This is a genomic window from Acidovorax sp. SUPP2825, from assembly GCF_030158995.1.
Lineage (GTDB): Bacteria > Pseudomonadota > Gammaproteobacteria > Burkholderiales > Burkholderiaceae_C > Paracidovorax.
This window is the reverse complement of the sequence record NZ_BQXK01000010.1, coordinates 168,223-220,144: the sequence shown is the minus strand read 5'-3', so window position 1 is coordinate 220,144 and position 51,922 is coordinate 168,223. Positions and strand designations below refer to the sequence as shown.

At 67.8% G+C, this 51,922-nt stretch carries 51 protein-coding genes and 2 pseudogenes (1 of these 53 cut by a window edge); 31 read left to right on the top strand and 22 right to left on the bottom strand.

From position 1 onward, the window contains the following. Nucleotides 1–244: 244 nt before the first annotated feature. The 5 genes from AVAK2825_RS14780 (at nt 245) to AVAK2825_RS24805 (ending at nt 3,472) form a co-directional block, all read left to right on the top strand. Nucleotides 245–643 carry a hypothetical protein gene (locus AVAK2825_RS14780; protein ID WP_284400087.1) on the top strand — a complete coding sequence of 133 codons (399 nt, stop codon included), beginning with the start codon at nt 245–247 and terminating at the stop codon, nt 641–643. 331 nt (nt 644–974) lie between these two features. Further along, nucleotides 975–1,853, top strand: coding sequence for an RHS repeat-associated core domain-containing protein (locus tag AVAK2825_RS14775; protein ID WP_284400085.1), 879 nt, complete (start codon nt 975–977; stop codon nt 1,851–1,853). 21 nt (nt 1,854–1,874) lie between these two features. Continuing rightward, on the top strand, nt 1,875–2,096 hold the full coding sequence (locus AVAK2825_RS14770) for a hypothetical protein (RefSeq protein ID WP_284400083.1): 222 nt from the start codon (nt 1,875–1,877) through the stop codon (nt 2,094–2,096). Beyond that, complete coding sequence (locus AVAK2825_RS14765; protein WP_284400080.1) at nt 2,093–2,527, top strand: hypothetical protein; 435 nt, start codon at nt 2,093–2,095, stop codon at nt 2,525–2,527. The genes AVAK2825_RS14770 and AVAK2825_RS14765 overlap by 4 nt, the downstream gene beginning before the upstream one ends. Before the next feature lie 138 nt (nt 2,528–2,665). Then, on the top strand, nt 2,666–3,472 hold the full coding sequence (locus AVAK2825_RS24805) for an RHS repeat-associated core domain-containing protein (protein WP_349817175.1): 807 nt from the start codon (nt 2,666–2,668) through the stop codon (nt 3,470–3,472). A gap of 489 nt (nt 3,473–3,961) precedes the next feature. On the opposite strand, the gene AVAK2825_RS14755 is transcribed toward AVAK2825_RS24805, so the two are convergent. Further along, nucleotides 3,962–5,959, bottom strand: a complete 1,998-nt coding sequence (locus tag AVAK2825_RS14755) for a peptidase U32 family protein (protein ID WP_284400077.1) — start codon at nt 5,957–5,959, stop codon at nt 3,962–3,964. Nucleotides 5,960–6,106: 147 nt separating this feature from the next. Between AVAK2825_RS14755 and xopV the strand changes: the two genes are divergently transcribed. The 6 genes from xopV (at nt 6,107) to AVAK2825_RS14725 (ending at nt 12,442) form a co-directional block, all read left to right on the top strand. Continuing rightward, nucleotides 6,107–7,213 carry a XopV/AopV family type III secretion system effector gene (xopV, locus tag AVAK2825_RS14750; protein ID WP_284400075.1) on the top strand — a complete coding sequence of 369 codons (1,107 nt, stop codon included), beginning with the start codon at nt 6,107–6,109 and terminating at the stop codon, nt 7,211–7,213. A 260-nt stretch (nt 7,214–7,473) separates the two neighbouring features. Beyond that, nucleotides 7,474–7,725 (top strand): hypothetical protein, encoded by a 252-nt coding sequence (locus AVAK2825_RS14745; RefSeq protein WP_284400070.1) that lies wholly within the window; start codon nt 7,474–7,476, stop codon nt 7,723–7,725. 58 nt (nt 7,726–7,783) lie between these two features. After that, a complete protein-coding gene (tadA, locus tag AVAK2825_RS14740; protein WP_284400119.1) occupies nt 7,784–9,181 on the top strand; it encodes a tRNA adenosine(34) deaminase TadA in 1,398 nt (465 codons plus the stop codon). A 62-nt stretch (nt 9,182–9,243) separates the two neighbouring features. After that, nucleotides 9,244–10,227, top strand: a complete 984-nt coding sequence (locus AVAK2825_RS14735) for an LD-carboxypeptidase (protein ID WP_284400068.1) — start codon at nt 9,244–9,246, stop codon at nt 10,225–10,227. A gap of 185 nt (nt 10,228–10,412) precedes the next feature. Further along, nucleotides 10,413–11,444, top strand: coding sequence for an adenylate/guanylate cyclase domain-containing protein (locus AVAK2825_RS14730; RefSeq protein ID WP_349817174.1), 1,032 nt, complete (start codon nt 10,413–10,415; stop codon nt 11,442–11,444). Continuing rightward, complete coding sequence (locus tag AVAK2825_RS14725; protein ID WP_284400064.1) at nt 11,426–12,442, top strand: asparaginase; 1,017 nt, start codon at nt 11,426–11,428, stop codon at nt 12,440–12,442. The genes AVAK2825_RS14730 and AVAK2825_RS14725 overlap by 19 nt, the downstream gene beginning before the upstream one ends. Before the next feature lie 21 nt (nt 12,443–12,463). Here the strand turns inward: AVAK2825_RS14725 and AVAK2825_RS14720 are convergent, their stop codons facing one another. Beyond that, a complete protein-coding gene (locus AVAK2825_RS14720) occupies nt 12,464–13,138 on the bottom strand; it encodes a hypothetical protein (RefSeq protein ID WP_284400062.1) in 675 nt (224 codons plus the stop codon). Between the two features lie 171 nt (nt 13,139–13,309). Here AVAK2825_RS14720 and AVAK2825_RS14715 point away from each other — a divergent pair, with 171 nt between their 5' ends. The 5 genes and pseudogenes from AVAK2825_RS14715 (at nt 13,310) to AVAK2825_RS14695 (ending at nt 18,059) form a co-directional block, all read left to right on the top strand. Next, nucleotides 13,310–14,029, top strand: a complete 720-nt coding sequence (locus AVAK2825_RS14715; RefSeq protein WP_284400059.1) for a hypothetical protein — start codon at nt 13,310–13,312, stop codon at nt 14,027–14,029. Between the two features lie 403 nt (nt 14,030–14,432). Then, a complete protein-coding gene (locus tag AVAK2825_RS14710) occupies nt 14,433–15,098 on the top strand; it encodes a haloacid dehalogenase type II (RefSeq protein ID WP_284400056.1) in 666 nt (221 codons plus the stop codon). Continuing rightward, the gene (locus tag AVAK2825_RS14705) at nt 15,098–16,189 is read left to right on the top strand and encodes a phosphotransferase (RefSeq protein WP_284400051.1); all 1,092 of its coding nucleotides are present in this window, start codon (nt 15,098–15,100) and stop codon (nt 16,187–16,189) included. Before AVAK2825_RS14710 ends, AVAK2825_RS14705 begins: the two co-directional genes overlap by 1 nt. Further along, nucleotides 16,186–17,533, top strand: a pseudogene (locus AVAK2825_RS14700) (aspartate aminotransferase family protein). Before AVAK2825_RS14705 ends, AVAK2825_RS14700 begins: the two are co-directional and overlap by 4 nt. A 25-nt stretch (nt 17,534–17,558) precedes the next feature. After that, on the top strand, nt 17,559–18,059 hold the full coding sequence (locus AVAK2825_RS14695; RefSeq protein WP_284400048.1) for an Lrp/AsnC family transcriptional regulator: 501 nt from the start codon (nt 17,559–17,561) through the stop codon (nt 18,057–18,059). A 150-nt stretch (nt 18,060–18,209) separates the two neighbouring features. On the opposite strand, the gene AVAK2825_RS14690 is transcribed toward AVAK2825_RS14695, so the two are convergent. The 5 genes from AVAK2825_RS14690 to AVAK2825_RS14670 form a co-directional block, all read right to left on the bottom strand. Continuing rightward, the gene (locus AVAK2825_RS14690; RefSeq protein WP_284400045.1) at nt 18,210–19,484 is read right to left on the bottom strand and encodes an acyl-CoA dehydrogenase family protein; all 1,275 of its coding nucleotides are present in this window, start codon (nt 19,482–19,484) and stop codon (nt 18,210–18,212) included. A gap of 62 nt (nt 19,485–19,546) precedes the next feature. After that, nucleotides 19,547–20,632, bottom strand: coding sequence for a phosphotransferase (locus AVAK2825_RS14685; RefSeq protein WP_284400042.1), 1,086 nt, complete (start codon nt 20,630–20,632; stop codon nt 19,547–19,549). Nucleotides 20,633–20,666: 34 nt separating this feature from the next. Further along, entirely contained in the window at nt 20,667–21,386 is a 720-nt protein-coding gene (locus tag AVAK2825_RS14680) for a Crp/Fnr family transcriptional regulator (RefSeq protein WP_092743762.1), read from the bottom strand. 228 nt (nt 21,387–21,614) lie between these two features. Further along, nucleotides 21,615–22,391 carry an oxepin-CoA hydrolase, alternative type gene (locus tag AVAK2825_RS14675; protein ID WP_284400039.1) on the bottom strand — a complete coding sequence of 259 codons (777 nt, stop codon included), beginning with the start codon at nt 22,389–22,391 and terminating at the stop codon, nt 21,615–21,617. Nucleotides 22,392–22,460: 69 nt separating this feature from the next. Further along, the gene (locus AVAK2825_RS14670; protein ID WP_284400037.1) at nt 22,461–23,984 is read right to left on the bottom strand and encodes a 3-hydroxyacyl-CoA dehydrogenase; all 1,524 of its coding nucleotides are present in this window, start codon (nt 23,982–23,984) and stop codon (nt 22,461–22,463) included. 112 nt (nt 23,985–24,096) lie between these two features. Here AVAK2825_RS14670 and AVAK2825_RS14665 point away from each other — a divergent pair, with 112 nt between their 5' ends. Further along, complete coding sequence (locus tag AVAK2825_RS14665) at nt 24,097–26,310, top strand: hypothetical protein (protein WP_284400035.1); 2,214 nt, start codon at nt 24,097–24,099, stop codon at nt 26,308–26,310. 96 nt (nt 26,311–26,406) lie between these two features. Here AVAK2825_RS14665 and AVAK2825_RS14660 read toward each other — a convergent pair whose 3' ends face one another. The 4 genes from AVAK2825_RS14660 to AVAK2825_RS14645 are packed head-to-tail and all read right to left on the bottom strand — an operon-like array spanning nt 26,407 to nt 29,480. Continuing rightward, nucleotides 26,407–27,321 carry a thiamine phosphate synthase gene (locus AVAK2825_RS14660; protein ID WP_284400032.1) on the bottom strand — a complete coding sequence of 305 codons (915 nt, stop codon included), beginning with the start codon at nt 27,319–27,321 and terminating at the stop codon, nt 26,407–26,409. Nucleotide 27,322: 1 nt separating this feature from the next. Continuing rightward, nucleotides 27,323–28,153, bottom strand: a complete 831-nt coding sequence (locus tag AVAK2825_RS14655) for a thiazole synthase (protein ID WP_284400030.1) — start codon at nt 28,151–28,153, stop codon at nt 27,323–27,325. 5 nt (nt 28,154–28,158) lie between these two features. Then, nucleotides 28,159–28,356, bottom strand: coding sequence for a sulfur carrier protein ThiS (gene thiS / locus AVAK2825_RS14650; protein WP_284400028.1), 198 nt, complete (start codon nt 28,354–28,356; stop codon nt 28,159–28,161). Continuing rightward, nucleotides 28,353–29,480: an FAD-dependent oxidoreductase gene (locus AVAK2825_RS14645; protein WP_284400026.1), complete on the bottom strand. Its 1,128-nt coding sequence runs from the start codon at nt 29,478–29,480 to the stop codon at nt 28,353–28,355. The genes thiS and AVAK2825_RS14645 overlap by 4 nt, the downstream gene beginning before the upstream one ends. A gap of 247 nt (nt 29,481–29,727) precedes the next feature. Here AVAK2825_RS14645 and thiD point away from each other — a divergent pair, with 247 nt between their 5' ends. Beyond that, on the top strand, nt 29,728–30,582 hold the full coding sequence (thiD, locus tag AVAK2825_RS14640; protein ID WP_284400023.1) for a bifunctional hydroxymethylpyrimidine kinase/phosphomethylpyrimidine kinase: 855 nt from the start codon (nt 29,728–29,730) through the stop codon (nt 30,580–30,582). Nucleotides 30,583–30,744: 162 nt separating this feature from the next. Here the strand turns inward: thiD and AVAK2825_RS14635 are convergent. From AVAK2825_RS14635 to AVAK2825_RS14590, 10 genes and pseudogenes are all read right to left on the bottom strand, one after another. Continuing rightward, nucleotides 30,745–32,058: pseudogene (locus tag AVAK2825_RS14635) on the bottom strand (purine-cytosine permease family protein). Between the two features lie 185 nt (nt 32,059–32,243). Beyond that, nucleotides 32,244–33,320 carry an NAD(P)/FAD-dependent oxidoreductase gene (locus AVAK2825_RS14630; protein ID WP_284400117.1) on the bottom strand — a complete coding sequence of 359 codons (1,077 nt, stop codon included), beginning with the start codon at nt 33,318–33,320 and terminating at the stop codon, nt 32,244–32,246. Between the two features lie 29 nt (nt 33,321–33,349). Next, complete coding sequence (gene fdxA, locus AVAK2825_RS14625; RefSeq protein ID WP_092743740.1) at nt 33,350–33,673, bottom strand: ferredoxin FdxA; 324 nt, start codon at nt 33,671–33,673, stop codon at nt 33,350–33,352. Nucleotides 33,674–33,775: 102 nt separating this feature from the next. Beyond that, on the bottom strand, nt 33,776–35,155 hold the full coding sequence (locus AVAK2825_RS14620; RefSeq protein ID WP_284400020.1) for a sulfate adenylyltransferase subunit 1: 1,380 nt from the start codon (nt 35,153–35,155) through the stop codon (nt 33,776–33,778). Then, on the bottom strand, nt 35,155–36,087 hold the full coding sequence (gene cysD, locus AVAK2825_RS14615) for a sulfate adenylyltransferase subunit CysD (RefSeq protein WP_284400017.1): 933 nt from the start codon (nt 36,085–36,087) through the stop codon (nt 35,155–35,157). The genes AVAK2825_RS14620 and cysD overlap by 1 nt, the downstream gene beginning before the upstream one ends. Nucleotides 36,088–36,136: 49 nt before the next feature. After that, nucleotides 36,137–36,517 (bottom strand): DUF934 domain-containing protein, encoded by a 381-nt coding sequence (locus tag AVAK2825_RS14610; protein ID WP_272569319.1) that lies wholly within the window; start codon nt 36,515–36,517, stop codon nt 36,137–36,139. 35 nt (nt 36,518–36,552) lie between these two features. Further along, nucleotides 36,553–38,391 carry a nitrite/sulfite reductase gene (locus tag AVAK2825_RS14605; protein WP_284400013.1) on the bottom strand — a complete coding sequence of 613 codons (1,839 nt, stop codon included), beginning with the start codon at nt 38,389–38,391 and terminating at the stop codon, nt 36,553–36,555. Nucleotides 38,392–38,401: 10 nt separating this feature from the next. Beyond that, nucleotides 38,402–39,205 (bottom strand): sulfite exporter TauE/SafE family protein, encoded by an 804-nt coding sequence (locus AVAK2825_RS14600; protein WP_284400010.1) that lies wholly within the window; start codon nt 39,203–39,205, stop codon nt 38,402–38,404. 170 nt (nt 39,206–39,375) lie between these two features. Beyond that, nucleotides 39,376–41,340 carry a bifunctional tRNA (5-methylaminomethyl-2-thiouridine)(34)-methyltransferase MnmC2/FAD-dependent 5-carboxymethylaminomethyl-2-thiouridine(34) oxidoreductase MnmC1 gene (gene mnmC, locus AVAK2825_RS14595; RefSeq protein WP_284400008.1) on the bottom strand — a complete coding sequence of 655 codons (1,965 nt, stop codon included), beginning with the start codon at nt 41,338–41,340 and terminating at the stop codon, nt 39,376–39,378. A 28-nt stretch (nt 41,341–41,368) separates the two neighbouring features. Beyond that, the gene (locus AVAK2825_RS14590) at nt 41,369–41,641 is read right to left on the bottom strand and encodes an oxidative damage protection protein (RefSeq protein WP_092743728.1); all 273 of its coding nucleotides are present in this window, start codon (nt 41,639–41,641) and stop codon (nt 41,369–41,371) included. A 142-nt stretch (nt 41,642–41,783) separates the two neighbouring features. On the opposite strand from AVAK2825_RS14590, the gene AVAK2825_RS14585 reads away from it, so the two are divergent. From AVAK2825_RS14585 to AVAK2825_RS14535, 11 genes are all read left to right on the top strand, one after another. Then, nucleotides 41,784–42,806 (top strand): sulfate ABC transporter substrate-binding protein, encoded by a 1,023-nt coding sequence (locus tag AVAK2825_RS14585; protein ID WP_272569324.1) that lies wholly within the window; start codon nt 41,784–41,786, stop codon nt 42,804–42,806. A 45-nt stretch (nt 42,807–42,851) separates the two neighbouring features. After that, a complete protein-coding gene (gene ssuE, locus AVAK2825_RS14580; RefSeq protein WP_284400005.1) occupies nt 42,852–43,442 on the top strand; it encodes an NADPH-dependent FMN reductase in 591 nt (196 codons plus the stop codon). A gap of 147 nt (nt 43,443–43,589) precedes the next feature. After that, nucleotides 43,590–44,552, top strand: a complete 963-nt coding sequence (locus AVAK2825_RS14575) for a sulfonate ABC transporter substrate-binding protein (RefSeq protein WP_284400002.1) — start codon at nt 43,590–43,592, stop codon at nt 44,550–44,552. A gap of 12 nt (nt 44,553–44,564) precedes the next feature. Then, entirely contained in the window at nt 44,565–44,750 is a 186-nt protein-coding gene (locus tag AVAK2825_RS14570) for a hypothetical protein (protein WP_284399999.1), read from the top strand. A gap of 19 nt (nt 44,751–44,769) precedes the next feature. Next, entirely contained in the window at nt 44,770–45,933 is a 1,164-nt protein-coding gene (ssuD, locus tag AVAK2825_RS14565; protein ID WP_284399997.1) for an FMNH2-dependent alkanesulfonate monooxygenase, read from the top strand. A gap of 15 nt (nt 45,934–45,948) precedes the next feature. Continuing rightward, a complete protein-coding gene (locus tag AVAK2825_RS14560) occupies nt 45,949–46,323 on the top strand; it encodes a VOC family protein (protein ID WP_284399990.1) in 375 nt (124 codons plus the stop codon). Beyond that, on the top strand, nt 46,320–47,174 hold the full coding sequence (gene ssuC, locus AVAK2825_RS14555; RefSeq protein WP_284399987.1) for an aliphatic sulfonate ABC transporter permease SsuC: 855 nt from the start codon (nt 46,320–46,322) through the stop codon (nt 47,172–47,174). Before AVAK2825_RS14560 ends, ssuC begins: the two co-directional genes overlap by 4 nt. A gap of 159 nt (nt 47,175–47,333) precedes the next feature. After that, complete coding sequence (locus AVAK2825_RS14550) at nt 47,334–48,290, top strand: aliphatic sulfonate ABC transporter substrate-binding protein (RefSeq protein WP_284399984.1); 957 nt, start codon at nt 47,334–47,336, stop codon at nt 48,288–48,290. A 4-nt stretch (nt 48,291–48,294) separates the two neighbouring features. Beyond that, nucleotides 48,295–49,116 (top strand): ATP-binding cassette domain-containing protein, encoded by an 822-nt coding sequence (locus AVAK2825_RS14545; protein ID WP_284399981.1) that lies wholly within the window; start codon nt 48,295–48,297, stop codon nt 49,114–49,116. Nucleotides 49,117–49,195: 79 nt separating this feature from the next. Next, nucleotides 49,196–49,411, top strand: a complete 216-nt coding sequence (locus tag AVAK2825_RS14540) for a TOBE domain-containing protein (protein ID WP_092743710.1) — start codon at nt 49,196–49,198, stop codon at nt 49,409–49,411. A 242-nt stretch (nt 49,412–49,653) separates the two neighbouring features. Continuing rightward, nucleotides 49,654–49,905 carry a hypothetical protein gene (locus AVAK2825_RS14535; RefSeq protein ID WP_284399973.1) on the top strand — a complete coding sequence of 84 codons (252 nt, stop codon included), beginning with the start codon at nt 49,654–49,656 and terminating at the stop codon, nt 49,903–49,905. A 36-nt stretch (nt 49,906–49,941) separates the two neighbouring features. Here the strand turns inward: AVAK2825_RS14535 and AVAK2825_RS14530 are convergent, their stop codons facing one another. Next, nucleotides 49,942–50,592, bottom strand: coding sequence for a TetR/AcrR family transcriptional regulator (locus AVAK2825_RS14530; RefSeq protein ID WP_284399971.1), 651 nt, complete (start codon nt 50,590–50,592; stop codon nt 49,942–49,944). 47 nt (nt 50,593–50,639) lie between these two features. On the opposite strand from AVAK2825_RS14530, the gene AVAK2825_RS14525 reads away from it, so the two are divergent. Continuing rightward, on the top strand, nt 50,640–51,368 hold the full coding sequence (locus AVAK2825_RS14525) for a nitroreductase family protein (protein WP_284399969.1): 729 nt from the start codon (nt 50,640–50,642) through the stop codon (nt 51,366–51,368). A gap of 397 nt (nt 51,369–51,765) precedes the next feature. Beyond that, a protein-coding gene (locus AVAK2825_RS14520) for a TonB-dependent receptor (protein ID WP_284399966.1) crosses the window boundary here: on the top strand, nt 51,766–51,922 show its beginning. It continues 2,015 nt past the right edge of the window; the window shows 157 of its 2,172 coding nt (coding positions 1–157); its start codon is at nt 51,766–51,768; the stop codon falls past the right edge of the window.

Below are 51,922 nucleotides of genomic sequence, written 5' to 3'. Positions count from 1 at the left end.
GGGCCTGCAAGGCCCCTCATGCACCCAGGCGCAGACCGCTGCTGGGCCTCATCACGCTCAAACGGCTACTGGCGCCCACTCCTCCCTATTCGGATTCGTCAAACATGGGGTTGTGAGAGGCTCCCAAATGTGATACGCCTGTGTACTTTAAAGATTTGCAAGAAAGAGGCACGGCACCTACTGCGGATACTGATGATATTATGGATTTGGCAAATAAAATGAGGCAACGAAGAGGATCTCGAAAATGATTAAATCGATATGTTTTGCAATTGTTTTTTTGATTTCTTTTGATGTCAAGGCGGAGAAATTTCGCAATGATATTGATTGTTCTGCCATGTTTTCGGAGGATTATATCTTTGCAAGATTCCCTGTGTTAAACCCAAAAAAAATATGGCAATGGCACGTTGTTGAAAGGACTGTCGAACGTCCTGAATACGCGTGGATTGCAGAAACTGGAAAATATAAAAATGGTAAATTTGAAGGTGATGGATTCGCTTTTTCATCATTAATTGGATCAGCTGATTTAAAAAATACCTCGCCCCAACAAGGGAGTCTCGGTGATTTGATAAATGCGACCAAAAAAATGCTTTTTTCACAAAAAAATCGCCGCACTATCTGGATGAGCAAAAGAAGGATAAATTAAATCATTTAAGTATAATCCGGGCAAAAATTGTCGATGATGATGCCGTAATGATGATGGTGGTGGACAAGCTGGCAACAGATGAGGGTAAATCTGGCAATCCAACACATATGAAATTGACAGCAATATTTCCCGATTTAAAATATTCTTATACTTGTACGCCAAAAATTGAACTGATAAAAATGAAATAGTTATGAAAGCGAGAGCATCGATGCCCTGAACCAGCGCACGCGCCACCAGTACGACGGCGCGGGCCAAGAGCGACGGGCGCGGCAGGGCCACCACCCGGGTGTGCAAGGAAGGCCGGGCAGGGGCTGGGCGCGGCTGGACGCCGGTGGCGCGCTACCGCTACGACGCGTTCGGGCGGCGTCTGGGCAAGACCGTGGTCCGCGAAGGACATCGGGAGAGCACCCACTACGGCTGGGACGGCGACCGGCTGGTGCACACGCAGGATGGGCAAGGCATCCGGCACACGGTGTACGAGCCGGCCAGCTTCGTGCCGCTGCTGCAGCTGCAGCGCAGGCAGGGGGCCAAGGATGCGGTGCAGATGCTGATGGGCTTGGGCGCGGAGCCGGGCGAAGACGCCACGGATGCGGCGGACAGCTTCGCGGCCATGCCGCGGGCGCAGCGGGAGATGGTGCAGGCCGCGCTGAACACCGTGCTGGACCCCGCCAGCGGCGCGCAGGCACTGGCCCTGATGCAAAAACACATGCCGCAGGATCTGGCGCAGGCCATGGCGGGCAGCGTGGGCCAGTTGCAGGCCGAGCGACAGGCCCAGGCAGCGGGCAACCCGCTCACCATCCGGCACTACCTGTGCGACCACCTGGGCACGCCGATCGGACGGGTGGATGGCAATGGCGAGAAGGCCGGCGAGATCACCTGGGCGGCCAGCTACGGCGCCTGGGGAGACGTGCAGGAGGAATACAACCCGCACCGGATCGAGCAGAGCATCCGGCTGCAGGGCCAGCAGATCGATGCCGAGACCGGGCTGCATTACAACCGCTTCCGGCACTACGACCCTCACCTGGGGCAGTACATCACGCAGGATCCCATTGGGCTAGATGGGGGAGTTAATAAATATATTTACCCCCTTAATCCACTAATTTATGTGGATCCTATGGGTTTGACAGAGACGGCCACGCCTGAACTGACCAATCAAGATGGACGTACCAGCGGAGTCAATAAGGTAATAGGAATAAAAAGGTGGGGATAAAATAAATAATAGCGCTAAAAAATGGAAGGCGCTAACAAAAAAGACATGGATGTTTATGATTGCATCATGAGTGGTCCTGCTTGCAGTAAGAGTTCTGCTGAGATGGAAGATATGAGAGAGTCAGCAAGGAAAGAAAGAATTAAAGGTATGAAAGATATCGGGCAAGGTTCGGTTGATGTCTATAAGTCAACGCCAGGAACATTGGAGAATGGCATTCCTGGTGGGAGAATTCCAAAACCATGAAAAAATTATTTATTTCATTTTTTACGGCAGTTTCTGTTGTGGCGTTTGCACAAGCTGATGCCCCTGCGAGAAATTCAATTGTAAAAATTAATGGCCATGAATTTATTCTGCCTACGGGATGTGCTCAGATTGATGGCAAACGTTATCGGTTTAGGTGTTTGCTCTCGACGGGAGAAGACGTTGCATTGGGTGTGAATGAAGGGCCAAATTTCGAAAAAATATTAAAATCTCCAAATGATAAGGAGGGGGTTTTAGATAGAATTGTGCAGGAAACGTCCTATGGATATTATGTGAAATACCTTTCTAGAAAGAATGGAAGTCAATATAATTTTATATATTTAAAAGATAAAGAAATTACTGTTTTTGGTGGGGATGTGGCATTGGTCTACTATTTTTCTATGCTTATTAATAATGTCAAAATTGATAATTAAAAATGGCGTGATCAAGTGTGGAAATGGGCTTGCCATACTTTAAAAAAGAAACCTACTCAGAGAGCGCAGCACATCGGTCGTTAGCTAGGATGCATACGGCACTGCCTGTGCGACCATCTGTGCACGCCGATCGGACGGGTGGATGGCAATGGCGAGAAGGCCGGCGAGATTACCTGGGCAGCCAGCTACGGTGCCTGGGGAGACATGCAGGAGGAATACAACCCGCAACGGATCGAGCAGAGCATCCGGCTGCAGGGCCAGCAGATCGATGCCGAGACCGGGCTGCATTACAACCGCTTCAGGTACTACGATCCACACCTGGGGCAGTACATCACGCAGGATCCCATCGGCCTAAATGGGGGTGGAAATTTATATCTCTATACAAATCAACCCATCACCATGATTGACCCGCTAGGATTGGAGGCCAATATCGTGGGCCATCCAGCTGCCGGTCCAGTGGGGAAATTGACCAATCCGAATTTGCATCATCTTGCCATTGAAATTAAACCAGATGACGCGAATTGTGATCTTGCTGGTGTAAAGACTCTTGGAGGCCAACCTTCTGGAAACTTTGCGAATGGCTATCTTGTATCGCGTTCCAACTATCCTGGAGATTCAAAAGGCATAGATGTAAGGCAGGCCATTCAAAAGCCGGAAGGAATGACGGATTGTGAATTTCTCAAGAAGCTGAAGAAGGCATCGGAAGAATACTGTAATTGCCTTCCGTATTCCAAGCCTAATGTCTCTCTGATTCCTGGAACGCAGGATGGGCAAATGGATCCCGGTACATACAATAGCAACTCATATGTGTCTGGTGTCATACAGAGAGCTGGAGCAGTTCCTCCAACGCTAAACACTGGAGGCAATTGGCAGGCACCTGGATACGGCAATCCTTTGCCTATCAGCAATATTGTTGCCCCTGTTGGAACAGTCGAGGTCAAATGATGAAAGGGCGATTTTTGGATGCGGCGATAGGATCGTTGAAGTTGCTTTTTTATCTTTGCGCCATTATTTTCTTGTCGGTGTTTTCAATGTATTTCATTGATTACAATACGAATTGGCTTGAGGCCTTGCCAAAGAGGGAGTATTTGGTTTTGGCGGTCGCAACACCTTTTTGCTTGTTTGCAATAACGAGGTTTAAGCTTTCGTCAATTTTTGTGGCTGCTGTGTTCTTGGTTCCAAGTTTTTATGTAATATATTTTATTGTGGCCTGTTCGATTTTTAAAGACTGTGTTTAAAATCGCTGCTTAAACGCCCCTGGCTTATCATCCTGTTTTCTACTCTTTTGCGAAAGACGTTTAGGCAAGACCGCACCTCGCGGGTTGTTCTCGGCCGCAGATTCTGGCCCTCCGTTTGAGGCTGATGGGGGTCGGGTGTAGCCGGGGCGAATGTCCCGGGGCATGCGGCGGCGGCCAAAGCCGCGTTGCAACGGTGCTATCCCGCCACAGGTCGTGTGCGGTAGAACTGCATCGGCACCGCCTGCATATCGCGCGCGTGTTGGTTGAGCACCGACTTCTTCATCTTGCCCACCACGTGCATCTCGCACGGCTTGCAGTCAAAGCGCAGGGTGAGCTTTTCCTTGCCGTTGATGAGCTGCAGCGGCTCGGCCTTGATGGTGCCCTTCACGCCGATCACGCCCTTGGCCTGCTTGGGGCACAGGCTCATGGAAAAGCGCACGCAGTGCTTGGTGATCATCAGGCTGACTTCGCCTTCCTCTTCCTTCGACTCGTAGGCCGCATCGATCACCTTCACACCGTGCTTCACGTAGAAGTCGTGCGCCTTCTGGTTGAACACGTTGGCCAGATAGGTGAGCGTGTCTTCGGGGAAGGGTGCGGGGGGCTGGACGGGCTCGGCGCGGGGCAGGCGTACGAGGCCGGCGGCGCGTGCGGATTCGAGCGCGGCCACCGCGTCGCGGCGCAGCGGGTTCAATGCCGAGGCCGGCACGAACCAGGGCTGCGACAGGCTCAGGGCGATGTCGTGCACGGAGAACACCGTGGCGCCGAAGCGGCCGAGTTGCTCGCGCAGCGTGGCCTCGGCTTGGGGGCCATCGGTGGCGCGCTGGTGCGGGTGCACGATCGCCGCGCTGCCGACGAAGCCGTCCTCGTCGGTCAGCGTGAGGTCGAAGCCGTCGGGTGTTTCGGACAGCTGCGCCCACAGGCCGATGCGCCGGTCGCTCGACTTCTTGTCGAGGGTGCGCACCCAGTCCATATCGCGGTTGCGGTTGATCTGCAGCCCCTTTCGCAGGTCCTTGAAGCCGGCGATGGGGTCCTTGGGGAACACGCGCCACAGGCCTTTCCGGGCGTTGACGGCCTCGGCGCGGTTGATCTGCAGGCCCACCAGTTCCTTTTGCAGGTCGTAGTAGCACAGGCCGTCGCCGTTGTGCAGCACGGTGTCCGGGCTGGACAGTTCGAGTTCGGCGAAGTTCTCGCCCACCTTGGTGACCCACCCGATGGCGCGGCCCGGCGTCTTGGGCGTGTCGAACGCGCCGATGTCGTCCTGGCGACCGTTGACGAAGTAGTCGGTGAACTCGCGGTTGAAGTTCTGGTCGGGATCGGGCGTGAAGGTGAACGTGGTGCGCCCGGACGACGAGCGCGCCAGCGGCTCGGCCGAGAACTCGCGCTCTTCGATGATCTCGTCGAGCAGCTTGCGGTAGTGCGCCGTGATGTTCTTCACGTAGCCCATGTCCTTGTAGCGGCCCTCGATCTTGAAGCTGCGCACGCCCGCATCGATGAGCGCCCGCAGGTTGTCGCTCTGGTTGTTGTCCTTCATCGACAGCACGTGCTTTTCGTGGGCGATGATGCGTCCGCTGCCGTCCAGCACCTCGTAGGGCAGGCGGCAGGCCTGGTTGCAGTCGCCCCGGTTGGCGCTGCGGCCGGTGTGCGCATGGGTGATGTAGCACTGGCCGGAATAGGCCACGCACAGCGCGCCGTGCACGAAGAATTCGATGGTGGTGCGTGCCGGGTCGGTGGCGGCGCGCACGGCGGCGATTTCCTGCAGGTCCAGCTCGCGCGCGATCACGATCTGCGACAGGCCCGCGTCCTGAAGGAAGCGCGCCTTCTCGGGCGTGCGGATGTCGGTCTGGGTGCTGGCGTGCAGTTGGATGGGCGGCAGGTCCAGTTCGAGCAGGCCCATGTCCTGGATGATGAGCGCGTCGGCCCCGGCGTTGTACACCTGCCAAGCCATCTGCCGCGCGCCTTCCAGTTCATCGTCCCGCAAGATGGTGTTCAGCGTGACGAAGATGCGGCTGTGAAAGCGGTGTGCGTGGCGCACCAGGCGCTCCAGGTCGCGCAGATCGTTGCCCGCGCCGGCCCGGGCGCCGAAGGCCGGGCCGCCGATGTACACGGCGTCGGCGCCATGGTTGACGGCCTCGATGCCGATGTCGGCGTCGCGCGCCGGGGAAAGCAGTTCGATCTGGTGGGGCAGCAGGGACATGGGGGCGATTATCCCCGGGGGCGTGGCGACAGGGTTGGCCCATGTGGCAGGGCGCCGCGTTTCGCTGGCCCGACAGTCGCTTCGCAAACGAACTGCATATTCTATTTTCCGGGCTAAGGTGGGCACACCAGAACTTTGAGGATGACCGTGACTTTCGTCAAGCACTCCCCCACTGCCGCCGCAACGCTACCACGCGTGCCCTCATCGTCCAGTGTCCAGCCGCCGACCCTGTGCGCCGAGAGCGCCGGCCAGGCATCCACGCTGGCGCATCCCGCGCTGGCGGGTCGCCAGCGGCCGCTGCAGCGCTCGGCCTCGGCGCCCGCGCTCGCCGTTCCCGGCGCTGCTGAGCTGCAGGTCGATCAGGCCCGCGATGACGCGCTGACGCAGCGGTTCGGCAGCAGCCAGCCCGCCCGCGGCAAGGTCAAGACCGACGCGCAGGGCCAGGTCATTCGCCGGTGCCCGATCCAGAAGCAGGAGATGGAGCCGGCATACGGCGACTATCGCCGGGTCCGCGTGAACCCGACCCGGGTGTTCGTCGCCGAGCATGCAGCGCCGGATGGCCGCGGCCGTTTGTTCATCCGGCGGCAGGCCGACCTCGATGCGCGCGACCGCTCGGACGGCGGCGGCGCGGCGGCCCTGAATGCGGCCGCTGCCGCCGACCCTGCGCCGGCCGGCGGCTTGGCGGCGCAGTTGCGGCTCGATGATTTGCGCGCGCACAAGGTGCGCTACAAATGGGACATAGCCCCTAACGGGTCGCTGGTGATCGGCGAAGTGCTCGTCGGCGCGCCGCCAGAGGTCGCGCAGGCCCTCGCCGCCCAGGACCAGGCCAAGGCCGCCAACCCGGAGAAGGCCAAAGAGAAACAAAAGGAGAAGGTCAAGGACACCGCAGAAAAGGAGGAAAAGGCGGGCAAGCCAGACAAAGTGGCCAAGAAGAAGCCGGAGGACGCGCTCGACCCGCGGGCTTTCATGCAAGGCCATGTGACGCTCGTGGGCGGCTCTTTGGTGGCCTCGCCCTGGCAATCGACAGCCGGGTTTCCGCATGCCCGCATCAGCGGTCTGCTCTACGCCCGCGCAGACGGGTCGCTGTGCATCAACAACGACTCGGGCCGCTTCAGCGAATACGAGGACCGCAGGCCCGAGCACCTGGAGCAGGTCGCCGCGCTGTTCGGGCGTGCAGGCGTTCCGGTTGCGGTCGCGTGGGTGGAAAAAAAACCAATTGCGCTCGCCCGACCGACCGGCAACGCCCGCAGGTAGGCTCGCAGCCAGCGGCCGGGGCCGGTGGCATGGGCAGTCGCGCTTCCCACCTGCTGGCGAAAGTTCGGCCAATGCCCAGCCGCGTTGTGATCTGATTGCGTTTGCTCGCTCGCTCGCTCGCCCGCGCCAGGCGGCGCGCCCTTTGTCGTTACAGTGGCGCCTCTGCCCGGTTGCGCGAGACAAAACGCCTCGCACCGGCTGGCAGGCGGGGCATGGCAGGCACGGGGCCGCAGCCGCCCACGCCACACAGGAGAGATGGCATGCGCATGGGATTCGGACTGGTGGCCCTGCTGGTGGCCCTGGCGATTGTTGGGTTACTGGTCAAAAAGCAGCTGGGCGCCACGCGCTCTGCCGTGCCGGTGGTGTCAGTGCCGGGCGCCCAGCCGCCGGCCAGCGGGGCCTCGGCCGCCACCGTGCGCGAGCAGAGCCAGCAGGTGCAGCAGCAGGTCAAGCAGCAGATGGAAGCGCTCATGCAGCAGGCCCGCCCCATGCCGGAAGACGAATCCAAGTGAAATCGGGCCCATGCCGGCGTTTTCCATGCCCTGATAGCTATAAAAATAATAGCAAATGATGGATTCGGCCGACGACGAAGATGCGCGCTGGATGCGCCACGCCCTGGCCGAGGCGCGTGCCGCGGCCGAGGCGGGCGAGGTGCCGGTGGGCGCGGTGGTGGTGCGCAACGGCGAAGTCATCGCCACGGGCCGCAACGCCCCCATCGCCGGTCACGATCCCACCGCCCACGCCGAGATCGCCGCGCTGCGGGCGGCGGCAGCGCGGCTGGGCAACTACCGGCTGGATGGCTGCACCCTCTACGTCACGCTGGAGCCCTGTGCCATGTGCAGCGGCGCCATGCTGCACGCCCGCCTGCCGCGCGTGGTCTACGGGGCGCAGGACGCCAAGACCGGCGCGGCCGGCTCGGTCGTCGATCTGTTCGCCGAGCCGCGGCTGAACCACCACACCCAGTTGCGGCGCGGCGTGCTGGCCCCGGAGTGCGGCGAGTTGCTCAGCGGTTTTTTCCGCGCGCGGCGCAGCCAGCAGCGCGCCCAGGCGCTGTCGGCCCACCCGCTGCGCGACGACGCGCTGCGCACGCCGGACGCCGCCTTCACCGGCCTGCCCGATTACCCCTGGGCACCGCACTACCTGAGCGACCTGCCTGCGCTCGCCGGCCTGCGCCTGCACTACCTGGACGAGGGCCCGCGCGATGCAGCCCGCACCTGGCTGTGCCTGCACGGCCTGCCCACCTGGAGCTACCTGTACCGCCACATGCTGCCGGTGTTCACCGCCGCGGGCGACCGGGTGGTGGTGCCCGATCTCATCGGCTTCGGCCGCAGCGACAAGCCCAAGAAAGAGGCTGCCCACGGCTTCGAATGGCACCGGCAGGTGCTGATCGAATGGATCGAACGGCTGGACCTGCGCCACACCGTGCTGGTGGTGCAGGGCTGGGGCGGGGCGCTGGGCCTGACGCTGCCCATGGTCTTGCCCGGGCGGTTCGACGGCGTGCTGGCCATGAACACCTGGCTCGCCGGCGCCGATGCGCCGGTGCCCCATCGCCTGCAGGCGTGGCAGGCGGAATGCGCCCGGGCCGGCCGCAGCGCGGGCGCAGGCCGCCTGGTGGCGCAAGCGGCCGGCAGCCCGCTGCTTCCCGAGGCGCAGGCGGCCTACGATGCGCCGTTTCCCGATGTGGGCTTTCGCGCTGCGCTGCGGGCGCTGCCGCAGGCCGTGGCGGCGCAACCCGAGGGCGCCGCCATGGCCCTGGCGGCCCGCCGCTTCTGGCAGGGCGAATGGACAGGCCGCAGCCTGCTGGTGGCCGGTGCACCGGACGCCGCGCTGGGCCCTGCGGCCATGCAATCCCTGCAGGCCCTGGTGCGCGGCAGCCCGCCGCCGCTGGCGGTGCCCGGTGCGGGGCATTTCGTGCCGGAGCAGGGTGCCGAAATCGCCGCGCGGGCTGTGGAATACTTCCGACCCTAGCGCGCCGGCCGCACCGGCGCACACACCGTATCCACCGGAGCAGGCCGCGCGGCCTGAATGCCTTGTCCCTTGCATCCCATGACGACCACGCCCATTGCGGCCACGACCACGGCCCCCGGCACATCTACATCTACTCGCCCTCCGGCGCGGTGCGCGACAAGGCGGCGTTCAAGCGCGGCATCGCCCGCCTGAAGGCCCTGGGGCACGAGGTCGAGGTGGATGCCGATGCCCTGGCCACGCACACGCGCTTCGCGGGCGACGACGCCACCCGGCTGGCGGCCATCCACCGCGCGGCGGCCAGCGGCGCCGACCTGGCCCTGATCTCGCGCGGCGGCTACGGCATCACCCGCATCCTGCCGGGCATCCGCTACAAGACGGTGGCCAAGGCGGTCGCGGGGGGCACGCGATTCGTCGGCGTGAGCGACTTTACGGCGTTCCAGAACGCATTGCTGGCCAAGACCGGCGCCATCACCTGGGCCGGCCCCTCGCTGTGCGGGGACCTGGGTCCGGAAGGCGAGCCCGACGACATCATGCTGGCCTGCCTGGACGACCTGCTCACTGGCCACGGCGAGGGCAGCGGCTGGCGCATGAACGCCGAAAAGCCCAACGCCGCCGGCCAGCCTGCGGTGCGCGACATCTACGTGAAAAGCGCACAGCTATGGGGCGGCAACCTCGCCGTGCTGGCCGGGCTGGTGGGCACGCCCTACCTGCCGGCGGTGCGCGGCGGCATCCTCTTCATCGAGGACGTGAACGAGCATCCCTACCGCGTGGAACGCCTGCTCACACAATTGCTGCACGCGGGCGTGCTGGCGCAGCAAAAGGCCGTGATCCTGGGCCAGTTCACCGGCTACAAGCTCGCACCGCACGACAAGGGATTCAAGCTGCAGAGCGTGGTGGACTGGCTGCGCACGCAGATCAAGGCGCCGGTGCTGACCAATCTGCCTTACGGCCATGTCGCCACCAAGGTGCTGCTGCCCGTGGGCGCCACGGTGTCGCTGTCGGTCGAGGGGCGCGACGCGCTGCTGTACTGGGGCCATACCCACTGAGGAACGCGGGCGGGGCCACCTTCCATGCCCCGCTGCAGGCCGCCCGAGCCGGCCCCATAATTTGCATTCCGTTTCCATTCTTTCCCCTCCGTGCCTCGTCTGTTCGCGTGTTGCGTGCACGCATCCCTGATCTTTGAAGGCCCTGGCGCCACCACGCGGCCAGGCGCTCGCCGGAAGGCCGCGCCATGACGGGCGGCGCGGTGCACACCGTCGTGTTCGCCGACATCGCGGGCAGCACCGCCCTGTTCGAGGCCGTGGGCAACGCACGCGCGACCGCCGCCGTGACCCAGCTGACCGACTGGATCGGCGAGACCGTCACCACCCATGGCGGCCGCGTGGTCAAGACGCTGGGCGACGGCGTGCTCGGCGTGTTCGAGGACGGCGCGGCCGGCGTGGCCGCCATGGCCGCGATGATGCGCAGCCACCACCACCGCATGCACGCCTGGCCGCGCGAACTGCGCCTCGACCTGCGGGCGGGCCTGGCCAGCGGCGAGATCGTGCAGGTGGATGGCGACTGCTACGGCGACGCGGTCAACGTGGCCGCCCGGTTGTCCGAGCGTGCCGGCCCGCGCGAGATCTGGGCCACCGAAAGCACCGTGGAGCAGGCGGGGTCGGTGGACGGCACCTGGTTCGTGCGCCTGGGCGCCATGGACCTGCGCGGTCGGTCCGAGCCCATCGTCATGTACCAGGTCGAATGGCGCGATGGCGAGGAGGGCGATTCGGTCACCATGCAGGCGGCGCTGCCCAGCACGGTGATGCCGCTCGATTCCGGCAGCGCCTGCCTGGAGTTGTCCTGGGGCGGCGCGCACCGCGCCTTCCTGTCCACCCAGACGCCCGTGCACCTGGGCCGCGCCACGCAGGCCCAGGTGCATGTGGGCGACCCCCGCGTCTCGCGCCTGCATGCCCCGCATCGACTGGCGCAACGGCACCTTCGTGCTCACCGACCTCAGCAGCTTCGGCACCTGGGTGCACTTCGGGGGCGGCAGCACCGTCGTCAACCTGCGCCGCGACGCCTGCCTGCTGCATGGCACTGGAGTGATCGCGCTCGGGGTGCCGCTGGGCAAGGCGGCCGGCGGGCCGACGGTGGGCTTTCGCGTGTCGGGCGGCACGGTGCTGCCGCACTGACGCGGCAGAACCGGGATCTTTTCATCCGCCTGCCCGAGGGCAGGCCCGTACCAAAACCAAAGCGAGTTGCCCCGTGCACCATGCACCGTTGATCGAACTCACCCGTGGCGGCATTCCCGAAAGCTTGCATGCCGGCTCGGTTGCCGTGGTGGACCGGCAGGGCCGGCTGCTCGCGCAGGTGGGCGACCCGTGGGCCCGGGTGTTCACCCGCTCCACCATCAAGGCCTTCCAGGCCCTGCCGCTGCTGCAGTCCGGCGGCGTGCAGGCCCTCGCCTGGGGCGAGCGCGAGCTGGCACTGCTGTGCGCCAGCCACAACGGCGAGGCGCAGCACGTGCAGGTGGTGCAGGGCATGCTCGACAGCGTGGGCCAGGACCACACCGTGTTGCGCTGCGGTTGCCACGTGCCGCTGTTCGCAGCCCTCGGGCTGGGTACGGTCGCGCCCGGTGCCGTGCACGATGAGCGCCACCACAACTGCAGCGGCAAGCATGCGGGGTTCGTGGCGTACTGCGTGCAGCAAGGCCTTTCCTTGCCCGACTACACCGACCCCACGCACCCGCTGCAGATCCAGGTGCGCGAGCAGGTCGCCAGCGCCGTGGGGCTCGCACCCGGCGACCTGGCGATGGGCATCGATGGCTGTTCGGCGCCCAACTACGCCATGCCGCTGGCGCATCTGGCGCGGGGCTACGCCCGGCTGGCCGGCGAAGCACCGCAGGACAGCGACCTGGGCCCGCACCTGGCGGCGCTGGCCGATGCCATGGTGGCGTTTCCTGCACTGGGCTCGGGCACGGGGCGGCACGATGCCGACTTCATGCGGGCCGGCGGGGGCGACTGGGTGTCCAAGACGGGCGCCGATGGCGTGCAGGTGCTGGGCAGCCGCAGCCGGGGCGAGGCCTTCGCGCTCAAGGTCATGGACGGCAACATGACCGCGCAGATCGCCGCCGCCGTCGAGGTGCTGGACCAGCTGGGCTGGATGAATGACGCCCAGCGCGCCGCGTTGGCGCCCTGGCGCGCCGCACCGCTGCTGAGCGCACGGGGCGTGCCCGTGGGCGAGCGCCGCCCGGTGTTCCGGCTGGAGCGCGCCGCGGTTTGAGGCCAACAGGCCGCCGCCGCTTTATGGGTAAGCGCTGGCCGCTGCAAAAACAGTCGCAAAAGACCAGGTGTCCGGCAGGATGTACGCCACGCCCGCCGACTGGCCGAACACGGGCGCGATGAGCCGGTCGTAGAACGCCGCGTCCACGTTCACGCAGCCGTAGGAAATCCGCTTGTCCTGCGCGCTGCCATGCACCAGCCGCTCGCGCCGGCGCTCTGCGGGGCTCACGCTGCGCAGCCGGTGCAGGGACACGGCGGCGTCGTAGTCGATCCAGACGATGTCGTCGCCGCGCAGGTTCAGCCCCGGCTCGGTGATGAAACGGCCGGCCGGGGTGGTGCGCTCCTCGGGCCGGATCTTCGACAGGGGCTTGTCGCCGATGCCGGGCACTGAAGCGTCCCCGCGGGCGGAGCCCAGCAACACCGCCGCGCTGCCGCGCCAGCGCCCGTCGGCGGCAAAGACATGCAGGCGCGCGCCCAGCTTGTCGATCACGGCGAACGGCAGGCCGCCGTGGTCGGCCGTGCCCTGCACCCATCGCACCAGTTGCAACGCGGTGTCGGAGGTGCCCTCGGGCGGCCAGGTCGCCACGGTGCCGGCCCGTGCTCCGACAGCGGGCAGCAGCCCCAGGGCCGCTGCGGCGATGGCGGTCCGGCGCGAGAGGGTGGCGGTGTGGGCCGGGGTGGCGGAGGGTGCGGTCATGCGGCGATGTGGGGCGACCCGGCAGAAACGGCTCGGCAAGTACCGAAGAAGTCCCAAAAAAGTCCCAAGGGGTGGAAAGTGCCGTGCATGCTAGCGTGTGTGTGCAGAGGTGGCGGGTTTGGGCGAATAATGGCTGCTTCTGCCGAGCCTTTGCCCTGATTTTTCCACACCATGTTCGAGCGCTTTCGCAAAGCCTTCGCCTTGGGCCCACGCCCCGACGATCCTCCGCGCCCCGTGTCGCTGGAGGATACCGAGCAGTGGGCGGCCGCGCAGGGCCTGGCTTTCTCGCGAACCGCGGAGCCGGGCGGGTTCCTGATGCTGGGCCAGTACGAAGGGCGCACTTGGCGCCTGGAGTGCGGGGCGCCGCAGCGCCACTACCTGCGGGGCACGGAACTGCGCGCGCGCATCGATGTGGGCGTGGAGCCCGACGTGGCGCTCATGCTGGTCTCCCGCCCACTCAAGGAGGCGCTGGAGCGCGAAGCCTACGGGGCCTTCACCGATACGCTGCAGACCTCGTTGCCGGGAGACCTGTCCGAGGAGGTGCGCTGGCTCGCCATGTTCGAGGAGATGGCGTGGCCCGGCGTGCCGCTGCCTTTCTGGCAGCATTTTGCGGTGGTGGGCGAAGGCGGCCTGCACGCCAAGCGCTGGGTGCAGCCGTCCATGGTGTCCCATCTGCTGGAGATGCTGCTGCCAGCCCAGGGCGAGCCCGTCGAAGCCGGCACGCGCGCGCCGAAAGCGCCGCCGCTGATGCTGATGGTGGCGCGCGGCAAGGTGTCGCTGCGCATCGAATACCCAGGCGACCACCTGCAGACGCTGGCCGATGCGGTGATGCTGCTGCACGAGGCGGCTCGCAGCGCCCTGCAGCACCTGCCGCAGGGCACAGCGAACTAGGACCGGCTGGCACGAATTGCGCCGAGGCGGATTCGCTGCGACCGAGAATGCAGGGAGATCGCAGCGACTCGCTGCATGCCGGTCGAGCTCGGTCTTCCAACGCGTCGAGCCAAGGCCGGCCTGACGAATCTGCAGTTGCTCAGCGCAACGGGACCTGCCCGTCGGCGCTGGGGTTTCAGCCCCATTCCCATTGGGCCACCCCTGCGTGATCGCAGGCGCAGGGTGCGCCTCGCGATGCGGTGGTGGCCGCCATCGCGCCGGAATAGGGCAAAACAACGCTATCCAAAAATGCCAGGCCCCGTGCAGATTGACAAAGAAACTGCTCGGGACTCGCATCGATATGGCATCTCCTGTAAAGGGTGCAGTCCTAGACTCGTTTCACCTCAACACAGCAGATCTGCCCATGATCTTCAAACCTCGATTCATCAGCTTCGACTGCTACGGCACGCTCATCAACTTCGAAATGGGGCCGACGGCGAAGGTCCTGTTCAAAGACCGGGTGGCGGCCGATCGGATGCCGGCGTTCCTGGACAGTTTTCGGGCCTATCGCCTCGACGAGGTGCTGGGCGACTGGAAGCCTTTCTACGACGTGGTGGCGAACGCCATCCAACGTGCCTGCAAGGCGCACGGCATCGAATGCCTGGCATCGGATGCCGCCGCTTTGTACGACGCCGTGCCGACCTGGCAGCCACACCCGAACGTGGTGGAAGTGCTGGAGGCGATCGCGCCGGAAGTACCGCTGGTCATCCTGTCGAACTCGATGGTCGACCTCATTCCCCACAGCGTCGCGCACCTCAAGGCCCCCTTCCACGCGGTCTACACCGCCGAGGAGGCGCGTGCGTACAAGCCTCGCATGCAAGCCTTCGAATACATGTTCGACCGGCTGGGATGCGGGCCCGATCAGATGATGCATGTCTCGTCGAGCTTTCGTTATGACCTGATGACGGCGTCCGACCTGGGGTTCATGGCCAAGGCCTTCATCGACCGGGGCCATGAGCCTGCGTCGAGCGACTACGGCGTATGCCGCCTGACAGACGTTCGCCAGCTTCCTGCATTGCTCGGACTCTGATGCTCCGCCTCGACCCCCACCTGGGAACCCAGGGCGCGATGCGTGACCAAGCCGCCGCACTGAGCACGGCGGCCCCCCAGCTGGCGCCAGCCGAGGTGCAGGGCCTGGTGAAGCGCCTCTACGGCCTCGACGTCGGCGTGAGGGCACTGGCTGGCGAGCGCGACCAAAACTGCGCGTTGGAATCGGCCGACGGCGCGCGCTACGTGTTCAAGATCAGCAACCCCTCCGAGCGGGTGGAACTGGTCGATTTCCAGATCGCCGCCATCGAGCACATCGCCCGCACATCGCCCGGCCAGCCGGTTCCGCGCGTGGTGCGGATGCTGGACGGACGCGCGCGCGATACCGTGGAACTCGCCGGGGGCATCCAGACCACCGTGCGCATGCTCACCTACCTGGATGGCATCCAGATCCGGGAGACACCCCGCACCGCTGCCCAGCGGGTGGCGATGGGCCGAGGCCTGGCCGCGCTGAACCTTGCCCTGCAAGGCTTCACGCACCCGGCGGCGGCCCATGATCTGCTGTGGAACGTGTCGGCAGCGCATCGTCTGACCGTCCAACTCGACAGCCTGGTGGAAGGCCCGAGGCGCGTGCTGGCCCAGTCGTTCATGGCCCGCTTCGTCGACCACGTGCTGCCTCGCCTTGCTTCGTTGAGGGCGCAGGTGATCCACAACGACTATCACCTCTACAACGTGCTGGTCGCGCCGCACGACCCGTCGCGCATCACCGGCATCATCGACTTCGGCGACATGCTGCACGCGCCATTGGTCGGCGAGGTGGCCACGGCAGCGGCCTTCCACATGGCCGGCTGCGCCGATCCGTTCGAAGGGCCGGCGCAGTTCGTCAGGGCCTACCAATCCATTGTGCCGCTGACCGAGCCGGAGCAGGAGATCGTCGCCGATCTCATGGCGACGCGCCACCTGATCACGGCCTTGATCTCGGAGTGGCGTGCCTTGCGCTATCCCGAAAACCGCGACTACATCATGCGGCACAACCCGGCAGCCTGGCAGGCGCTGTCGCAGATGGCAGACCTTTCCCGCCACGAGGCGCGCGACCGCCTGTTGACCCCCACACCCACTGAAACCCCGCCATGAAAACCACTGCTGATTTCAATATGGTCAATGCCTACATCCCCGGCCGGGCCCAGGTCGGCCCCGCCACCGAGGCCATGATCGATCGGCGCAATGCGCTGCTCGGCCCGGCCTACCGGCTGATGTATGAGCATCCGCTGCACATCGTGCGCGGTGACGGCGTTTGGCTGATGGACCCCCAGGGCCGCCGCTACCTCGACGCCTACAACAACGTCACCTCGCTCGGCCATTGCCACCCCGCAGTGACCGAGGCGATCTGCCGCCAGGTGACGACCCTCGCGACCAACACGCGCTACCTCCACGACACCATCCTCGAGCTGGCCGAGCGGCTGCTGGCGAGCGTGCCGGGCACGGATCTGGCCCACCTGATGCTGACTTGCACCGGCAGCGAGGCCAACGACCTGGCTTATCGCATCGCCAAGGTGCGCACCGGCGGCACGGGGGTGATCGTCACCGACACGGCATACCACGGCATCACGGACGCCGTGTCGCAGTTCTCGCCCTCGCTGGGCCCGACCGTCGACCTGGGGGCCCACGTTCGCCTGGTGCCGGCGCCGCGCCGCTACCACGCCGAGGGTGCCGACCTCGGCGAGCGCTTCACGCGTGACGTCGAGGCGGCCATCGCCGACCTGCAGCGCCATGGCATCCGGCCGGCCGCCTTGATCGTCGATTCGCTGTTCACCAGCGACGGCATACTGCCCGAGCCCGCGGGCTTCCTGAAGGGGGCGGTCGAGGCGATCCAGCGCGCTGGCGGGCTGTTCATCGCCGACGAGGTGCAGCCTGGCTTCGGCCGCACGGGAGAGCATCTGTGGGGCTTCCAGCGCCACGGCCTCGTTCCCGACATCGTCACCATGGGCAAGCCGATGGGCAACGGCCAGCCGATCGCCGGCATCCTTGCGACAGCCGACGCCCTGGCGGAATTCGGCAAGAACTCCCGCTACTTCAACACCTTCGCCGGCAACACGGTCTCATGCGCAGCGGCCCTGGCGGTGTTGGAGACCATCGAGCGGGACCGACTGGTGCCGCACGCGGCCAGGATCGGCCGATTGCTGCTCGACGGCATCGCGGGGCTTGCCGCGAAGCACGAGGCCATCGGCGACGTGCGGGGGGGCGGGGCTCTTCGTGGGCGTCGAACTGGTATCGAACCGGGCGACGCGGGCGCCGGCGCGCGAACTCACCAGCCGGGTCGTCAACCGGATGCGCGACAAAGGCGTGTTGCTCAGCGCGTGTGCCCAGGGACACAACGTGCTCAAGATCCGCCCGCCGCTGGTGTTGTCGGCGGAGCAGGCCGGCATGGTCGTCCAAGCGCTCGACGAATCGCTGGCCGAGACATGCACCACAAGGTAAGGCGGCTTGGCCATACGATAGCGCCATGAAATCGGCCATCCTGTTTGATCGGTTTGACCTCAAGATCCTCGCGCATCTTCAGCGCGAGGGACGCTGCTCGAACGTCGATCTGGCCAAGTCGGTGGGGCTGAGCCCCAGCCCGTGTCTCCTGCGCACGAAGCGGCTGCAGGAGATCGGACTGATCCGTGGCTACAGCGCCGACATCGCGCTCGAAAAGCTGGGGGATCACGTCATCGTGTTCTCCGAGGTCACCATCGGCAGCCACCGGCCGCATGATTTTCGAAAGTTCGAGGAAGGCGCCGGGAAGTACCAAGAGATCGTCGAGTGCTACAACGTCAGCGGCGGATACGACTACCTGCTCAAGATCGTGGTGTCGGGCATCGGCGCTTTTCAGGCGCTGATGGAAAAGATGCTGGAAGACGATATCGGCATCGAGCGTTTCGCTTGCCGGATTGTGCTGCGCCAACCGCATGGACGGCGCGAGTACCCCTTGGGGGCCATTGCGGCTCGGCAGCGTTGGGAGTGACGTTGGGCTCCGGGTCGGGGGCGACCCGTGCCGATTCTCGATGCCATGGAAAAACGCCCCGTGATCCGGGGCGATCGCAACCTCTTGGAGTGGACTCTGAAGGGCAGGGGCCCGGGATGCGTGGGCCCCTGCACCTGAGGCTGCAGGCTGTCAGCAGCCGCGCGTGATGGGCGGCTCCACGCTGCTGCCGTAGGTTCCGTACTTGCCCAGTTCCCACTTGGCGATGGCGTTGCGGTGCACCTCGTCCGGGCCATCGGCGAAACGCAGGGTGCGCGCGTTGGCATAGGCATAGGCCAGCGGAAAGTCGTCGCACATGCCGCCGCCGCCATGCACCTGCATGGCCCAGTCGATCACCTGGCAGGCCATGCTGGGCGCGACGACCTTGATCATGGCGATCTCGGTGCGTGCGACCTTGTTGCCGGCCACGTCCATCAGCCACGCCGCTTTCAAAGTGAGCAGGCGGGCCATGTCGATCTTGCAGCGGGCCTCGGCGATGCGTTCCTGCGTCACCGTCTGCTGCGAGACCGGCTTGCCGAAGGCGACGCGGCTGCTGGCGCGGCGGCACATCAGCTCGAGCGCGCGTTCGGCCAGGCCGATGAGCCGCATGCAGTGGTGGATGCGGCCCGGGCCCAGGCGGCCCTGGGCGATCTCGAAGCCGCGGCCCTCGCCCAGGAGGATGTTGGAGGCGGGCACGCGCACGTTCTCGAACACCATCTCCACGTGCCCGTGGGGCGCGTCGTCGTAGCCGAACACGTTCAGCGGTCGCAGGACGCGGATGCCGGGCGTGTCGGCGGGCACCAGCACCATGCTCTGCTGGGAATGGCGGGCCGCTTCCGGATCGCTCTTTCCCATGGTGATGAACACCGCGCAGCGCGGGTCCGCCGCGCCCGAGATCCACCACTTGCGGCCGTTGATGACGTACTCGTCACCCTGGCGTTCGATGCGCGTCTCGATGTTGGTTGCGTCGCTGGAGGCCACGTCGGGCTCGGTCATGGCGAAGGCCGAACGGATCTGCCCCTCCAGCAGCGGCTTGAGCCAGCGCGCCTTGTTCTCCTCGCTGCCGTAGCGGGCGATGGTCTCCATGTTGCCGGTGTCCGGCGCGGAGCAGTTGAACACCTCGCTGGCCCACGGCACGCGGCCCATGATCTCGGCCAAGGGCGCGTATTCCTGGTTGGTCAGCCCGGCGCCGTCATAGCCCGAGGCGGCGGCGCTGTCCACCGGCAGGAACAGATTCCACAGCCCGGCGGCGCGGGCCTTGGGCTTGAGCTGCTCGATGGTGTTCAGGGCCGTCCAGCGCTTGCCGGCGGCGGTGTTGGCCGCCAACTCGGCGGCATAGGCGGGCTCCGAAGGGTAGATGTGGTCGTCCATGAACTGCCGCAGGCGTGCCTGCAGGTCCTGGGTCTTCGGTGAGTAATCAAAATCCATCGCGGTCCTCCGGTTGAAAGGCTTGGGGGCAGGCCGGCGGTGCTGCATCGCCGGCCGTGGTTTCACATGCGCTGGGCGAACCCCCAGGCCATCTGGGCCAGGGGCCGGGCGCCTTCGCCCGAGGTGCGTGCCTGGGCGCTGGAGGCGGTGCCGGCTTCCACCCGCTTGGCGATGCCTTGCAGGATCGAGGCCAGGCGGAACAGGTTGTAGGCCAGGTAGAAGTTCCAGTCGGCGCGCAGCGCCTCGGGCGTGGTGAAGCCGGTGCGCTCGCAATAGCGGCGGATGTAGTCGGCCTCGTCCGGAATGCCCAGTGCCGCGATGTCCAGCCCCGCGATGCCGCGGAACATGCCCGGCGGGATGTGCCAGGCCATGCAGTGGTAGCTGAAATCCGCCAGCGGATGGCCCAGGGTGGACAGCTCCCAGTCCAGCACTGCGATCACGCGGTTCTCGGTGGGGTGGAACATCAGGTTGTCGAGCCGGAAGTCGCCATGCACGATGGACACGCGGTTCTCGTCGCGCGCGCTCTCCGGAATGTGCGCGGGCAGCCACTCCATGAGCCGGTCCATCTCCTCGATGGGCTGGGTGATGGAGGCTACGTACTGCTTGCTCCAGCGGCCGATCTGCCGGTCGAAGTAATTGCCCGGCTTGCCGTAGCCGGCCAGGCCCCGGTCGGCGAAACGCACCGTGTGCAGCGCCGAGATCACGCGGTTCATCTCGTCGTAGATGGCGCCGCGCTCGGCCGGCTGCAGGCCGGGCAGCGACTGGTCCCACAGCACACGGCCTTCCATGAACTCCATCACGTAGAACGCCCGGCCGATCACCGACTCGTCCTCGCACAGCACATGCATGTGCGGCACGGGCACGTCGGTGCCGGCCAGCCCGCTCATCACCGCGAATTCACGCTCGATCGCATGGGCCGATGGCAGCAGCTTGGCGACCGGCCCGGGCTTGGCGCGCATCACGTAGCTGCGGCCCGGTGTGACGAGCTTGTAGGTGGGGTTGGACTGGCCGCCCTTGAACATCTCCACCGTCAGCGGTCCGGCGAATCCATCCAGGTTCCGGCCCAGCCAGTCGCTCAGGGCCCGGGTGTCGAACGCATGCTGATCGGAGACGGGCCGGGTGCCGATGAAGTGGTCGTAGTTGCTCATGGAATGCGGTGGAGGTGGGAGGCCGGCGGGGTGGTCAGTTGTCGGTTTCTGCGATGCGCATCAGGGCTTCGCGGTCACGCACCACAAGGCCGCCCGGCTCGATGCGGATGGCGTCCTCGCGCTCCATCGATTTGAGTTCCTGGTTCACGCGCTGGCGCGAGGCGCCCAGCAATTGCGCCAACTCTTCCTGCGCCAGTTGCAGGCCGATGCGCATCTCGCGCCCGTCCGACAGGCTGGGAATGCCGTAGCTGCGCACCAGGTGCAGCAGCTGCTTGGCCAGCCGCGCGCGCAGGGGCAGGGTGTTGAGGTCTTCCACCAGGCCGTAGAGCTGGCGGATGCGCCGCGCATGCAGGCGCAGCATGGCCTCGTAGAACTCCACGTGCGCGCTGAGGATCTTGCGGAAGTCGGCCTTGGCCACGCACAGGATGGTCGTGTCGCCATGCGCATAGGCATCGTGCGTGCGGCGGTCCCCGTCGAAGATCGCCACGTCGCCGAACCAGATGCCGGGCTCCACATAGGTCAGCGTGATCTGCTTGCCCGAGATGGAGGTGGAGCTCACCCGCACCGCGCCGCGGGCGCACGCGATCCATTCCTCGGGCGGATCGCCGCGGGCGGCGATCAGGCCGCCGTCCTTGAAGCGTTTGACGTACGCGCATCGGAGAATGTCGTGCCGCAGAGAAGGGGAGAGGGAAGAGAACCAGCGACCGGTATTGATCGCTTCACGTTCTTCGATGGTAAGAATGGGGTCGTCCATTGGTCTGTCTTTTGGGTGACTGGTATCGCTTTCATTGTCGCGCCCGGGACCGGTGCGCCTGCTGCTCGTTGTCCCGGGGCTGTCGCCTGCGTGTCTGGCACGCGCGGACGGCCACGCCGCGACGCGGCCGTGATGGGCCGGCGCGAAGACGATGGTGGAGCTCAGGGGCAGCGATTCGAGGCGAAATGCCCCGATGCCGGCGTTTTATATGTCTTGGTTGCTATCTTATTAATAGCGAGCTGGGCGCTTTTCCAGAAAGGCGGAGATGCCTTCACCCGCGTTGGGGTGCTGCAGGTTGCGCACGAAGTGCTGGCGCTCCTGGGCCAGCTGCGCGGTCAGCGTGTTCTGCGGGGCCTCGCTGATCAGCTCCTTGATGCTGGCCAGCGCATTGGGGGCGCGTGCGTTCAGGGTGTCTGCCAGCTCCAGCGCGCAGGCCAGGGCCGAGCCGGTCTGCGACAGCCGGTTGACCACGCCCAGGGCGTGCAGGCGTTCGGCCTCCACCTTGCCGCCGCCCATGAGCATTTCGCTGGCCAGTTGGCGCGGCACGGCGTTGGCGAGGCTCCAGCTTGCGCCACCGTCGGGCGACAACGCGATGCTGCTGTAGGCCATGGTGAAGGTCGCGTTGCGCGCCGCCACGATGAGGTCACAGGCCAGCGCCAGCGAAAATCCAGCGCCGGCCGCTGCGCCCTCGACAGCGGCGATCACCGGCTTGGGGTAGGCGCGGATGGTTTCGATCCAGTGGTGCAGCGCTTCCACGCCCTGCGCCTGCGACTCGGCATCTTCCTGTCGCCGCGCCAGCAGCCGCTGCAGGTTGCCGCCCGCGCAGAACGTGCCGTCGGCGCCGGTGATGACCACGCTGCGCACGTCCGCGCTGCGCTCGGTGCCGTTCAGGGCTTCGATGCCTGCCGCGCAGATGGCCGGATCGAGCGCGTTGCGCATTTCCGGGTGGCGGATGGTCAGCACGAGGGTCTGGCCGTGGCTGGTGCTCTGGAGTTGTGCGGGCATGGGCGCTTTAAGTAAAGAAGAGACGGGCAGGGCCGGCGATGCGCCGGCCCGCAGGGAAGATCGGTGGGTTCACTCTTCTTCGTGCAGCAGGCTGAGCCCGATCGCACCGCGTCGGCGCAGCCAGGGGCTGGGTCGGTAGCGCGTGTCGCCATACACGGTCTGCATGTTGAACAGCACTTCGAGGATGTTGGTCGGCCCCCAGCGATTGCCCATGGCGAGCGGCCCGAGCGGATACCCCAGGCCCAACGTGACCGCCGTTTCCAGGTCGGCCGGGCTGCAGATGCCCTGCTGGCAGATGTCGCTGGCGATGTTCACGATGGTGGCCACCACGCGCTGCGTGACGAAGCCGCCGCTGTCGCGGATCACGCTCACCGGCTTGCCGTCGCGGGCGAACAGCGCGTGGGCCGCGTTGCGGATGTCCACGCGCGTGGCGGGGTTGGTGGCCAGTACGCGGCGCCTGGTGGCGGCGTCTTCCACCAGCATGTCGATGCCCAGGGTGCGGGCGGGGTCGAGCCGCTCCACCACGGCCACCGTGGTGATGTCGAACCCCAGGGGCGCCACCAGCGTGATCGCGTTGGGGGAAGGCGAAGTGCCGGTTTCGATCTGCGCGCCCAGGTCCTTGAGCAACTGGTAAAGCTCGGCCCGCCGCGCGGTACGGGGGGACACCCAGACCGGCGGTATGTGGTCCACGACCGGCGCGGCCGGCTCCGCGGGCACCTGCGCCACGCCGTCGGCATAGCGGAAGAAGCCTTCGCCGGTCTTCCTGCCGAGCATGCCGCCGGCCAGGCGCTGGGCGGTGATCACGCTGGGGCGGTAGCGGGGCTCCTCGAAATACTGGTGGTACACCGACTCCATGACGGGGTGCGACACGTCGAGCGCGGTCAGGTCCATGAGCTCGAAGGGCCCCAGCTTGAAGCCGACCTGGTCGCGCAGGATGCGGTCCACCGTGGCGAAATCGGCAATGCCCTCGCTCACGATCCGCAGCGCTTCGGTGCCGTAGCCCCGTCCCGCATGGTTGACGATGAAGCCCGGCGTGTCCTGCGCCTGCACCGGGGTGTGGCCCATGCAGCGGGCGTGTGCGGCGAGCCGCTCGCACACGGCGGAGTCCGTGCGCAGGCCGGCGATGACTTCCACCACCTTCATCAGCGGCACGGGATTGAAGAAATGGAAACCCGCCAGACGCTGGGGGTGTTGCAGCGCCGCACCAATGGCCGTCACCGAAAGCGAGGACGTGTTGCTTGCCAGCACGGTATCTGTGGCGACAATGCGCTCCATCTGTGCAAAAAGCGACTGCTTGGCGTCGAGCCGTTCCACAATGGCTTCGACGATCAGGTCGCATGGCGCCAGACCTTCCAGCGAGGACACCGCCGTCAACCGCGCCTGCCAGTCGCCGGCTTGGGCTTCGGTAATGCGGCCCTTGCCTACGAGGCGCAGCCATTGCTGCTTGATATGGTCAATCGCTTCGCCTGCTGAGTTAGGCTTGGCATCAAATAGAAGAACATTGCTGCCGGCCTGTGCCGCCATTTGGGCAATGCCCTGGCCCATGGCACCGGTGCCTATGATGCCCACGAAGGAAAATGGGTTGCTGGTCATGGGGCGCATTATGGCGGCGGCGTATTGGGGAGTACTTATGTGCCAGAATGGGCCGAACAAAAAAGAAACTGTTGTGAAAATAAGTAACGCGATTCTTGGTGCAAGTTTGTCGATGGTTGCCTGCAGCGCCACGGCACTTTCGCTGGGCGCGAGCCGCGGCGCCGTGGTGCTGGGCGCTCCGGTGGATCTGGTGTTCGAGGTGCAGCCCGACCCGGGCACGGACATCGAATCCTCCTGCGTGGCGGCCCGGCTGGTTTCCGGCGAGACGCCGGTTCCGGATTCCAAAGTGCGGGTGACGCCGATACCCGCCTCGGCCGGCCGATCCGCTGCCGTGCGCGTGCAGGCCAATGTGTCGGCCGACGAACCCATTCTCACCGCCAAGCTCACCGCGGGATGCCGCGGCGGTGTTACACGAAACTACACTTTTTTTGCGCAGTTGCCCGAATCGGCGGCTGGCACCTCCCGCCCCGTGGACCTGGGCCAATTGGCGCGGCCTCGCACGGCACCGGCCACAGGTACCGGGCTGGCTGGCGACGGCGCGGCTGCAACGGGTGAGGGGCGGACTTCCGCCGCAGCCACCACCGATGCAGCCCCACGCAGGCCCGCGGCGGCGCCCCGTCCCCCACGGGCCCCTGCCGCGAATGCCTCCGCACCCCGTGCTGCGGCGGCCCCCGCCACGCCCGCCTCGGGCCGCGGGGTGTTCACCAGCCCGCAGCAGCCGGCGCCCGTTGAGCGCCCCCGCCTGGTGATGGAGCCCCTGGATGTGTGGCTCGATGCCCCGTTGCCGCTGCGTGCGGCACCGGAGATGGCCGCGCCCACTGCCACCGATGCCAGCCCACAGCGCACCGAGGCCGCCGCCCTGTGGAAGGCCCTCAACACGCCGGTGGAAGAACTGCAGCAGTCCGCGGCACGCACCGGCAAGCTCGAGGCCGAGGTGGCAGCGCAGCGTGCCCAGGCCACCTCCGAGCGCGCGGCCGCCGCCCAGCTCAAGCAGCAGCTGGAAGCCGCCGAGACCGAGCGTTTTTCGGCCACGGTGGTCTACGGGCTGCTGGCCTTGTTGGTCCTGGCCCTGGGATTGGCCGCCTGGATCTGGGCGCGCGCGCGCCGCCAGTCGGCGCTGGCCTGGAGCCATGCCGTCGCTGCCAGCGGCGGCAACGGCCCCGTGGCCGGTGCGGTGGTGGATGGGCCGGCTGGGCGCGAGTCCCTCCAGACCGCGCCGCAGGCGGCAGACGATTGGGCGGGCATGCCCGAGCCGGTTGTGCCCCCGGCCCCTGTGGCGGTGCCCGTGCCTGCGCCGATGCCGGCCCCGGCACCCGCCAAGCCCGCGCCGCGCGCCGCCACCTTGCCCGAGCGCGCTCCGCCGCCGGTGATGCGCCGTACTGAACCCTCGTTGCGCAGCGCGCCCGCGCCCCTGGCGCCGCCGGCCCCCGTGCCACCCGTATCGGTGGTGCCGCCGCCGGCCCTGGCCGTCCGCGCCGCGCCCATCGTGCACCCGGAGGACCTGTTCGACATCCAGCAGCAGGCCGACTTCTTCGTGTCGGTGGGCGAGCATGACCAGGCCATCGGCGTGCTCAAGCGCCACATTGCCGAGCATGGAGAGACCTCGCCCTTCGCCTACCTGGAGTTGCTGCGCCTGTATCACACGCTGAGCCGGGTGGAGAGCTTCAATCAGCTGCGGGCCCAGTTTCAGGCGCAGTTCAATGCGCAGGTGCCGGAGTTCTCCTCGTTCCACCGGACGGGCCTGACGCTGGAGAGCTACACGGAAGCGTTGGCGGCCATCGAGGCCGAATGGTCGTCCCCCGAGGTGCTGGAAACCCTCGAAGGCTGCCTGTTCCGTCGCGGCGAAGACGCCATCGCGTCGCCGTTCGATCTGGCGGCCTACGACGATCTGTTGCTGTTGCTGGCCATCGCGCAGACCACGCCGGCCAGTGCCCGCGGTGCCCCGCCGCCACGCACCCGCACCACACCCCTCACGCCCCCGCCGCTGGAAATCGAGCCCGAGCCGGAATTGCCTTCCGCCAGCGCCTTCGGTGTGGACAGCCTTTCCGCACGCCGGGAGCAGGAGCTGCAATCGCTGGACTCGCTGTCTGCCGGGTTCTCCTGGGAGTCGATCCCGGCGCCGCTGGCCCCCAAGCCGATCTCCGAGGCCATGCTGGACATCGACCTGACGGATCCGCCGCCGCTCACGCTGAGCGAGCTGCCCCCGGTGCCCGTCACCGCGCCGCCGTCTGCCGGGCAACCGGTCGGCTTCGGCATGGACAACGACAAGATGGAACTGCGGCTGGAGCTCGAAGAGCTGGAGCGAAAGCAGCGCACGGACAAGTGACGTAAAAAAAGGCCCTTCGGGGCCTTTTTCGATGCAGGGCATGCCGCGCGTTGCGGCTTGCTGCCGTGGCTGCGCGCCTGCCAGGCGTGGCCGGTGTCAACCGGCCATGCGGGCCATCAGGTCCTGTGCGGCGGCTTCCGGATCGTCGGCATTGACGAGCGCCCGCACCACGGCGATCGAGCCCACGCCCGTGGCCAGCACCTCGCCGAACTGCGGCGCCCCGATGCCGCCGATGGCGACCATCGGGTAGTGCCGCATCAGGCGGGCGTAGCCGGCCAGGCGTGCCACCCCCTGGGGCACGGTGGCCATCTTCTTGAGCGTGGTGGGAAACACGGCCCCCATGGCCACGTAGCTGGGCGCCGCGGCATCGGCGCGCACCATTTCCGCATAGCCGTGGGTGCTGACCCCCAGGCGCAGGCCGGCGTCGCGGATGGCCTGCAGCTGCGCGGGCGCCAGCGCATCGAGGTCTTCCTGGCCCAGGTGGACGCCGTAGGCGCCCGCGTCGATGGCGGCCTGCCAGTGGTCGTTGATGAACAGCAGGGCACGGGTGCCGCGCACGGCGTCCACGGCGGCCCGCACTTCCTGCGCGATGGTTTGTGCGTCGTCCGTCTTGTAGCGCAGCTGCACGGTGGGTACGCCGGCACGGGCCATGTGGCCCACCCATTGCGCATCGGGCAGCACTGCATAGAGGCCCAGCCGCTCGGGGCACGCGGGGAAGGGCTGGTAGTGCGGCAGCGGCTGCAGGCCGAAGTCTTGCGGGGCATCGGGCCACTGCGCGGCATCGAAGCCGCCGGTGCGGTCCGTCTGCGCCTGCCAGGCCCGGGCGAGGCACTCGGCATCGCTGGCGATGAAACCCAATGCGCTGCAAGCCTCCAGCGCCGCGCGGTACACCGGGCCGCCGGACAGCGGCACGGGGGCCGGCTGGGACGGGAAGTCGGCGAAAGCGGCGCCGTGCGCGGCCAGGATGGCGCGCACCGATGCGGCGTGCCCCGAAGCGGTTCCGTGCAGCATTTCAGCCATGGTCGTGGTGCCAGAAAGGGGTGCCCAGCACCGGGGTGCTCGGCTGGGCGGCTTCCTGCGCGGCCATGGCGCCCGCGCGTCGGGCGGTGCGGCCGGCCTGCACGGCGTCGGCGAAGGCGCCGGCCATGGCCACCGGGTCTTGCGCCAGGGCCACGGCGGTATTGAGCAGCACGCCGTCGTAGCCCCATTCCATCACCTGGCAGGCATGCGAGGGCAGGCCCAGGCCGGCGTCCACCAGCATGGGCACGTCCAGGCGCTCGCGCAGCAGCTGCAGCGCGTAGGGGTTGACGGGGCCGCGGCCGGTGCCGATGGGCGCGGCCCAGGGCATCACTGCCTGGCAGCCCACGTCGACGAGGCGCTGGCAGAGCACCAGGTCCTCGGTGCAGTAGGGCAGCACCTGGAAGCCGTCGCGGATCAGCTGCGAGGCGGCATCGACCAAGTTCAGCGTGTCGGGCTGCAGCGTGTAGTCGTCACCGATCAGCTCCAGCTTGATCCAGGGCGTGCCGAACACCTCGCGCGCCATCTGCGCGGTGGTGATGGCCTCCTGCACGCTGTGGCAGCCTGCGGTGTTGGGCAGCACGGGCACGTCCAGGCGCCGCAGCAGCTCCCAGAAGCCGCTGCCGGTCTCGGCGGCGTTGCTGCCCTGGCGCCGCAGCGAGGCGGTCACCATCGCGGGCCGGGCGCGCTGCACGGCGGCTTCGAGCACGCTGGGGGATGGGTAACGGGCGGTGCCCAGCAGCAGGCGGCTGGAAAAGCGCTGGCCGTACAGCACCAGCGCATCGGCGTCGGCGTCGTCTCGGGAAGGGTTGGAAGGGGAATGCATGGTGCTCAGCCGCCCGTCACGGGCGAGATCACTTCCACCCGGTCGCCCGCGGCAAGCTGGCGCAGGTGGTACTGGGTGTTGGGAACGAAAACGGTGTTCACGGCCACGGCAAAGGGCGGGCGCGCGGCGATGGCGGCCAGCGCGTCGGCCACGGTGGCAGGCTCCGGCAGGGTCGTGGCGGTCTGGTTGATGGTGATGTTCATGGGGAAAGGGCTGCCTCTTCGTCGAGGTGCAGGGCCAGATCGAAACGGGAGGCCAGCGCCGATTGTCCCTGGTTCAACCATTCCATGACGGCGTCGAGGATGGCCGGGGCGATCATGAAGCCATGGCGGTACAGGCCGTTGACCTCCAGCACGCGCGGGCGCACCTGGCGGAGGGCGGGCAGGTTGTCGGGCAGGGTCGGGCGGCATTGCGTGGCCACTTCGAGGATGCGGGCCTCGGCAAAGCCCGAATGCACCGCGTAGGCCGCGCTCAGCAACTCCAGGGTCGAGCGCACGCTGGCGGGCGACAGGTCGTCCGATTCGATCTCGGTCGCGCCGATCACGAACAGGTGGTCTTCCTTGGGGGCGATGTAGATCGGGTAGCGCGGATGCACCAGGCGGGTCGGCCGCTGCAGGGTCACCTCGGGCGCATGCACGCGCACGACCTCGCCGCGCACGCCGCGCAGCGCGCTCCACTGCGTGCGGGCGCCCAGGCCCCGGCAGTCGATCACCCAGTCGGGCTGGCCGGGCATGCCGGGGGAAAAGTCCGACGGTGCGCGCGGGCAGTGCCAGTGGGCCTCGATGCCCAGGCCGGCGAAGCTGGCCTCCAGCGCGGCCAGCAGCTGCCGGTTGTCCAGCTGGCCCTCGCCGGGCAGATACAGCCCCTGGGCGAAGCGCTGGCCCACGGCCGGCTCGTGCGCCTGCACGCCGGCGCTGTCGAGCACCTGCAGGGCCGGCAGTTCGGGCAGCGCGGCCGTGGTGCGTTCGAGCTGTCCGCGCAGCCGGGCGGCCTCGGGCGCGTCCTGGCGGTGCCACAGGATCAGCGTGCCTTCCTGCTGAAAGAACACGGGCCCGTTCAGGCGGGCCAGCAACTGCGGCCAGCGCGCGAGCGCGTAGTGGCCCATGCGCACCACGCCGGGCTCGGTCACCGCGGACTCCGCCAAGGGTGCCAGCATGGCCGCGGCGATGCGCGCCGCGGCGCCTTGCGCATCGGGCCCGGCGGCGTCGTAGACCGTGACCGCATGGCCCTGGTGGGCCAGCTCCACGGCCAGCAGCCGGCCCATGAGGCCGGCGCCCAGAATGGCAAGGGAGGAGGGCGAGGAAGGGGAAAGAAGAGGGGGGCGCATCGGGTCCGTCTGTCTGCAAGCCAACAGGGGGACAAAACGGGAAGGCTCCGCCGATGAAACTCCCCACGCCAGCATGACCTGGATCGGGTCGCGGGGCACGCGGGGCGGTGGTGTGGCCGCCAGGCCCCAGGGTATGTTCTCAGTCGCGCGCCATGGGCGGGACACCCCTGTTTCGTCCGTGCAGGGATTACAGCACAGTGACCGCGCCCGCCGGTTTGACCTGGCGCATGGGCCATAATTTTTGCCCATGAACACTGAGACCCTCTCGCCGCCGGCCGTCCGCCGCTACGCACGCGTGCTGTCGATCGCCGGATCGGACAGCGGCGGCGGAGCGGGCATCCAGGCCGACCTGAAAACCTTCAGCGCCCTGGGCTGCTACGGCATGACCGCCATCACCGCCCTGACCGCGCAGAACACGCAGGGCGTGCGCGCCATCCACGGCGTGCCGCCGGACATGCTGCGCCAGCAGATCGATGCGGTGGTGGAGGACATCGGCGTGGACGCCGTGAAGATCGGCATGCTGCATTCGCCCGAGGTGGTGCGCGTGGTGGCCGATGCCATCCGCCGCCACCGCCTGCCGCACGTGGTGCTGGACCCGGTGATGGTCGCCACCAGCGGCGACCGGCTCATCGCGCAAGAAACCGTGGGCGTGCTGGTCGAGGCCTTGTTCCCGCTCGCCACGCTGGTCACGCCCAACCTCGACGAAGCGGGCTTGCTGCTGGGACGGGCGGTGGACGGTGCCGATGCGCTGGACGCTGCGGCGAAGGACCTGCTGGCGCTCGGTGCGCCGGCCGTGCTGCTCAAGGGCGGCCACCTGCCGGGCGATTGGGTGATCGACGTGCTGGCCGGGCCCCAGGGCCTGTACCACCGGCTGCAGTCGGCCCGCATTGCCACGCACAACGGCCACGGAACGGGCTGCACGCTGTCGTCCGCGATCGCCGCGCACCTGGCGCTCGGCGAGCCGCTGGTGCAGGCCGTGGAGCATGCGCGCGCCTACATCCTGGCGGCCATCGCCGCGGGCGCCGATGTGCACACCGGCCGGGGCCACGGGCCGCTGAACCATGGGCACAGCCCCGTGGCGCAGCGCATCGTGCAGGGCTGACCGCGCAGGGGCGCTGCCTGCCCGTCCCTCACCGACCAAGGCTGCTGGGTGTGCTATAAAAATAATAGCTACATGCCGGCGACTTGATTGTGCTGGAGCCCGATTTTTGCCTCATACCACCACGCGGCCACGCAAGCCGGCCGTGTGCGCCGCAGGCATGGGTCAACGCCGGCCCGGGCGGGTCAGGAAGGCCAGCGCGAAGCACAGGCACAGCGTCGGCAAAGCCGCGCCCAGCGCCGGCAGCACCCGCGGCAGCCCGTGGTAGCAGGCGATGCCGGCGATCCAGAGACCGACGGGCAGCCATTCCACCTGCCGCGCCTTTGCCAGGGCCTGCTGCACCGGCGCGCCGAACGCCAGCCGGCCCAGGATGACGCCGAACAGCGGCACGAATACCGAGCTGAGCAGGAGCAGGAACGGCTCCAGGCTGTGCATCGGCAGCACCAAGGCGAGCGCCGTGCACAGCACCGCCATGGCCATGCCCCACCGGCGCACGCCCCAGCGCGGCAGCAGGCTGTGGGCCGAGACCGCGCCCGAATACGCATCGCCATAGGCGTTGTCCACCTCGTCGATCAGGATGAGCGACAGCGCGATCAGCCCGCCCTGGGCCAGGAGCAGCGCGGTCACCAGGTCCTGGCTGGGCAGCGTGAGCGCCACCAGCACGCCGAGCGCGTAGCACCACAGGTTGACCAGCGCGTAGCCCACCAGGTGCCGCGCAGCGCGGACCGGCCGGACGTGCCGTGGCGCGCGTAGTCGGCCACCAGCGGCAGCCAGGAGATGGGCATGGCGATCACCAGGTCGAGCGCCGGCAGCACGCCCATGCCGCCCGCGCCCGGGCGCGTCCACAGCGTGGCGAAGCCCTGGGCCTGCGCCAGCGACACGAACTGCCAGCTCAGCCACAGCAGCGACAGCACCACCAGGGGCAGCGCCACGCGCGCGATGAGCCGGCGCACCAACTGCACCATCGAGCCGCTGAGCAGCAGCATCACCACGCCGCCCCACAGCAGCGTGGCCAGCACCGGCCAATGGGCCCCGCCCATGGCGCCGGCCTGCCGGCCGATGGGCCCCGCCCATGGCGCCGGCCTGCCGGCCGATGGCCACCGTGGCATCGCGCATCACCACCAGCTCGAACGCGCCCCAGCCCGCGAGCTGCACGATGTTGAGCCCGATGGGCAGGCCCGCGAACGCGCGCCCGTAGACGGCATGCATCAGCCCGGCGCTCGCCAGGCCGCTGTCGCAGCCGATCTTGGCCACCCAGCCCAGCAGGCCGGCGCCGATCAGCGACCCGGCCACGATGGCTGCCAGCGCCTCGCGCGGGCTCAACGCGGGCATCAGATAGGCGCCGACCTGCATCACCAGCAGGCCCACGCCCAGGCTGAACCACAGCGAGGCATGGTCGCCGAAACGGAAGACGCGGCGGTCGGGCGCGATGGGGATCAGCGCGTCGTTGGCGGGCGCAGGGGGCGAGGAGGGCGGCATGGAAGCTCCGTGGATGGCAGGCACAGCAGGGTCGCGGCACGGGCTGGCCCCAAGGCACGCCGGGACGGCATGCGGTGGGCGTGGCGGCGGGAGGCGAATGGCCTGCGCGAGGATGACCCCGGCCGATTCAAGGGGAAAGTCTCAGACGGGGGCAGGTCGGCAGCACCCCTGGCGAAGCCGCGATTCTAGGGCGGTGCGGAGGCCGCCGGCACCGCCACCCCCAGCCGCTCGTGCAGCCGGGCGCTGGTGGTGGTGTATTGCAGCGCCACGGGCGCGCCGGACAGGTATTCCGCCGCGCCGAAGGCCGCCAGCGTGGCTTCGTGGAAGCCGCACAGGATCAGCTTGCGCTTGCCGGGGTAGGTGTTGATGTCGCCCACCGCATGGATGCCGGGGATGGCCGTGCGGAACGTGGCGGTATCGACCACGAGCTGCTTGCGCTCCATCGCCAGGCCCCAGTCGGCGATGGCGCCCAGGCGTGGCGAGATGCCGAGGCAGGCGATAAGCACGTCGAGCGGCAACGGTCGCGGCTGGCCCTCCGGGTCGATCAGTTGCAGCGCGCTCAGGCGGTCCTGCTGCACCTCGATGCCGACGATCTGCCCGGCCACCACCGCGATGCGGCCGACATCGCGCAGGGCCTGCAGCTGGGCCAAGGCCTCGAGCGGCGCCTGGAAGGCATCGCGCCGGTGCAGCAGGGTCACGCTGGCGGCGGCGTGCGGGCCCGGTTGGGCGCAGGCGATGGCGCGGGCCACGGCGGTGTCTTCGCCGCCATGCACGACCACATGCCGGCCGGCGGTGTCGGCCGCATCCTCGTGGTAATGCAATTGCGTGCCTTCGAAGCGATCGATGCCTTCGGCCTTGACGGCGCGCGGCACGAACGCGCCCACGCCCGCGGCGATGAAGACCGTGCGCGCCAGCAGCGCGGTGCTGGCCGTGGTCTGCAGCAAAAGCCGCCCGTCGGGCTGCGGCGCAAGCGTGGCGACACGCTGGCCCAGGTGGAAGGTGGTTGGGAACGGGGCGATCTGCCGCTGCAGCAGCGCGACGAGCTCGCGTCCGGTGCAGACGGGAATGCCGGGAATGTCGTAGATGGGTTTGTCGCCGTAGAGCTCGGCGCACTGGCCGCCCACATGGGGCAGCGCATCGATCACGTGGGCTGCAATGCCCTGCAACCCGAGCTGGAACACTTGGAACAGCCCGACCGGCCCCGCGCCGATGACGGCGGCATCCGTCTCGATGGTTCTCGAGGGGGCTGTGGTCGCTTCGATCTTCACGGGGCGTCGGGGGCCTGTCTGCTTCAGCGGATCAGGTCGGCCACCTTGCCGGGCTTGCCGTTCCATTCGTCGGCGTCGGGCAGGGGCGCCTTGCGCTTGGTGATGCTCTTGAATTGGGGCGACAGGTCGGCGTTGATCTTGATGAAGGCGATCTGGTCCGGGGGCAGGTCTTCCTCGGCAAAGATGGCGTTGGCCGGGCACTCGGGAATGCACACGGCGCAGTCGATGCATTCATCGGGGTCGATCACGAGGAAGTTGGGGCCTTCGCGGAAGCAGTCCACGGGGCACACGTCCACACAGTCGGTGTACTTGCACTTGATGCAGTTTTCGGAGACGACGTGAGTCATGGCAGGAGTTGTCGTTGGATCGGGGGTAACCCGCGATTTTAGGGCGTTTCAGGGAGCGGCCCGGGGGCCGCCCCTGCAACGGCAAGGATTCGGCGCCTCGGGTCAGGCCGCCGGGGCGTTCACGAGCACCGCGCCAGCGGTCTTGTGGCTGGCGGTATCCACCAGGATCAGCGAGCCCAGCACGCGCGCCTGGGTGAACGGCGCGGCGGGCAGGGGCTCCTGCAGCAGCAGGTCCACGTGGCCGATGGCATTGGGGTCGAGCTGCGCGGCGTCTTCTTCGGCCAGCGTGTGGATGTTGAGCTTGTGCACCACGCGCTGCACCTTGGCCTTGACCCAGCGGTGGCCGTGCAGCGCCCAGTACACGCGGCCGGCGACCAGGGGCTCGTCGTCCATCCAGGCCACGGTGGCGCGCAGTTCGCGCCGGCCGGGCCACGACGGCGTCGATGCCGGGGTGTCGAAATCGTCGGCGGCCACGGCGGCGGCCTGCGGTGCGGCAAGGATCCAGTCGCCGCGCGACACATCCACCTCGCGGTCGAGCACGATGCCCGCGCTCTGGCCGGCCGGCACGCCCACGGGGCGGCGCGCATGGTCCAGGACCTGGGCCACGGTGGCCTGCTGGCCGCTCGGGAACACCTGCACGGCCGTGCCCGGCGCCACGGCGCCTGCCGCCACGCGGCCCCAGAACACGCGGCGCCCCTGGGAGGTGTCGGCGGAGGACGAGAATTTCTCGACCCACTGCACCGGGAAGGCCAGCGGCAGCGCGACGTCGGTGGGCGTGTTGGGCAGGCGCTCCAGGATCTGCAGCAGGCTCGGGCCTTCGTAGCCGCACCAGCCGGGGTGCGCATCCACCACGTTCCAGCCCTTGAGGGCGGACACGGGCACCGTCGCCCGCGCGGCGATGCCGGCGGCCTGAGCGAACGCGCCCAGCGCATCGCGGATGTGGCGGAAGGCGAGTGCCGGGTCTTGCACCGCATCGAGCTTGTTCACGGCGAACACCAGCGAATGCACGCGCAGCAGGTGCACCAGCAGGGAGTGGCGGCGTGTCTGCACCAGCAGTTCGAGGCCGGGGTTCTTCCAGTCGAGCTTGGTGGCATCGACCAGCACCACAGCGGCGTCGGCGCTGCTGGCGGCGGTGACCATGTTGCGCGTGTACTGCTCGTGGCCCGGCGCATCGCCGATGATGAACTTGCGCTCTTCGGTGGCGAAGTAGCGGTAGGCCACGTCGATGGTGATGCCCTGCTCGCGTTCGGCCGACAGGCCGTCGGTCAGCAGGGCCAGGTCGGTCTCGCCCTGGCGCTGCACGCCGGCCAGGTGGTCCTGGAGCACGGCCTTGCTGTCCACCAGCAGGCGGCCGATGAGGGTGCTCTTGCCGTCGTCGACCGAGCCGCAAGTGATGAACTTCAGTGCAGAAATGGCATCGTTTTGGCCCGATGCCGGCGGATTGATTGCCTGTGCTGCTATCGAATTGGTAGTGGTGGTCATCAGAAGTACCCGTCTTTCTTGCGCTTTTCCATCGAGGCGTCGGAGGTCTTGTCGTCCATGCGCGTGGCGCCGCGCTCGCTCACATCGGCCGCCAGGGTCTCGATCACGATGTCGGCGGCCGTGGCGGCCGGGCTCTCCACCGGGCAGGTGCAGGTGATGTCGCCCACGGTGCGAAAGCGCACGTCGCGCGTCTCCACCGTTTCGCCGTCGCGCGGCGGGGTGAGGTCGGTCACGGGCACGAGCAGGCCCTTGCGCTCCACCACTTGGCGCTTGTGGGTGTAGTAGAGCGAGGGCAGGGCGATCTGCTCGCGGTCGATGTACTGCCACACGTCGAGTTCGGTCCAGTTGCTGATGGGGAACACGCGAAAGTGCTCGCCCGGCGCCAGCCGTGTGTTGAACAGCGTCCACAGCTCGGGCCGCTGGGCCTTGGGTTGCCATTGGCCGAAGCTGTCGCGGTGCGAGAAGATGCGCTCCTTGGCGCGGGCCTTTTCCTCGTCGCGGCGGGCGCCGCCGATCAGCGCGTCGAAGCGGAATTCCTCGATGGCCTCCAGCAGCGTGACCGACTGGTGCACGTTGCGGCTCTCGCCCGGGTGGGCGAGGCGCACGGTGCCGCGTGCCATGGAGTCTTCCACGCTGCGCACGATCAGCTCGGCCCTCAGCTCCTTCGCCCGGAAGTCGCGGAAGTCCGTCACCTCGGGGAAGTTGTGGCCGGTGTCGATCATCAGCAGCGGGTACGGGATGCGCCCCACGCCAAAAGCCTTCTCGGCGCACCGCAGCATCACCAGCGAATCCTTGCCGCCCGAAAACAGCAGGGCGGGGCGCTCGAAGGCGGCGGCCACCTCGCGCAGGATGAAGATGGTTTCTTCTTCCAGAGCGTCCAGGTGGCGGTTGCTGAGGTGGCTCAGCACATGGGATTCGGTGCGGGCATTCATGCGGGGGATCTCGTTGGGGGCGTCGGTGTGCGGGGCGGGGGGCGTCGCGTCAGGCGGCGTCGCGAAAATGCGGCAGCGGGTGCGTCACGTCGCCCTGGTAGAAGGCGTGGAAGCGGTCCAGCTGGCGCTGCGCGTCGGCCATGTCCACGCCCTCGCGCAGCACGGCCACGTCGAAGCCGCAGCGGGCCATCTGCACCAACTGGTCGATGAGCACCTCGCCCGTGGCGCGGATCTCGCCCGCGAACTTCAGGCGCTGGCGCAGCAGGCGGGCCTGGCTGAATGCGCGGCCGTCGGTGAATTTCGGAAAGTGCAGATCGATGCGCTCGATGCCTGCAAGGTCTTGCGCGAGCGGGTCGGCGTCGTTGGCCAGTTCAAGGACTTTTTGGCCTTCTGCGCTGGTGCTGTGTGCGCTGGCAGCTATTATTTTCATAGTAATTCGATGGGGCTTAAGGACGTCGGCGGATGTCAGGCGGAGAGGACTTCGGCCGGGTGGCGCGCGGCGTTGGCGGCGGCCTTGAACGGCTCGATGCCCACGCGGCGCACGGTGTCGATGAAGTTCTCGTGCCGGGGGCCGTGGGCGGCGTCCACCACGGGCAGGCGCTCGGTGCGGTAGGTAGCCAGCAGCGCCTCGATCACGCCGGGCACTTCGCTGGCGCTGAACGACGGGCCGATGATCTTGCCGGGAATGGCCGGACCCGACAGGTTCGTTCCGTCGGCGCCGCCCAGCGTGATCTGGTACCACTCCTTGCCGTCCTTGTCGACGCCCAGGATGCCGATGTGGCCGCTGTGGTGGTGGCCGCAGCTGTTGATGCAGCCGCTGATGTGCAGGTCGATCTCGCCCAGGTCCCACAGCTCGTCCAGGTCCTGGTAGCGCTCGGTGATGGCTTCGGCGATGGGCAGCGAGCGGGCATTGGCCAGCGAGCAGAAGTCGCCGCCGGGGCAGGCGATCATGTCGGTCAGCAGGCCTATGTTGGGCTTAGCGAGGCCGAGCGCCTTGGCGGCCTTGTACAGCTCGGGCAACTGGTCGCGGCGCACCCAGGGCAGCAGCAGGTTCTGTTCGTGCGTCACGCGGGCCTCGCCGCCCGAGAAGCGGTCGGCCAGGTCGGCGGCGGCTTCCATCTGCTCGGCGGTGGCGTCGCCGGGCGCGTAGCCCAGGCGCTTGAACGACAGCACCACGGCGCGCAGCTGCGGATGGCGATGCGGCATCACGTTGCGCGTGAGCCAGCGGCCGAAGTCCTGGTCGTTCTCGGCGGCGGTGCGCAGCAGGGCCACGGTCTCGGCTTCGGCGTCGGCCGGGCGCAGGTCCAGCTCGGGTTCGCGGAACGAGGCGGTCACGCGGTCCAGCTCGGCCTGGGTGATGGTGTGCGGTCCGCCTTCGATCTCGACGATCTGCCGGAACTCCTCCTCGACCTGGTCGATGTAGGTCTGGCCTTCGGACTTGACGAGGATCTTGATGCGCGCCTTCCAGGCGTTGTCGCGGCGGCCGTAGCGGTTGTAGACGCGGATCACGGCTTCCAGGTAGTTCATGAGCTGGTTCCAGGGCAGGAACTCGCGCAGCACCGGGCTGATGACCGGCGTGCGGCCCATGCCGCCACCGGCGCGCACGCGAAAGCCCAGCTCGCCGGCATCGTTCTTGTGCAGCTGCAGGCCCACGTCGTACCAGCCGAGGGCGGCACGGTCTTCCAGGGCGCCGTTGAGCGAGATCTTGAACTTGCGCGGCAGGAAGGCGAACTCGGGGTGCAGCGTGCTCCACTGGCGCAGGATTTCGCAGAACGGGCGCGGGTCGGCGATCTCGTCGGCGGCGATGCCGGCCAGCGCGTCGCTGGTGATGTTGCGGATGCAGTTGCCGCTGGTCTGGATGCCGTGCAGCTGCACGGACGCCAGCAGGTCCATCACATCGGCGCTCTTGTCCAGCGGAATCCAGTTGTACTGCACGTTGGTGCGCGTGGTGAAGTGGCCGTAGCCGTACTTCAGTTGCGTGCCGATGCGCCGGCCGTCGTGCAGGGGGATGTCGCCCAGCTTTTCCTGCGTGGCCTGGGCCTCGGCCAGCAGGGCCGCATCGGGCTGGTCGTACTCGCGGGCCACCTTGGCCAGCACGCGCAGCTGGGTGCTGGACAGCTCGCCATAGGGCACGGCCACACGCAGCATGGGCGCGTAGCGCTGCACGTACCAGCCGTTTTGCAGGCGCAGGGGCTTGAATTCGTCGCCCGAAAGCTTGCCGGCCTGGAAGCGTTCGAGTTGGTCGCGGTACTGCTCAGCGCGCAGCCGGATGAATTCGCGGTCGAAGTCTGTGTATTGGTACATCGTGGGTCACTCAGATCAAAACCAGTTTGGCGCCCGCCCAGGCGAGCAGCACGGAAAGGGCCGAGCGGATCAACCGCTCCGGCGCGCGGGATACGAGGCGCGAGCCCAGCCAGATGCCTGGCAGCGATCCCGCCAGCAATTGGACCAGAAGCGGCCAGTCCACGGAGCCGAGCGACGCATGCCCCAGGCCGGCCACCAGGGTCAGCGGCACGGCATAGGCAATGTCGGCCGCGATGATGCGCGGCAACGGCAGCAGGGGAAACACCATCAGCAGCACCGTCACGCCGATGGCGCCCGCGCCCACGGAGGTGAAGGTGACCAGCGTGCCGATCACGGCGCCCAGCAGCACCGGCAGGCTCCAGTGGCGTGGCCGTGCGGCGTCTTCGCCGGAATCGGCGCGCGCCACCCGGTCGGCCGCCTGGCTGGCGGCAGAAAACACGAAGGCCTTGTACAGCATGGCTGCGGCGGTCAGCAGCAGGGCGGCGCCGAGCGTGGTCGTCATGATGCGCTGGGCGGTGCTGCTGCTGGGCCCCATCACCTGGAGGGCCCACAGCGACAGCAGCGCCGCCGGCACGCTGCCGGCGCACAGCAGGCCCACCACCTTCCAGGGCACCAGCCGCTGGCGTGCCAGGCTGACGGTACCGCCCATCTTTGTGAAGGCGGCGAACAGCAGGTCGGTGCCGATGGCCAGGTGCGGCTTTACGCCGAAGAAGAAGATCAGGATCGGCGTCATCAGCGAGCCGCCGCCCACCCCGGTGAGGCCGACGATCAAGCCCACCGCGAAGCCCGCGAAAACGAATGCCAAATCATGCATGCGGGCGAATGTAGTGGGAGTCTTTATGGAAACAAACGATTGTTTTGTGAGGCCGTTATGCGAATAAGCATATTCCTCAAGGCTGGCGCGGGTTGGCACGGGGCGGATGGCGCAAAACGGCGATAAGGGGTTGGGCGCCGTTTCTGCCCGGCCCGCGGGTCAGTCCAGGTTCACAGCCGTTCCGTGCCCAGCGCTTGGGCCAAGCGGGCGTCCAGCGGCAATGGTTCGCCATGCAGCCGGGCGGCGACCAGTTCGCCGCACAGCGGCGCCAGCGTGATTCCGCGCGCGCCCATCGCGGTGCACACCCACAGCCCGGGCAGGGCGTGCGGGTCCACCGGGCCGGCAATCGGCAGGCGGTCGGGTGAGGCGCAGCGCAGGCCGGCCCAGACCGAAACGGGGAGGATTTCCTTGCCGGGCACTCGGTCCGTTGGGGCTGCTTGGGGCTGGCCGAAGGCGGGCGCCAACTGGTCCGCCACGGCCGGCAGCAAGGTGCGCAGCTTTTTCCAGTTGGCGGCGTGGGCGGCCGCCTCGTCGGCGCTGCTGGGCGGAAGCTCGGTGGCATGGCGTTCGAAGGTGGAGCCGGCGTACCAGCGCCGGGCGCCGTTCGCGCCCTCCGGTCCGGGAATGTGGGGCACGAGGCTGCCGTTGCCGTTGACCGGGAAGGGCGGCCAGCCTGCGGTGCCTTCGCCTTCTTCGGCCCACGACACCTGGCCGCGCAGCGGCTGCAGGGTCCAGCGGTGGTCCAGCAGCGGCATGCTGTCGGGCCCGGCCGCCACGAAGGCGTAGGGGGCCTCGGCCAGCACCTGGCCCTGGTCATCGATCGCTTGCCAGCTGGCCGGCCCGGTGCCGTCGCTCTTGCCCTCGCTTTTCCCGTCCTCGCTGGCTGGCACGCGGCGCAACCGCGCGACGTGGGCGCCGCCCTGCCATGCGATGGCCGGGTGGTCCAGCAAGGCCTGCACCAGCTGCGCCGGGCGCACCCAGCCGGCGCGGGCATGCCAGCAGGCCGCGGTGCCGGGCGGCAGCCCGGCCTGCCGCAGCGCGTCGGCGTCTGCGGGGCGGCTCCATTCGCTGCCACTCCCGCCGGCCCAGGCCGGCGGCACCCCCGGGCTGCCGTCCACGCGGTGCTCCAGCACGCCGCAGGGGTTCCAGGCTTCGCCCACCGGCAGGGCCGACAGCGCCTGCAGCGTGGTGCGCACCCCGCTGCGCGACAGGCGAGACAGCACGCTGTCGTCGGGCGAGACATGGGGGGCGAACAGGCCGGCGGGCAGGCCGGAGGCGCCGCGCGCGGGCGCCTCGGCGCGGTCCAGCACCCGCACCTTCCACCCGCGCCGCGCCAGGCTCACGGCGACCGAGGCGCCGGCCAGGCCCGCGCCGATCACCAGGCATTCGGACGCCGCCGCCACTTCCAGCGGCGGCGGGGCGTTGCGCGCCGCCCGGGGTTCCCAGGCCGGATCGAACGTGGCCTGCAGGTTGTCGCGCTTCGGGGGCACGCCGGGCACCTTGGCCACGGTGAAGCCGCACTGCGCGAGCGTGTCGCGCACCGCCCGCGCGATGGTCCAGGTCGCCAGCCGCGTGCCCCGCCGACAGCAGCGCGCCACGGCCTTCAGGGTGTGTTCGTTCCAGAGGTCGGGGTTGCGCTGCGGGCTGAAGCCGTCCAGGTAGACCGAATCGGCCGTCGGCATCTGCTGGCGCAGCATGGCCTGGGCATCGCCCACATAGAGCGTGAGCAGCACGCGGCCCTGCTCGAACGACAGGCGGTGCACGCCCGGCAGCAGCCCCCAGAACTGGTCGTGCAGCTGCTGCGCCAGGGGCGCGAGGTCGGGATGGGCAAGGGTGGCGCGCAGCAGGTCGGCGGCGGCCACGGGGTGGGCCTCGCACGAGGAGAAGTGCAGCAGGGCGGGGCGATCGGGGTCGCTGCGCCAGGCGGCCCAGGTCACGAGGAAGTTCAACCCCAGGCCGAAGCCGGTTTCCAGGATGCGCCAGCGCGGCTGGCCGGCCCAGGCCTGCGGTAGGCCGCAGCCGTGCAGGAACACGCGGCGCGCCTGGTCCAGGCCGCCGTTTTCACTGTGGTAGCGGTCACCGAACCGCGGGCTGTAGGGGGTGCCGTCCTCCAGCCAGTCGATGGGCTCCGGCATGAACCGCGCCGGGTTCATTCCCGGCGGTTCACGCGCTGGGCGGCACGTAGCCCTGGGCGGCGTCGGCGCCTTCGCCGAAGAAGTGCTGCTCCATCTGCCGGGCCAGGTACTGGCGGGCGCGGGCGTCGGCCAGGTTCAGGCGGTTTTCGTTCACCAGCATCGTCTGGTGCTTGAGCCAGGCGGCCCAGGCTTCCTTGCTGACGCTCTCCCAGATGCGCTTGCCCAGGTCACCGGGGTAGGGGGGAAAGTCGAGGCCTTCGGCTTCCTTGCCGAGTTTGATGCATTGAACGGTACGTGCCATGGGGAGGGTCCTGGAAGGATGGTTTAGATGTTTTGGGTATTTAAAACTGAAATTTCAGTAGTTCCAGTTTTGAAGAGCGACTTTCAGAATGCGTTGCATCGGTGATTTGCACCGGACCGCATTCCACAAAAGAAAGCCTCTCATGAACGTTCGCCGCGACTTTATCAAGTTTCCTCTCGCCGCTGCCCTGCTGGCCGGCATGGCCCTGACGGCTTTGCCGTCGCTGGCCCAGCCGGTGCAGTTCCTGAACGTGTCCTACGACCCCACCCGGGAGCTGTACGTCGAATACAACCAGGCGTTCGCCAAGCACTGGAAGGCCAAGAGCGGGCAGGACCTGGCGATCAAGCAATCGCACGGCGGCTCCGGCAAGCAGGCGCGCTCGATCATCGACGGCATCGATGCCGACGTGGCCACGCTGGCACTGGGCGGCGACATCGATGCGCTCGTCACGCACGGCGGCCTCGTCAAGGCCGATTGGCAAAAACGCCTGCCGCACAATTCGGCTCCCTACACCTCGACCATCGTGTTCCTGGTGAAGAAGGGCAACCCCAAGGGCCTGAAGGACTGGGACGACCTGGCCAAGCCCGGCGTGCAGGTGATCACCCCCAACCCCAAGACCTCCGGCGGCGCCCGCTGGAACTACCTGGCCGCCTGGGAATTCGCCAAGCGCAAATACGGTGGCGACGCACAGGCCAAGGACTTCGTCGCCAAGCTGTACAGCAACGTGCCCGTGCTGGACACCGGCGCCCGCGGCTCCACCATCACCTTCGTGCAGCGCGGCGTGGGCGACGTGCTGCTGGCCTGGGAGAACGAAGCCTTCCTGGCGCTGAAGGAGTTCGGTCCCGAGAAGTTCGAGATCGTCGTGCCGTCGCTGTCCATCCTGGCCGAGCCCAGCGTGGCGGTGGTGGACAAGAACGTGGACAAGAAGGGCACCCGCGCCGTCGCCGAGGAATACCTCAAGTACCTGTACTCCGACGAAGGCCAGGACATCGCCGGCAAGAACTTCTACCGCCCCACGGGCGACAAGGCCAAGGCCAAGTACGACAAGCAGTTCCCCAAGCTCACGCTGGTGACCATCGACCAGGCCTTCGGCGGCTGGGCGAAGGCCGACAAGGCGCACTTCGCCGATGGCGGCAGCTTCGACCAGATCTACACCAAGAAGTGAAGACGGCGCTCTTGCCAATCCGCCCGCGCTAGAAAGCCCCATTCCATGTCCGTCCTCCTGATCGCCGGCAGCCCCTCGGAGCGTTCCCGCTCCGCCGCCCTGCTGGATACCGTGTCGCAGCGCCTGTCGGTTCGCGGTGCGCTGGTGCAGCGCCTGCACATCCGCGACCTGTCGCCCCAGGCGCTGCTGCTGGCGGACACGGGCCACCGCTCCATCGCCCACGCGGTGGCCAGCGTGGCCGAGGCCAGCGTGCTGGTGGTGGCGACGCCCGTCTACAAGGCAGCCTACAGCGGCGTGCTCAAGGTCTTTCTCGACCTGCTGCCGCAGACGGCGCTCAAGGGCAAGACCGTGCTGCCGCTGGCCACCGGCGGCAGCGCCCACCACATGCTGGCGCTGGACTACGCGCTGCGGCCGGTGCTGCAGTCGCTGGGCGCCAAGCACATCCTGCCGGGCATCTACGCCACCGATGCCCAGGTCACGCTCACGCCCGAGGGCGCCTACGAGGTGGGGCACGACGTGTCCTCCCGGCTGGACGACGCCGTGAACGTGCTCATCACCGAAACCCTGCGGCCCGCGCCGGCCCAGGCCACGCGGTTCGCGCCGGTGCATTTCTCCCAGGTGCGATGTAGCGTCTGACGCGCCCCGGGCGGCGCCGGCCTGTGGGCCGGCCCCCGCCGTCCGCTCCTCCCCAAGCCTTACCCCATTTTTGAGAACCCGCTCGCCGCGGGCAGGCCGCTGCATCGCCGCCCGCACCCGGTGGACCTCGCCAGAAAGACCGATCGCATGACTTCGAATTTCTCTTCCTTGCGCCGCCGGATGGTGGCTTCCGGCCTCGGCACCGTGCTGGCCGCCGGCCTGCCGCCCGCTTTTGCCCAGAAGGGCGACCGCGTCCTGCGCGTGGGCCACCAAAAGGGCTGGCTGTCGCTGCTCAAGGCCCGCGGCACGCTGGAAAAACGCCTGGCGCCTTTGGGCGTGAAGGTGACCTGGACCGAGTTCAATGCCGGCCCGGTGCAGTTGGAGGCGCTGAACGTCGGCTCGATCGACTTCGGCGACGTGGGCGAAGCGCCCCCCATCTTCGCCCAGGCGGCCGGCGCGCCGCTGGTGTATGTGGGGGCCACGGTGCCGCGCCCGCAACTGGAGGCGGTCGTCGTGCCCAAAGGCTCGGCGATCCAGAGCGTGGCCGAACTGAAGGGCCTGCGCGTGGCGCTCAACAAGGGCTCGAACGTGCACTACCTGCTGGTCAAGGTGCTGGAAAAGCATGGCCTGCACTACCGTGACGTGCAGCCGGTCTTCCTTGCGCCGCCCGATGCGCGGGCGGCCTTCGAGAAAGGCGCCGTGGACGCCTGGGTGATCTGGGACCCGTTCCTCGCCTCCGCGCAAAAGACCTTGCAGGCCCGCGTGCTGGCCGATGCCACGGGCGTGGCGAACAACCGCGCCTACTACTTTTCCTCGCGCGACTATTCCGCCAGGAACGCCGACGTGCTGCGCATCGCCATCCAGGAGGTGGACGCCATCGACAAGTGGATCGCCGCGCACAAGGCCGAGGCCGCGGCGGAGCTGTCCACCGTGCTGGGGCTGGACCGCTCGGTCACCGAGCTGTTCGTGGGCCGGGCGGGCTACGGTACCTCGCTGGTGTCGCGCGACATCCTGGCCGAGCAGCAGGTGATCGCCGACACCTTCTTCGATCTGAAGCTCATCCCCCGCAAGCTCAACCTGCAGGACGCCGCTCCGGTGGACCTGCTCTGAAAGGGAGCGCCCATGTCCGCCCCTTTCCCAACCCCTTTGCAGGTGCGCGTGCGCCGGGTGCTGGGCGTGACCGCCCAGGCCTGGGGCTTGGCGGCGCCGCGCGAAAGCGCCCGCGTGCTGGTGCTCGCCCCCGCACCCCGGGCTGCGCGCCGGCGCCGGGCCGTGGCGCGGGCGCCATTTTTCGCCATCTCCTACTGAACGACGACGAGGTCATCGCATGCAAGTGTTCTGGTTCATTCCCACCCATGGCGACAGCCGCTACCTGGGCACCACCGAAGGCGCGCGCCAGCTCAGCCACGACTACGTGAAGCAGGTGGCCGTCGCGGCCGATAGCCTGGGCTACGAAGGCGTGCTCATTCCCACCGGACGCTCGTGCGAAGACCCGTGGGTGGTGGCGTCCAGCCTGGTGGCGGTGACGCGCCGCCTCAAGTTCCTGGTGGCCGTGCGGCCGGGCCTGCACCAGCCCAGCCTGGCCGCGCGCATGGCGGCCACGTTCGACCGGCTCTCGGGCGGGCGGCTGCTGATCAACCTGGTGACGGGCGGCGACCAGGTCGAGCTGGAAGGCGACGGCGTGTTCCTCGACCATGCGGCGCGCTACGAGCAGTCGGCCGAGTTCATCCGCATCTGGCGCGAGATACTCACGCGCAGCCACGACGGCGGCACCTTCGACTACGAGGGCAAGCACCTCTCGGTCAAGGGCGCCAAGTTGCTGTTCCCGCCGCTGCAAAAGCCGTATCCGCCGGTGTACTTCGGCGGCTCCTCGGCCGCCGCGCACGATCTGGCCGCCGAACAGGTGGAGGCCTACCTGACCTGGGGCGAGCCACCCGCCGAAGTGGCCAAGAAGGTGGCCGACGTGCGCGAGAAGGCCGCGCGGCTGGGCCGCACGGTGAAGTTCGGCATCCGCCTGCATGTGATCGTGCGCGAGACCGATGCCGAGGCCTGGGCCGCGGCCGAGAGCCTCATCAGCCGCGTGAAGGACGAAACCGTGGTGCAGGCCCAGGCCGTGTTCGCGCGCATGGATTCCGAAGGCCAGCGCCGCATGGCGGCGCTGCATGCGGGCGGGGCCAAGCGCTCCCGGGCCGACCTGGAGATCAGCCCCAACCTGTGGGCCGGCGTGGGCCTGGTGCGCGGCGGCGCGGGCACAGCTCTGGTGGGCGATCCGCAGACCGTGGCCGACCGCATCAAGGAGTACGCCGCCTTGGGGATCGACACCTTCGTGATGTCGGGCTACCCGCACCTCGAGGAGGCGTACCGCTTTGCCGAGCTGGTGTTCCCGCTGCTGCCGCTGGCGTTGCAGGAAAAGCTTGCGGGCGGCGCGCCCGGCGGGCCGTTCGGCGAGGTCGTGGGCAACCAGTACGCGCCGCGCGCGTCGCAAAGCTGAGCGGCAGGGCACACCATGGCGATCCATTCCATCAACCATGTGCAACTGGCCTTTCCGGCGGGCGCCGAGGGCCAGATCCGCAACTTCTACAGCACGCTGCTGGGGCTGCCGGAATTGATCCACCCCATCGGGAGCACTCTGCGCTTTGCTGCGGGGGCGCAGCGCATCGAGCTGGTGCCCACCGAACGCTGGCAGCCGGCGCCTGCCGTGTCCCACCTGGCGTTCGAGGTGGAGAACCTGCCCGAGCTGCGCGGGCGGCTGCTGCAGGCCGAGCTGCCGCTGGTGGAGAACCGGGCGCTGCCCGGCTACCTGCGCTTTTATGTGAAGGACCCGGCGGGCAACCAGCTGGAGTTCCTCGAACCCGACAACGAACCGAGGTACGACGCATGACCGATACGGTACGAGAGCTGCAGGTCTCGCCCCTGCCAGAGTCGCCCGAAGGCCCGGCGGGCGCCTTGCCCGCGCCGCTGGTGCAGCTGGCGGCCGCCGTGTGGCGCCGCCTGCTGCCCTGGCTGGTGCCGGTCGTGCTGATCGCGCTGTGGCAGGTGGCGTCCGCCCTGGGTTGGCTGTCCACCCGCGTGCTGCCGGCGCCGCTGGACGTGGTCAAGGCCGCGTGGACGCTCACCGAATCGGGCGAGCTGTGGACCCATGTGAAGGTGAGCGCCAGCCGCGCCCTGGCGGGCCTGGCGATCGGCGGCGGCCTCGGTTTGGTGCTGGGGCTGCTGACCGGCTCGCTGCGGCTGGCCGAGACGCTGCTCGACTCCACCATCCAGATGGTGCGCAACATCCCGGCGCTGGCGCTCATTCCGCTGGTGATCCTGTGGTTCGGCATCGACGAGTCGGCCAAGCTGTTCCTCATCAGCGTGTCGGTGTTCTTTCCGATCTACCTGAACACCTTCCACGGCATCCGCAACGTGGACCCGGGCCTGATCGAGATGGGCCGCACCTACGGCCTGTCGCGCTGGCAGCTGTACCGCGAAATCATCCTGCCCGGCGCACTGTCGTCCATCCTGGTGGGCCTGCGCTTTTCGCTGGGGCTGATGTGGGTGATCCTGATCGTGGCCGAGACGATTTCGGCCCAGGCCGGCATCGGCTACCTGACCATGAACGCCCGCGAGTTCCTGCAGACCGACATCGTGCTGGTGGGCATCCTGCTGTACGCGCTGCTCGGCAAGCTGGCCGACGTGTTTGCCCGCGGGCTGGAGCACTGGTGGCTGCGCTGGCACCCCGGGTATCAGTGAACAACCCCCTGAGGCGCTGCGCGCCTTCCCCCTTCTCTCGACTCGCGCGGCGAGTCGGGAAGAGGGACGCCGCCGGTGGCCCGGCAAAGCCGGTTCCACGGCGTCTGCTGGCCCTGAGCCGCGCCGGTTTTTGACATCTCTTATCTGTACAGGAACGTCATGAGTCTGCATTTTGATCGCCGTGCCTTGCTGGCCGCGTTGGGGTTGTCCGTAGCGGGGCTGGCTAATGCGCAGCCTGCGGGCGCCACCGTGCGCATCGGCTACCAGAAGTCGTCCACGCTGACCGCGCTGCTGAAAGTGCAGGGCACGCTGGAAAAGCAGCTCGCGCCGCTGGGCGTGCAGCCCGTGTGGCACGAGTTCACGAGCGGCCTGCCGCTGCTGGAGGCGCTCAATCTGGACAACCTGGACTTCAGCGCCGACGTGGCCGACACCGTGCCGGTGTTCGCCCAGGCCGCCGGGGCCCGCGTGACCTTCGTGGCGCAGGAGGCGCCGTCGCCCACGGCCCAGGCCATCCTGGTGCGGGCGGACTCGCCGCTCAAGACCGTGGCCGAACTCAAGGGCAATAAGGTCGGCTTCGCCAAGGCGGCCGGCGCGCACTACCTGCTGATCGCCGCGCTGGAAAAAGCCGGCCTGTCGTTCAAGGACATCGAGCCGGCCTACCTCACGCCCGCCGACGGCCGGGCCGCCTTCGAGCGCGGCGCTATCGATGCCTGGGTGGTGTGGGACCCGTTCCTCGCGGCCGCGCGGCAGCAGTCCGGCGCCCGGGTGCTGGCCGACGGCACGGGCCTGGCGTCGTACCAGCGCTACTACCTGGCCAGCACCCGGTTCGCCCAGGCGCGGCCCGACGTGCTGCGCACCCTGTATGCCGAACTGGAAAAGGCCGGCCGCTGGACCAAGGCCTACCCCAGGGAGGCCGCCGCGCTGCTGGCGCCCGTGTGGGGCCTGGATGCGGCCGTCATCGAGCAGGCCAACGGCCGCCGCAGCTATTCCGTGCGGCCCGTGGTGCCCGAAGGACTGGCCGAGCAGCAGCGCATCGCCGATGCCTTCTTTTCCGAGAAGCTGATCCCGCGCCGGGTGGATGCCCTGGCCGTTCCCCTGTTCAAGCCCGGAGCCTGACCCCATGCCTGACGCCCGACCTTCCTCTTCTGCATCCCCCGCCGGCGGCGTGCGCCTGCAGGCGCGCGGCCTGTCCAAGCGCTACGGCCAGCGCGAGGTGCTGCGCAACGCGCAGCTGGAAATCGAACCCGGCGAATTCATCGCCATCGTGGGCCGCAGCGGCTGCGGCAAGAGCACCTTGCTGCGGCTGGTGGCCGGGCTGGAGGCTGCCAGCAGCGGCACGCTCACCACCGACGGCCAAGCGGTGGCCGGTCTGCACGACGACACCCGCATCATGTTCCAGGAAGCCCGCCTGCTGCCCTGGCGCCGGGTGCTCGACAACGTGACGATCGGCCTGCCCAAGGCCGCGCAGGCGCGGGGCCGCGAGGTGCTGGCGCAGGTGGGCCTGGCCGATCGCGAGGGCGAATGGCCGGCCCGGCTGTCGGGCGGGCAGCGCCAGCGCGTGGCCCTGGCCCGCGCCCTGGTGCACCAGCCGCGCCTGCTGCTGCTCGACGAGCCGCTGGGCGCGCTGGATGCGCTCACCCGCATCGAGATGCACCGCCTCATCGAGGGGCTGTGGCAGCGCCATCGCTTCACGGCGCTGCTCGTTACCCACGACGTGCAGGAGGCCGTGGCCCTGGCCGACCGCGTGGTGTTGATCGAGGACGGCCGCATCGCGCTGGACGAGCGCATCGACCTGGCCCGCCCGCGCTCGCAGGGCGATGCGGCCTTCGCCGCCATCGAAAAACGCATCCTCGACCGCGTGCTGCAAAAGCCCGATGCCGACCCACCGGCCGATCCGGCCTGGCCCGGCATTCCCGCGCACGGGCTGCGCTGGGCGGTCTGAAACGACGCTTTCCGTTGTCCCGTTCCCCTGATTTTCGATCCCACCGTTTTCCGTTCCCGGACTTTTCAAGGAGAAAACCATGTCCATCCAAGCCATCAACGTGCGCAATCAATTCAAGGGCAAAGTGCGCGAGATCGTCCGCGGCGACGTCGTGTCCGAGGTCGATGTCGAGACGCCCTGGGGCATCGTCACCTCCGTCATCACGACGCGCTCGGTCGATGAACTGAGCCTGGTCGTGGGCTCCGACGTCGTGGCGTTGGTCAAGTCCACCGAGGTGTCGATCGCCAAGCTGTGAAGGGAATCGGGGCCAAAAACGGCTCCGGCGCATGATTCACTAAGGCATTGTGCTATAAAAAAAGTAGCATCTGTTTTGGAAGGCGGCTTGCGGGCCGCCTTTTTCATGGCGGCGCGATTCCGGTGGGTGCGCGCTGCGGCACGGGCGCCCGGCGTGTCCGCCTTCATCCGTGCGGGCACTTTCCGACACCGTTGCGTGCGGCGCCTCGGTAGCTTCGAGGCCTGTTCCAACGAGGCACTCCCATGAATCCTTCTCCCATCGAATCATTCAAGCGGCTCCAGCGGTACGACGAACGGCGCCCCGGCTTCCAGGGCGAGCACTGGCTGGTGCTGGGCGCGGGCGCCGCGCTGCTGCTGGCCTCGCGCCGCAGCCCCTCGCCCTTGCGGCGTACCGTCGGCTCTGCGCTGGGCAGTGCGCTGCTGGTGCGGGCCGCCAGCGGGCGCCAGGGCCTGGCCAGCGTCCTGCGGTACCTGCCGCTGGGCCGGCGCTGGTAGGGCGCACGCCCGGCGCGGCGAAGCGAAGCGGCTGCCTCAGGCGCGTTCGTCCCGCTGCGAAGGCGCGGTGCGGCATAGGTAGTTCTCCAGCAAGGTGACCAGCTCCGGGGCGAAGCGGGGGTCACCGAGCAACTTCGGCCGCTCCGCAGTCACGGTGTGCACGACCGCATGCGCGGCCACGCCCACCAGGTAGGTCGCCAGGTCCGGGTCCGGCACGTTCTGCATGAGCGGCCGGATCACCTCCAGGAATTCCCCGCGCAGCTGGTGCTTGTCTTCCTCCAGGCCGCGCACCGTGCGTGGCAGTTCGTCGTAGATGGCTTTGTGCACGGCGGGCGCGGCGCGGTGCTCCTCCACGATCATTTCGACGATCACCGTCAGCGCCTTTCGCAGGGAGGGCTGCTCCGGCAGGACCTGCAGCGCCTTGCGCAGGTCGGAGCGCGTCTCGACGGCGTGGCGCCGCTGCAGTTCCGCGATCACCGCCTCCTTGTTCGGAAAGAACTGGTAGAGCGAGCCGATGTTCACGCCCGCGCGTTCGGCGATGGCATTCGTCGTGAATCCTGCCCAGCCCACCTTGGTCAAAATGTAAGTCGCGGCTTGCATGATGGCATCCACGGTGGCGCGCGAGCGCGCCTGGACCGGGATTTTGCGGGGCTTGGCGGCGGTTTTGCTTTTGCGCAAGGACGGCATGGGAACGCGAGTTTCTTAAATAAAAGCTTTAACTTACGATTTAAAGCATGAAAACACAAGACCTGTTGCATCCCTGGGATGCCTTCCAAGCCGCCAACCGCTTTCGCCGTGCGATCCGCCGATTCCGGCCCACACCGATTCCGGAAGCGGATGTCCGGGCCCTGCTGCGCGAGGCCACCTTCGCCCCCTCCAGCGGAAACATGCAGCCGTACGAGCTGCACTGGGTTCGCACCCCGGCCGTGAAAGCCCCCCTCGCGCAGGCCTGCAACGGGCAGAAGGCGGCGGCATCGGCCGCGGATTTCGTCGTCTTTGCCGCCAGTCCCGCCATCGGGCGGCGCACCGCCCAGGCGCAGCTCGACCATGTCGAACGATCGACCGTGCTGGGGCCGGAATCCAAGGCCTATTACCGCAAGCAGATCGGCATGTTCCAGCGGATCCTGGGCACGGGCTCGTCGGTGCTGTGGTCGCCGTGGCTGCTGCTGGCCGCCTGGGTGCGCCCCACGCTGTCGCTGCTGCCGGTGGGGCACATCGGCGGCCGCCAGTGGGCCGCCCGCAATGCGATCTTCGCGGCACAGACGCTGCTGCTGGCCGCGGCGGCGAAGGGCATCGATTCGTGCCCCATGGAAGGCTTCTCCGCGTCCGCGGTCGCCAAGCTGCTGGGACTGCCGCGCGGCACGGTCATCCCCCTCGTTGTGGCGCTGGGCTACCGCGCCGATGACGCCCGCGTCGAGGATCGCTGGCGCCTGCCTTTGGAAGAGTCGGTCGTCGTCCATTGACCGGCAGGGTGACGCCACGCGGCCGGCATGCTCCGTGCCGTGCCGTGCCAGGAGCCGGGCCGCCCGCCTTCGGGATGCTCGTCAGTATGGTCTGTCGAAATTTTCAATAACGCATCCGTGTTGCGTTATTGGGTCTAGAATCTGCTGTTGCAACTCGGTTGCAGTAGTAAATAAATTCACATTCGACCGTCCTCATCACCTTTTAAACTGCGGCACCTTTCCCTGTGATCCCGCCGTGGCGCTCTGCCCCGGCCGCCGGCGGCCTTGGCATCCGCACGGCTCGCGCGCATCGGGGCCTGCCTTTTTCCACCGTCCACGCCGGCCTCGCTCTCAGCGGCCGCTCCCTGTCTTTTTCCATCCCATCATGCGACCGCTCTGCCCGACAGCTTCCCTCTGGTTGACCCCCTTGCTGGCGCTGTCCGCGCCCGGCGCCATGGCCCAGGAGGGCGGCAGCACCGCCGCGCTGCCCACGGTGGTCGTGAAGGAGCAAGCCATGCCGGGCGCGCTGGACCAGCCGGCCGAGGGCGCGTCCCGCCTGGGCCTGTCGGTGCGCG

Bases quoted from the DNA above. Each gene is read 5' to 3' on its own strand.
- AVAK2825_RS14730 (WP_349817174.1), top strand. From the start codon at position 10,413: ATGACGGGCGGCGCGGTGCACACCGTCGTGTTCGCCGACATCGCGGGC.
- ssuE (WP_284400005.1), top strand. From the start codon at position 42,852: ATGTCCGTCCTCCTGATCGCCGGCAGCCCCTCGGAGCGTTCCCGCTCC.
- AVAK2825_RS14685 (WP_284400042.1), bottom strand. From the start codon at position 20,632: ATGAGCAACTACGACCACTTCATCGGCACCCGGCCCGTCTCCGATCAG.
- AVAK2825_RS14645 (WP_284400026.1), bottom strand. From the start codon at position 29,480: ATGCGCCCCCCTCTTCTTTCCCCTTCCTCGCCCTCCTCCCTTGCCATT.
- thiD (WP_284400023.1), top strand. From the start codon at position 29,728: ATGAACACTGAGACCCTCTCGCCGCCGGCCGTCCGCCGCTACGCACGC.
- AVAK2825_RS14780 (WP_284400087.1), top strand. From the start codon at position 245: ATGATTAAATCGATATGTTTTGCAATTGTTTTTTTGATTTCTTTTGAT.
- mnmC (WP_284400008.1), bottom strand. From the start codon at position 41,340: ATGCCGGAGCCCATCGACTGGCTGGAGGACGGCACCCCCTACAGCCCG.
- AVAK2825_RS14585 (WP_272569324.1), top strand. From the start codon at position 41,784: ATGAACGTTCGCCGCGACTTTATCAAGTTTCCTCTCGCCGCTGCCCTG.
- AVAK2825_RS14720 (WP_284400062.1), bottom strand. From the start codon at position 13,138: ATGACCGCACCCTCCGCCACCCCGGCCCACACCGCCACCCTCTCGCGC.
- AVAK2825_RS14525 (WP_284399969.1), top strand. From the start codon at position 50,640: ATGAAAACACAAGACCTGTTGCATCCCTGGGATGCCTTCCAAGCCGCC.
- AVAK2825_RS14610 (WP_272569319.1), bottom strand. From the start codon at position 36,517: ATGAAAATAATAGCTGCCAGCGCACACAGCACCAGCGCAGAAGGCCAA.
- fdxA (WP_092743740.1), bottom strand. From the start codon at position 33,673: ATGACTCACGTCGTCTCCGAAAACTGCATCAAGTGCAAGTACACCGAC.
- AVAK2825_RS14675 (WP_284400039.1), bottom strand. From the start codon at position 22,391: ATGCCCGCACAACTCCAGAGCACCAGCCACGGCCAGACCCTCGTGCTG.
- AVAK2825_RS14540 (WP_092743710.1), top strand. From the start codon at position 49,196: ATGTCCATCCAAGCCATCAACGTGCGCAATCAATTCAAGGGCAAAGTG.
- ssuD (WP_284399997.1), top strand. From the start codon at position 44,770: ATGCAAGTGTTCTGGTTCATTCCCACCCATGGCGACAGCCGCTACCTG.
- AVAK2825_RS14560 (WP_284399990.1), top strand. From the start codon at position 45,949: ATGGCGATCCATTCCATCAACCATGTGCAACTGGCCTTTCCGGCGGGC.
- AVAK2825_RS14655 (WP_284400030.1), bottom strand. From the start codon at position 28,153: ATGCATTCCCCTTCCAACCCTTCCCGAGACGACGCCGACGCCGATGCG.
- cysD (WP_284400017.1), bottom strand. From the start codon at position 36,087: ATGAATGCCCGCACCGAATCCCATGTGCTGAGCCACCTCAGCAACCGC.
- AVAK2825_RS14575 (WP_284400002.1), top strand. From the start codon at position 43,590: ATGACTTCGAATTTCTCTTCCTTGCGCCGCCGGATGGTGGCTTCCGGC.
- AVAK2825_RS14545 (WP_284399981.1), top strand. From the start codon at position 48,295: ATGCCTGACGCCCGACCTTCCTCTTCTGCATCCCCCGCCGGCGGCGTG.
- AVAK2825_RS14620 (WP_284400020.1), bottom strand. From the start codon at position 35,155: ATGACCACCACTACCAATTCGATAGCAGCACAGGCAATCAATCCGCCG.
- AVAK2825_RS14590 (WP_092743728.1), bottom strand. From the start codon at position 41,641: ATGGCACGTACCGTTCAATGCATCAAACTCGGCAAGGAAGCCGAAGGC.
- AVAK2825_RS14705 (WP_284400051.1), top strand. From the start codon at position 15,098: ATGCTCCGCCTCGACCCCCACCTGGGAACCCAGGGCGCGATGCGTGAC.
- AVAK2825_RS14745 (WP_284400070.1), top strand. From the start codon at position 7,474: ATGCGCATGGGATTCGGACTGGTGGCCCTGCTGGTGGCCCTGGCGATT.
- AVAK2825_RS14605 (WP_284400013.1), bottom strand. From the start codon at position 38,391: ATGTACCAATACACAGACTTCGACCGCGAATTCATCCGGCTGCGCGCT.
- AVAK2825_RS14660 (WP_284400032.1), bottom strand. From the start codon at position 27,321: ATGCTGCACGGAACCGCTTCGGGGCACGCCGCATCGGTGCGCGCCATC.
- AVAK2825_RS14710 (WP_284400056.1), top strand. From the start codon at position 14,433: ATGATCTTCAAACCTCGATTCATCAGCTTCGACTGCTACGGCACGCTC.
- AVAK2825_RS14755 (WP_284400077.1), bottom strand. From the start codon at position 5,959: ATGTCCCTGCTGCCCCACCAGATCGAACTGCTTTCCCCGGCGCGCGAC.
- AVAK2825_RS14600 (WP_284400010.1), bottom strand. From the start codon at position 39,205: ATGCATGATTTGGCATTCGTTTTCGCGGGCTTCGCGGTGGGCTTGATC.
- AVAK2825_RS14535 (WP_284399973.1), top strand. From the start codon at position 49,654: ATGAATCCTTCTCCCATCGAATCATTCAAGCGGCTCCAGCGGTACGAC.
- AVAK2825_RS14680 (WP_092743762.1), bottom strand. From the start codon at position 21,386: ATGGACGACCCCATTCTTACCATCGAAGAACGTGAAGCGATCAATACC.
- thiS (WP_284400028.1), bottom strand. From the start codon at position 28,356: ATGAACATCACCATCAACCAGACCGCCACGACCCTGCCGGAGCCTGCC.
- AVAK2825_RS14770 (WP_284400083.1), top strand. From the start codon at position 1,875: ATGGAAGGCGCTAACAAAAAAGACATGGATGTTTATGATTGCATCATG.
- AVAK2825_RS14715 (WP_284400059.1), top strand. From the start codon at position 13,310: ATGTTCGAGCGCTTTCGCAAAGCCTTCGCCTTGGGCCCACGCCCCGAC.
- AVAK2825_RS14530 (WP_284399971.1), bottom strand. From the start codon at position 50,592: ATGCCGTCCTTGCGCAAAAGCAAAACCGCCGCCAAGCCCCGCAAAATC.
- AVAK2825_RS14690 (WP_284400045.1), bottom strand. From the start codon at position 19,484: ATGGATTTTGATTACTCACCGAAGACCCAGGACCTGCAGGCACGCCTG.
- AVAK2825_RS14570 (WP_284399999.1), top strand. From the start codon at position 44,565: ATGTCCGCCCCTTTCCCAACCCCTTTGCAGGTGCGCGTGCGCCGGGTG.
- AVAK2825_RS14665 (WP_284400035.1), top strand. From the start codon at position 24,097: ATGGTTGCCTGCAGCGCCACGGCACTTTCGCTGGGCGCGAGCCGCGGC.
- tadA (WP_284400119.1), top strand. From the start codon at position 7,784: ATGGATTCGGCCGACGACGAAGATGCGCGCTGGATGCGCCACGCCCTG.
- ssuC (WP_284399987.1), top strand. From the start codon at position 46,320: ATGACCGATACGGTACGAGAGCTGCAGGTCTCGCCCCTGCCAGAGTCG.
- AVAK2825_RS14550 (WP_284399984.1), top strand. From the start codon at position 47,334: ATGAGTCTGCATTTTGATCGCCGTGCCTTGCTGGCCGCGTTGGGGTTG.
- AVAK2825_RS14695 (WP_284400048.1), top strand. From the start codon at position 17,559: ATGAAATCGGCCATCCTGTTTGATCGGTTTGACCTCAAGATCCTCGCG.
- AVAK2825_RS14670 (WP_284400037.1), bottom strand. From the start codon at position 23,984: ATGACCAGCAACCCATTTTCCTTCGTGGGCATCATAGGCACCGGTGCC.
- AVAK2825_RS14765 (WP_284400080.1), top strand. From the start codon at position 2,093: ATGAAAAAATTATTTATTTCATTTTTTACGGCAGTTTCTGTTGTGGCG.